This window comes from Mesorhizobium sp. WSM4828 (genome assembly GCF_055811175.1).
In genome coordinates this window covers 1-55,268 of sequence record NZ_JBVVQK010000026.1, presented here as the reverse complement: position 1 = coordinate 55,268, position 55,268 = coordinate 1, and the positions used below count along the sequence as shown (strand labels likewise).

General features: G+C 60.6%; 56 protein-coding genes and 3 pseudogenes (1 of these 59 running past the window's edge). 27 read left to right on the top strand and 32 right to left on the bottom strand.

The genetic code is table 11. The features are described from left to right. Positions 1–213, bottom strand: the 5' end (the start) of a protein-coding gene (locus AC0L2X_RS25060) for a GNAT family N-acetyltransferase (protein ID WP_473600451.1). It extends 606 nt beyond the left edge of the window; only the first 213 of its 819 coding nucleotides appear in the window; its start codon is at positions 211–213; its stop codon lies off the left edge, out of view. Positions 214–562: 349 nt separating this feature from the next. Here AC0L2X_RS25060 and AC0L2X_RS25055 point away from each other — a divergent pair, with 349 nt between their 5' ends. Next, the gene (locus AC0L2X_RS25055) at positions 563–1,501 is read left to right on the top strand and encodes an ornithine cyclodeaminase family protein (RefSeq protein ID WP_473600449.1); all 939 of its coding nucleotides are present in this window, start codon (positions 563–565) and stop codon (positions 1,499–1,501) included. 161 nt (positions 1,502–1,662) lie between these two features. Here the strand turns inward: AC0L2X_RS25055 and AC0L2X_RS25050 are convergent, their stop codons facing one another. From AC0L2X_RS25050 to AC0L2X_RS25030, 5 genes are all read right to left on the bottom strand, one after another. Then, positions 1,663–2,994, bottom strand: a complete 1,332-nt coding sequence (locus tag AC0L2X_RS25050) for an NAD(P)/FAD-dependent oxidoreductase (RefSeq protein ID WP_473600448.1) — start codon at positions 2,992–2,994, stop codon at positions 1,663–1,665. 32 nt (positions 2,995–3,026) lie between these two features. Then, a complete protein-coding gene (locus AC0L2X_RS25045) occupies positions 3,027–3,905 on the bottom strand; it encodes an ABC transporter permease (protein ID WP_473600447.1) in 879 nt (292 codons plus the stop codon). A 32-nt stretch (positions 3,906–3,937) separates the two neighbouring features. Further along, positions 3,938–4,888 (bottom strand): ABC transporter permease, encoded by a 951-nt coding sequence (locus AC0L2X_RS25040; protein WP_473600446.1) that lies wholly within the window; start codon positions 4,886–4,888, stop codon positions 3,938–3,940. A 79-nt stretch (positions 4,889–4,967) separates the two neighbouring features. Continuing rightward, positions 4,968–6,638, bottom strand: coding sequence for a peptide ABC transporter substrate-binding protein (locus AC0L2X_RS25035; protein WP_473600445.1), 1,671 nt, complete (start codon positions 6,636–6,638; stop codon positions 4,968–4,970). A gap of 23 nt (positions 6,639–6,661) precedes the next feature. Continuing rightward, on the bottom strand, positions 6,662–8,326 hold the full coding sequence (locus AC0L2X_RS25030; RefSeq protein ID WP_473600444.1) for an ABC transporter ATP-binding protein: 1,665 nt from the start codon (positions 8,324–8,326) through the stop codon (positions 6,662–6,664). A gap of 774 nt (positions 8,327–9,100) precedes the next feature. On the opposite strand from AC0L2X_RS25030, the pseudogene AC0L2X_RS25025 reads away from it, so the two are divergent. The 6 genes and pseudogenes from AC0L2X_RS25025 (at position 9,101) to AC0L2X_RS25000 (ending at position 13,594) form a co-directional block, all read left to right on the top strand. Beyond that, positions 9,101–10,427, top strand: a pseudogene (locus AC0L2X_RS25025) (NAD(P)/FAD-dependent oxidoreductase). An 86-nt stretch (positions 10,428–10,513) separates the two neighbouring features. Next, positions 10,514–11,587: a tartrate dehydrogenase gene (locus tag AC0L2X_RS25020; RefSeq protein WP_473600443.1), complete on the top strand. Its 1,074-nt coding sequence runs from the start codon at positions 10,514–10,516 to the stop codon at positions 11,585–11,587. A 9-nt stretch (positions 11,588–11,596) separates the two neighbouring features. Then, positions 11,597–12,073, top strand: coding sequence for an Lrp/AsnC family transcriptional regulator (locus AC0L2X_RS25015; RefSeq protein ID WP_473600442.1), 477 nt, complete (start codon positions 11,597–11,599; stop codon positions 12,071–12,073). 310 nt (positions 12,074–12,383) lie between these two features. Further along, on the top strand, positions 12,384–12,704 hold the full coding sequence (locus AC0L2X_RS25010; protein WP_473559212.1) for a nucleotidyltransferase domain-containing protein: 321 nt from the start codon (positions 12,384–12,386) through the stop codon (positions 12,702–12,704). Beyond that, on the top strand, positions 12,691–13,230 hold the full coding sequence (locus tag AC0L2X_RS25005; protein ID WP_473559210.1) for a ribonuclease toxin HepT-like protein: 540 nt from the start codon (positions 12,691–12,693) through the stop codon (positions 13,228–13,230). Before AC0L2X_RS25010 ends, AC0L2X_RS25005 begins: the two co-directional genes overlap by 14 nt. After that, positions 13,184–13,594: an HVO_A0114 family putative DNA-binding protein gene (locus tag AC0L2X_RS25000; protein ID WP_473600441.1), complete on the top strand. Its 411-nt coding sequence runs from the start codon at positions 13,184–13,186 to the stop codon at positions 13,592–13,594. The genes AC0L2X_RS25005 and AC0L2X_RS25000 overlap by 47 nt, the downstream gene beginning before the upstream one ends. Positions 13,595–13,691: 97 nt before the next feature. Here AC0L2X_RS25000 and AC0L2X_RS24995 read toward each other — a convergent pair whose 3' ends face one another. Further along, positions 13,692–15,068, bottom strand: coding sequence for an aminotransferase class III-fold pyridoxal phosphate-dependent enzyme (locus AC0L2X_RS24995; protein ID WP_473600491.1), 1,377 nt, complete (start codon positions 15,066–15,068; stop codon positions 13,692–13,694). Positions 15,069–15,498: 430 nt separating this feature from the next. On the opposite strand from AC0L2X_RS24995, the gene AC0L2X_RS24990 reads away from it, so the two are divergent. Further along, positions 15,499–16,188, top strand: a complete 690-nt coding sequence (locus AC0L2X_RS24990; protein ID WP_473600440.1) for a haloacid dehalogenase type II — start codon at positions 15,499–15,501, stop codon at positions 16,186–16,188. A gap of 141 nt (positions 16,189–16,329) precedes the next feature. Here AC0L2X_RS24990 and AC0L2X_RS24985 read toward each other — a convergent pair whose 3' ends face one another. From AC0L2X_RS24985 to argE, 5 genes are all read right to left on the bottom strand, one after another. Next, positions 16,330–17,805: an NAD-dependent succinate-semialdehyde dehydrogenase gene (locus AC0L2X_RS24985; RefSeq protein ID WP_473600439.1), complete on the bottom strand. Its 1,476-nt coding sequence runs from the start codon at positions 17,803–17,805 to the stop codon at positions 16,330–16,332. A gap of 19 nt (positions 17,806–17,824) precedes the next feature. Next, positions 17,825–18,868, bottom strand: a complete 1,044-nt coding sequence (locus AC0L2X_RS24980; RefSeq protein WP_473600438.1) for a tartrate dehydrogenase — start codon at positions 18,866–18,868, stop codon at positions 17,825–17,827. Between the two features lie 173 nt (positions 18,869–19,041). After that, a complete protein-coding gene (locus AC0L2X_RS24975; protein ID WP_473559199.1) occupies positions 19,042–19,398 on the bottom strand; it encodes a cupin domain-containing protein in 357 nt (118 codons plus the stop codon). A 14-nt stretch (positions 19,399–19,412) separates the two neighbouring features. Beyond that, positions 19,413–20,336, bottom strand: a complete 924-nt coding sequence (locus AC0L2X_RS24970) for a 2-hydroxyacid dehydrogenase (RefSeq protein WP_473600437.1) — start codon at positions 20,334–20,336, stop codon at positions 19,413–19,415. Between the two features lie 16 nt (positions 20,337–20,352). Continuing rightward, positions 20,353–21,477, bottom strand: a complete 1,125-nt coding sequence (gene argE / locus AC0L2X_RS24965) for an acetylornithine deacetylase (protein ID WP_473600490.1) — start codon at positions 21,475–21,477, stop codon at positions 20,353–20,355. Positions 21,478–21,719: 242 nt separating this feature from the next. Here argE and AC0L2X_RS24960 point away from each other — a divergent pair, with 242 nt between their 5' ends. Beyond that, positions 21,720–22,598 carry a GNAT family N-acetyltransferase gene (locus AC0L2X_RS24960; protein WP_473559196.1) on the top strand — a complete coding sequence of 293 codons (879 nt, stop codon included), beginning with the start codon at positions 21,720–21,722 and terminating at the stop codon, positions 22,596–22,598. Positions 22,599–23,226: 628 nt separating this feature from the next. Here AC0L2X_RS24960 and AC0L2X_RS24955 read toward each other — a convergent pair. The 5 genes and pseudogenes from AC0L2X_RS24955 to AC0L2X_RS24935 all read right to left on the bottom strand — a co-directional run bounded on the left by AC0L2X_RS24955 (position 23,227) and on the right by AC0L2X_RS24935 (position 26,165). Further along, positions 23,227–23,616: pseudogene (locus AC0L2X_RS24955) on the bottom strand (type II toxin-antitoxin system VapC family toxin). After that, positions 23,613–23,879 (bottom strand): AbrB/MazE/SpoVT family DNA-binding domain-containing protein, encoded by a 267-nt coding sequence (locus tag AC0L2X_RS24950; RefSeq protein WP_473559194.1) that lies wholly within the window; start codon positions 23,877–23,879, stop codon positions 23,613–23,615. Before AC0L2X_RS24950 ends, AC0L2X_RS24955 begins: the two are co-directional and overlap by 4 nt. 16 nt (positions 23,880–23,895) lie before the next feature. After that, on the bottom strand, positions 23,896–24,060 hold the full coding sequence (locus AC0L2X_RS24945) for a hypothetical protein (RefSeq protein WP_473600436.1): 165 nt from the start codon (positions 24,058–24,060) through the stop codon (positions 23,896–23,898). Between the two features lie 237 nt (positions 24,061–24,297). Then, positions 24,298–25,446 carry an S-adenosylmethionine:tRNA ribosyltransferase-isomerase gene (locus tag AC0L2X_RS24940; protein ID WP_473559190.1) on the bottom strand — a complete coding sequence of 383 codons (1,149 nt, stop codon included), beginning with the start codon at positions 25,444–25,446 and terminating at the stop codon, positions 24,298–24,300. Then, a complete protein-coding gene (locus AC0L2X_RS24935) occupies positions 25,443–26,165 on the bottom strand; it encodes an SDR family NAD(P)-dependent oxidoreductase (protein ID WP_473559188.1) in 723 nt (240 codons plus the stop codon). Before AC0L2X_RS24935 ends, AC0L2X_RS24940 begins: the two co-directional genes overlap by 4 nt. Before the next feature lie 194 nt (positions 26,166–26,359). On the opposite strand from AC0L2X_RS24935, the gene AC0L2X_RS24930 reads away from it, so the two are divergent. Further along, positions 26,360–26,572, top strand: coding sequence for a hypothetical protein (locus AC0L2X_RS24930; protein WP_473559186.1), 213 nt, complete (start codon positions 26,360–26,362; stop codon positions 26,570–26,572). Between the two features lie 95 nt (positions 26,573–26,667). Here the strand turns inward: AC0L2X_RS24930 and AC0L2X_RS24925 are convergent, their stop codons facing one another. From AC0L2X_RS24925 to AC0L2X_RS24895, 7 genes are all read right to left on the bottom strand, one after another. Beyond that, positions 26,668–27,477: a class I SAM-dependent methyltransferase gene (locus AC0L2X_RS24925; RefSeq protein ID WP_473600435.1), complete on the bottom strand. Its 810-nt coding sequence runs from the start codon at positions 27,475–27,477 to the stop codon at positions 26,668–26,670. 264 nt (positions 27,478–27,741) lie between these two features. Continuing rightward, on the bottom strand, positions 27,742–28,731 hold the full coding sequence (locus tag AC0L2X_RS24920; protein WP_473600489.1) for a substrate-binding domain-containing protein: 990 nt from the start codon (positions 28,729–28,731) through the stop codon (positions 27,742–27,744). Between the two features lie 78 nt (positions 28,732–28,809). Continuing rightward, the gene (locus AC0L2X_RS24915; RefSeq protein WP_473600434.1) at positions 28,810–29,859 is read right to left on the bottom strand and encodes an ABC transporter permease; all 1,050 of its coding nucleotides are present in this window, start codon (positions 29,857–29,859) and stop codon (positions 28,810–28,812) included. Then, entirely contained in the window at positions 29,859–31,376 is a 1,518-nt protein-coding gene (locus AC0L2X_RS24910; protein WP_473600433.1) for a sugar ABC transporter ATP-binding protein, read from the bottom strand. Before AC0L2X_RS24910 ends, AC0L2X_RS24915 begins: the two co-directional genes overlap by 1 nt. After that, positions 31,373–32,371, bottom strand: coding sequence for a LacI family DNA-binding transcriptional regulator (locus AC0L2X_RS24905; RefSeq protein ID WP_473559179.1), 999 nt, complete (start codon positions 32,369–32,371; stop codon positions 31,373–31,375). Before AC0L2X_RS24905 ends, AC0L2X_RS24910 begins: the two co-directional genes overlap by 4 nt. Before the next feature lie 332 nt (positions 32,372–32,703). Beyond that, the gene (locus tag AC0L2X_RS24900) at positions 32,704–33,012 is read right to left on the bottom strand and encodes a phosphotransferase (protein ID WP_473600432.1); all 309 of its coding nucleotides are present in this window, start codon (positions 33,010–33,012) and stop codon (positions 32,704–32,706) included. A 373-nt stretch (positions 33,013–33,385) separates the two neighbouring features. Continuing rightward, a complete protein-coding gene (locus AC0L2X_RS24895) occupies positions 33,386–33,874 on the bottom strand; it encodes a cupin domain-containing protein (RefSeq protein ID WP_473600431.1) in 489 nt (162 codons plus the stop codon). 114 nt (positions 33,875–33,988) lie between these two features. On the opposite strand from AC0L2X_RS24895, the gene AC0L2X_RS24890 reads away from it, so the two are divergent. Together AC0L2X_RS24890 and AC0L2X_RS24885 are read left to right on the top strand one after the other, a co-directional pair. Beyond that, the gene (locus AC0L2X_RS24890; protein WP_473600430.1) at positions 33,989–34,378 is read left to right on the top strand and encodes a LysR family transcriptional regulator; all 390 of its coding nucleotides are present in this window, start codon (positions 33,989–33,991) and stop codon (positions 34,376–34,378) included. Then, on the top strand, positions 34,375–35,034 hold the full coding sequence (locus AC0L2X_RS24885; protein ID WP_473600429.1) for a LysR substrate-binding domain-containing protein: 660 nt from the start codon (positions 34,375–34,377) through the stop codon (positions 35,032–35,034). The genes AC0L2X_RS24890 and AC0L2X_RS24885 overlap by 4 nt, the downstream gene beginning before the upstream one ends. A 236-nt stretch (positions 35,035–35,270) precedes the next feature. On the opposite strand, the gene AC0L2X_RS24880 is transcribed toward AC0L2X_RS24885, so the two are convergent. From AC0L2X_RS24880 to blh, 5 genes are read right to left on the bottom strand one after another with little or no spacing between them, the layout of a single operon-like run. Then, positions 35,271–36,053: a sulfite exporter TauE/SafE family protein gene (locus AC0L2X_RS24880; RefSeq protein WP_473600428.1), complete on the bottom strand. Its 783-nt coding sequence runs from the start codon at positions 36,051–36,053 to the stop codon at positions 35,271–35,273. Continuing rightward, positions 36,050–36,457, bottom strand: coding sequence for a DUF6691 family protein (locus AC0L2X_RS24875; RefSeq protein ID WP_473600488.1), 408 nt, complete (start codon positions 36,455–36,457; stop codon positions 36,050–36,052). Before AC0L2X_RS24875 ends, AC0L2X_RS24880 begins: the two co-directional genes overlap by 4 nt. Before the next feature lie 20 nt (positions 36,458–36,477). After that, positions 36,478–36,888 (bottom strand): YeeE/YedE family protein, encoded by a 411-nt coding sequence (locus AC0L2X_RS24870; RefSeq protein ID WP_473559173.1) that lies wholly within the window; start codon positions 36,886–36,888, stop codon positions 36,478–36,480. Continuing rightward, positions 36,885–37,196, bottom strand: coding sequence for a sulfite-sensing transcriptional repressor BigR (gene bigR / locus AC0L2X_RS24865; RefSeq protein ID WP_473600487.1), 312 nt, complete (start codon positions 37,194–37,196; stop codon positions 36,885–36,887). The genes AC0L2X_RS24870 and bigR overlap by 4 nt, the downstream gene beginning before the upstream one ends. Positions 37,197–37,222: 26 nt before the next feature. Continuing rightward, complete coding sequence (gene blh / locus AC0L2X_RS24860) at positions 37,223–38,518, bottom strand: bifunctional sulfur transferase/dioxygenase Blh (RefSeq protein ID WP_473600427.1); 1,296 nt, start codon at positions 38,516–38,518, stop codon at positions 37,223–37,225. 659 nt (positions 38,519–39,177) lie between these two features. Here blh and AC0L2X_RS24855 point away from each other — a divergent pair. The 4 genes from AC0L2X_RS24855 to AC0L2X_RS24840 all read left to right on the top strand — a co-directional run bounded on the left by AC0L2X_RS24855 (position 39,178) and on the right by AC0L2X_RS24840 (position 42,518). Beyond that, entirely contained in the window at positions 39,178–40,146 is a 969-nt protein-coding gene (locus AC0L2X_RS24855) for a helix-turn-helix domain-containing protein (RefSeq protein WP_473600426.1), read from the top strand. A gap of 144 nt (positions 40,147–40,290) precedes the next feature. Further along, a complete protein-coding gene (gene adh / locus AC0L2X_RS24850) occupies positions 40,291–41,808 on the top strand; it encodes an aldehyde dehydrogenase (RefSeq protein ID WP_473559168.1) in 1,518 nt (505 codons plus the stop codon). Positions 41,809–41,872: 64 nt separating this feature from the next. Further along, complete coding sequence (locus AC0L2X_RS24845) at positions 41,873–42,205, top strand: DUF779 domain-containing protein (RefSeq protein ID WP_473559166.1); 333 nt, start codon at positions 41,873–41,875, stop codon at positions 42,203–42,205. Between the two features lie 97 nt (positions 42,206–42,302). Next, positions 42,303–42,518 (top strand): DUF1858 domain-containing protein, encoded by a 216-nt coding sequence (locus tag AC0L2X_RS24840; RefSeq protein ID WP_473559164.1) that lies wholly within the window; start codon positions 42,303–42,305, stop codon positions 42,516–42,518. On the opposite strand, the gene AC0L2X_RS24835 is transcribed toward AC0L2X_RS24840, so the two are convergent. Continuing rightward, on the bottom strand, positions 42,515–43,216 hold the full coding sequence (locus tag AC0L2X_RS24835; protein ID WP_473559163.1) for a Crp/Fnr family transcriptional regulator: 702 nt from the start codon (positions 43,214–43,216) through the stop codon (positions 42,515–42,517). The two genes, AC0L2X_RS24840 and AC0L2X_RS24835, sit on opposite strands and share 4 nt — an antisense overlap. Positions 43,217–43,462: 246 nt before the next feature. On the opposite strand from AC0L2X_RS24835, the pseudogene AC0L2X_RS24830 reads away from it, so the two are divergent. The 6 genes and pseudogenes from AC0L2X_RS24830 (at position 43,463) to AC0L2X_RS24805 (ending at position 48,555) form a co-directional block, all read left to right on the top strand. Continuing rightward, positions 43,463–44,633 (top strand): annotated as a pseudogene (locus AC0L2X_RS24830) (NnrS family protein). A gap of 179 nt (positions 44,634–44,812) precedes the next feature. Beyond that, positions 44,813–45,259 carry a pseudoazurin gene (locus tag AC0L2X_RS24825; protein ID WP_473559161.1) on the top strand — a complete coding sequence of 149 codons (447 nt, stop codon included), beginning with the start codon at positions 44,813–44,815 and terminating at the stop codon, positions 45,257–45,259. Positions 45,260–45,510: 251 nt separating this feature from the next. Beyond that, a complete protein-coding gene (nirK, locus tag AC0L2X_RS24820) occupies positions 45,511–46,614 on the top strand; it encodes a copper-containing nitrite reductase (protein WP_473559159.1) in 1,104 nt (367 codons plus the stop codon). Between the two features lie 73 nt (positions 46,615–46,687). Continuing rightward, the gene (locus tag AC0L2X_RS24815) at positions 46,688–47,560 is read left to right on the top strand and encodes an SUMF1/EgtB/PvdO family nonheme iron enzyme (RefSeq protein ID WP_473600425.1); all 873 of its coding nucleotides are present in this window, start codon (positions 46,688–46,690) and stop codon (positions 47,558–47,560) included. 38 nt (positions 47,561–47,598) lie between these two features. Beyond that, complete coding sequence (locus AC0L2X_RS24810) at positions 47,599–48,078, top strand: group III truncated hemoglobin (protein WP_473559155.1); 480 nt, start codon at positions 47,599–47,601, stop codon at positions 48,076–48,078. 45 nt (positions 48,079–48,123) lie between these two features. Beyond that, positions 48,124–48,555, top strand: a complete 432-nt coding sequence (locus AC0L2X_RS24805) for a potassium channel family protein (RefSeq protein WP_353015351.1) — start codon at positions 48,124–48,126, stop codon at positions 48,553–48,555. 6 nt (positions 48,556–48,561) lie between these two features. On the opposite strand, the gene hemN is transcribed toward AC0L2X_RS24805, so the two are convergent. Then, positions 48,562–49,911, bottom strand: coding sequence for an oxygen-independent coproporphyrinogen III oxidase (gene hemN, locus AC0L2X_RS24800; RefSeq protein WP_473600424.1), 1,350 nt, complete (start codon positions 49,909–49,911; stop codon positions 48,562–48,564). 124 nt (positions 49,912–50,035) lie between these two features. Further along, complete coding sequence (locus AC0L2X_RS24795) at positions 50,036–50,662, bottom strand: hemerythrin domain-containing protein (RefSeq protein WP_473600423.1); 627 nt, start codon at positions 50,660–50,662, stop codon at positions 50,036–50,038. A 25-nt stretch (positions 50,663–50,687) separates the two neighbouring features. On the opposite strand from AC0L2X_RS24795, the gene ccoN reads away from it, so the two are divergent. The 5 genes from ccoN to ccoG all read left to right on the top strand — a co-directional run. Next, a complete protein-coding gene (gene ccoN, locus AC0L2X_RS24790) occupies positions 50,688–52,298 on the top strand; it encodes a cytochrome-c oxidase, cbb3-type subunit I (protein WP_473600422.1) in 1,611 nt (536 codons plus the stop codon). Between the two features lie 12 nt (positions 52,299–52,310). Continuing rightward, entirely contained in the window at positions 52,311–53,042 is a 732-nt protein-coding gene (gene ccoO / locus AC0L2X_RS24785) for a cytochrome-c oxidase, cbb3-type subunit II (RefSeq protein ID WP_473600421.1), read from the top strand. An 11-nt stretch (positions 53,043–53,053) separates the two neighbouring features. Next, positions 53,054–53,203 carry a cbb3-type cytochrome c oxidase subunit 3 gene (locus AC0L2X_RS24780; RefSeq protein ID WP_292656579.1) on the top strand — a complete coding sequence of 50 codons (150 nt, stop codon included), beginning with the start codon at positions 53,054–53,056 and terminating at the stop codon, positions 53,201–53,203. Between the two features lie 2 nt (positions 53,204–53,205). Further along, on the top strand, positions 53,206–54,069 hold the full coding sequence (ccoP, locus tag AC0L2X_RS24775) for a cytochrome-c oxidase, cbb3-type subunit III (protein WP_473559147.1): 864 nt from the start codon (positions 53,206–53,208) through the stop codon (positions 54,067–54,069). 216 nt (positions 54,070–54,285) lie between these two features. Beyond that, positions 54,286–55,268, top strand: a 983-nt coding sequence (ccoG, locus tag AC0L2X_RS24770) for a cytochrome c oxidase accessory protein CcoG (protein WP_473600420.1), incomplete at its 3' end; no start/stop codon positions are given.

Genomic DNA, 55,268 nt, shown 5'->3' with positions numbered 1-55,268 from the left:
TTGCGCGGAGCCAGTAACTATAATCATCCCGACCGAGGCATAGGACTGTCCGTAGTTCCAGGACATGGCCGTGCCAATCACCTGTCCTGCCCGCTCGAGCACCAGGCCGTTGCCGACCATCAGGGCAAATTCCCAATCCTCCTGGCGGTAGGGCCAGGCCATCTCCTGCGACAGCTTCAGTGCGCCCGGCAAATGGCGGGTTTGGAATTTCATCAGCTCGGTTGGGGCGCTGACGATATCTCTGTCGTGCTCAAAGGCCATAAGGTGCAACGCTGTCACTTGATCCAGAGTCGGATTGAAGTCGGATCTTAGAGTCGCGCCCGGCGGACAGATTTCGCTGCTGTTTTGCCCCTTCAAATCAGCGGGATAATTCGTTTTGAGCAGTTCCTCGGCATGCCAAATCGCGCAAATCGGGCGAGGAATACCTGGCCGTTGGATCGCCGCTTCGTGGTTGCCCGCGATCGACGTTACGTCCGCACCAGTCCCAATGGATGTGATCTCAGCCTCTGCAATGGCATAGCCGCAGCACGATAAAGCGTTTGATGCTCAGAAGGAATTTTTGATGATCTACATCAGCGAAGAGGAGTCAGCCGCCCTCGTCACGCATGAACTTGCTTTCGAGGCGGCGCGCGAGGCCCTCGTGGCGGCAGCATCGCAGCAGAGCTGGGTCTTTCCGGCTGTTCTCGGACGCACACAGGACGCGACCAATACCTTCTCAATCAAATCCGGTTCGTCGGGCGACCTCACCGGGGTGAAAATCGGCTCCTTCTGGTCGGGCAACCCGGCACGTGGCCTTTCCCGCCACAACTCCACCATCGTGCTGCTCGATCAGCATACAGGTCGGCTCGGCGCCGTAATTGAGGCCGGGAAGGTCAACGCCTACAGGACGGCCGCCGCCGACGCGGTTGCGGCCGATCTTCTTGCGCGCAAGCAAGCCAAGGTTCTGGCGATCTTCGGCGCCGGCAACCAGGCGAGCTTCGAAGTGATGGCGCTGGCACGCATCCGCCCAATCGAAACCGTGCTGGTCGTGGCCCGGCCTTCGCAGCGGCGCGACGCTTTTGTCGATCAGATCGGCGAAAGGGGACTGAAGGCGCGCACTGCCTTGCCGGAAGAAGCCGTGCGCGCGGCCGACATCGTGGTGACGGCGACACCCTCGCGCGAACCGCTGTTCGATGCCGCTTGGGTGGGACCCGGAACTCATATCGTCAGCATGGGGTCGGATGCTCCGGGTAAGCGCGAATTCCCGAGCAAATTATTTCTCAAGGCACGTCTGTTTTGTGATCTGCTTTCCCAGTCCGTCCAGATCGGCGAGTTCCAACACGTGCGCGACGAGATCGACGCAGGCGTGCTTGCGGTAACACCAATCGGCGACGTCATCGAAAGGCGTGCGCCCGGACGCCGCTTCGACAATGAGATCACGGTCTTCGACAGTTCCGGTATCTCCCTGCAGGACCTCTATATGGCCGATGCGCTGATCCGCGCAAAGGTGTCCCACCGCTGATCGGCTTCGCACCGACAGGCTCGCTGCCCCGACGGATTTTTCGACACCACTGGAGTGCTCTCCGGCAACAAGGTGACCTCGCGCGATACTGCAGTCATGTCAGCGGTGGGCAGGCCAAAGGGCTGCCCGCATGAACCACGGATCGCCCCCGATGTCGGCGACTAGCGGCTGGCGCGCCAGAAGGCGATACGGTCCTGTATCCGATAGCCCTGGATAATCGCCGGCATGAACCACGGATTGCCGCGATAGAGCGGAACGGCCGAAGGCGGTCGAAAGTCGAACGCCGTGCGCGACTGCTCGCCATGCCCCATCAGTTTGTGGGCCGCATGCATACCGATCCATGGTGCCCAGACCACGCCCGAACCGCAGAAGCCGGTGGCGTAGACCACGCCGTCCTTCTCGAAGATGCGGGGCAGCATGTCTCGGTTCATCGCCACGTTGCCGAACCAGCAATGCGAAAGGCGCACGTTCTCCAACTCCGGAAAAAGGTTCACCAGTCCCTTGCGTAGGAGAAGTTTCGGCGCTGCGGGATCGCCGACGCGAGAACTGTCACGCCCCCCCAGCAGGATACGTTTTCCGTCACACGAGGGACGATAATAGAAACCGAGTTGCCGGTTCTCGGTGATCGTCATCAGCTTCGGCATCAGTCGCGCCATGATATCGGGCGCAAGTTCCTCGGTGACGATGATCCGGCTGCGGACCGGAACCAGGCGGCGGCGTAGGAAGGGAGCGGCGCCGTCGGTATAGCCGTTGGTACAGACCAGAACCTGCCGTGCATCCACCGTCCCTGCCGAAGTCGCGACGCGGAACCCCGAACCATTCCTCTCGATCGACTTGACCACCGTATGCGAATGGACCGTCAACCCGGATGCGAGCGCCACCCGCAGGAGCTCAGCATGGAATTTTGCGGGGTGCAGCCCGCCAATGTCCATCCGAACGGTCCCGCCGCGGTAGAAGTCGGTGCCGATATAATTTCGCTGCTCGGCACGTGGAACCGCGTAGGACTCGATCCCCAGTTTCTTCGCAAGCCTCTCGGCGCCGCGCGCCATCTTCTCATACTGTTCATATCCGAAAGCGCCTTTGAATTGGCCAACCAGTCGGAAGTCGCAGTCGAGCCCTTCGGTCTTGATGAAGTCGTAGAGGAATTCGCGTGCGACCTTGCCCTCGGCCTCGATCGCCATGGCCTTCTCTTCCCCGAAGCGGCGGGTGATCGCGGCATAGTCCGGCCGGATGCTTCCGCTCGTAATCCCGCCGTTGCGCGTGGAAGCACCCTCGCCCGGATTCATCGCGTCAAAAGCTGCGACCGAGCGTCCTTCACGCGCCAGCACAAGCCCGGCCGAAAGACCGGCATAACCGGCGCCGATAATTGCCACATCGAGATTCTTAGCGACTGGCTGCCGCGGCAGCGGCATGACGGGCGCTGCTTCCCACCAGTAGGGTGTGTTCTTGTCGGCGATATGAGGCTCTTGCACGTGGTTGACTTCTCGCTGCATTGCAGGGGTAAAGATCTGCGGTCGGTGAAACTTCAGATGTGGTCGTCTCGGACGTCGAGCGCATCACGCAGCCCGTCACCGATGAAATTGAAACTGGTTACCGCAATGGTGATTGCAGCTCCGGGAATGATTGCCAGCCAAGGTGCACTGCCCAGATATTGCTGGGCGCCATTGAGCATGTTGCCCCAGCTGGGCAGTGGCGGCTGGATCCCGTAGCCGAGGAAACTGATGTAGGCTTCCATGAGAATGGCGCGCGCGACCGTCAAGGTGGAGGCGACGATAATCGGCCCCATGGCGTTGGGCAGTATCTCGCGGAACATGATGTGGGTGCCGCTCAATCCCAGCATTCGCCCGGCCAGGACGAACTCGCGTTCGCGTAACGAGCGGACCTCCGCTTCGACGATACGAGCAACCTCCATCCAACTGGTGAGGGCGATAATGACGGTGATCATCACAGGACTGGGCTTCAGTGCGGCAGCCAGCGCCAGCAGCAGAAAGATCGATGGGAATGACAGGAATCCATCGACCGTGCGCATCAGCGTGGCCCCGACCCAGCCGCCGCGATAGCCGGCAATCACGCCGACCAGCGTGCCGATGAGCGTCGACAACACCATGGCAAAGAAGCCGACCAGCAGCGAGATTCGTCCCGCCATCAAAAGCCTTGCCGCCACGTCGCGGCCAAGCGGATCGGTACCTAGAAAATGATACCCCGTCAGCGGAGGGGCAAAGCGGGCCCGCAGGTCGATGTACAGTGAGTCATAAGGCAGGAGATAGGGGCCGAGGACGCAAGCGAGGCTCAGGACGATGATCATCGCCAACCCGAGCAGCGCCAAGCGATGCCGCATGAAACGACGCGCCGCGCGGTTGTTTCTCCATCGGCTTGGAGCTGCGTTTGCGGTGAGAGCGGTCATATCGGCTGTCTCCTGTCGGGGAAGTTGCGCGCTCAAGCCAGACGAATGCGCGGATCGACAATAGCGACGACAATGTCGGCGATCAGGTTTCCAAGCAGAACGAGGATGGCCGAGAACATCAGCAGCCCCATCACGACCGGATAGTCGCTGTAACCAAGGCTATCGAGGAACAACCGTCCCATTCCTGGCCAGGTAAAGACGGTTTCGGTCACGAGCGCGCCAGTGAGGACGCTGGGAAGCTGCATCCCGGCCAGGGTAATCATCGGCAAAAGTGCGTTGCCGACGACATGCTTCATCAGAATCCGGCGTTCACTCAACCCCTTGGCCCGGGCCGTCTTGACGAAGTCCTGGCTAATGGCGTCGAGAGTGGCCGTGCGCATGTAGCGGCTCCAGATCGCGACGTGGACCAGCGACAGCACGATACTTGGCAGGATCAGGTGGTGGAGGTAACCCAGGATCGAGGCGTCACCGATCTCGGACATATTGCCCGCGGGCAGCCAGCCCAACTTCAGGGAAAAGATATAGATACCGACGAGTCCGAACCAGAAGGTAGGGACCGATAACGCGACCATGGCCCCGACAGTTGCAAGATAATCAAACAGCGAGTAGCGGCGCGTGGCGCCGCGGATTCCGATCCAGGCGCCAATGGAGATCGCAATCGCGGTTGAGGAACCCATCAACAGCAGCGTGGCAAAGAGATGGCTGCCGATCACCTCCAATACCGGCGCTCCGTCACGGAACGAGTGACCCCAGTCGCCCCGCACCAGCCGCCATGCCCAGTCCAGATATTGGATCCATATAGGCCGATCGAGGCCCAGCAGCCCCTTGAGACGCTCGATATCCTGCTGGGTCATTCCGGGATCAAGCCCGAATTGGGCCAGCGGGCCGCCGGGAAGGAGGTTCAGAATGCCGAAGCCGATGATCGAAACGATCACAAGCAGCACCAGGCTCTGCGAGAGGCGATTGAGCAGGAAGCCGCGCATTCGAGTCCTCCATTGTGGGTTGACCATTTTAGTCTGTTGCCGCCGCCGCGGCGGAACCGGGCGGCGGCAACTGCGTGGATTAGGCCTTCCACTGCCAGGCCGCCGCATTCCACGACGCGGTGCGGGTGTTGGCGTTGGGCTCGAAGCCGTCCAACCCTTTCTTGCGTCCGAGGACGATTGTGTAGGCGAACAGCGGCAGGAAGGGCAGATCGTGGCGCACCACTTCCTGCACCCGGTTATAGATCCCGCGCCGTTCTTCCCGATCGAAGCTGCGAGCGCCTTTTTCGAGCAGGGCATCGACCTCAGGATTGGAATATTGCCCGGTGTTCGAACCGTGTCCGCCTTGAGCGGCGATTGCCTTCGTGTGGAGCCGGTTTGTGGCGTCGGGGTCCGCGGCAATCAGATAGGTGACGCCAACCATGGCGGTGTCGAATTGCGACTTCAGCCAGAACTCGCCCCACATGACTGCAGCCGGCAAATTCGAGATCGTCATCTCGACGCCGATCTCGGCAAACGTCTGCTGCAGGAACTGCTGCGTCTGCTCGCGGAGATTGTTGCCAGAAGTCGTCGAGTTGGAGAAGGACAGTCGCACCCCATCCTTGGCGCGGATTCCATCCGGCCCCGGCGCCCAGCCGGCCTCATCAAGGATTTGGCGTGCCCGGTCCAGATTGAACTCCTGAACCGGCAGGTTCGGGTCGTAGTAGTAGGACTCCTTCGGCATAAAGGTCTCGGTGAGAGTGCCCACGCCGTAATAGATCGTGTCGACGATCGCTTTCCTGTCCAAGGCGGCGTAGAGCGCCTGGCGCACTGCCAGATCCTTGAACTGCGGTCGGCCCAAATTGAGGTAGATCGACTCCAGGGATGCCCCTGTCTCCAGTGTCACCACGCGGTCTGGTAGTTCGCGGGCTTCAGTATAATGGTCGGCGGTGATGAACGACTGATCGACCAAGTCCACATCGCCGCTCTTGAACTGCGTGTAGAGCACCGTCATGTCGGGAATGTATTTGAAGATGAGCTGCTCGACATAGGGACCTTCGCCGGCGTACTCAGGATTGGCGACGAGCTCGATATGATCGCCCGCGACGCGTTGGCTCCATTTGAATGCGCCGGTGCCGACCGGCGCCTGGTTGAACGCGGCTGTGTTCGGATCGGCCTCTTTCCCCAGAATGTGCTTGGGCACGATGAAGGTTTCGGCCAAGAACGAAAGATAGGGTGCAAAAGCCTCCTTCATCCGCCATGTGATCTCGGTCGGCGAAACCACTGTGATGTCCTGCACAAGCGAATGGCCGCTCGTGCGCCAAGCGCGAAACTTCGGGTTCGTGATGAGCTCAAGGGTGAATCTCACGTCCTCGGCCGTGAAGGGCTCACCGTCGTGCCAGCGGGCATTGTCGCGCAACCGGATGCGCCAGTTGAGACCGTCCTCCGAAATGCCGCCGTTCTTCTGGCTTGGCACCTCGGCTGCGAGGTTTGGATGTAAGCCACCTTGGGGATCCATCCGGATCAGTGCGTCGAAAACCGAGAAATGGACCGCGTCATCGACTTCGATATGCGCCATCAACGGATTGAATACGGTCGGCTCTTGCGAAAGACCGACGACGACGCGACCGGCCGGGCCTGCAGGAGGGGTCTTGGCGAAGGCGGGCTTGCCCAGCAGATTGGGCGCGATGAGGCCTGCAGCCCCACCTAGCGCCATCAGTCGCAGCGCTTCGCGCCTCGAGTAGTTGGACGTAGTCGATGAATTTTTGGTCATGGTAGTTCCTCTCTTGTTATTTCTTATGCGTTTGCTGCTACTGGACGGGCATTGCCCGGCCGCTCTCCTGGAATTGCCGCTACCAGTTGGCGTGTGTAGGCTGCTTGCGGGTTCAGGAATATTTGCGAGGGCGGCCCGCGCTCGACGATCCGGCCCTTCTGCATCACAGCGATTTCGTCGCAGATCTGGCTGGCAACGCGCAGGTCGTGCGTGATGAAGACCATCGACACGCCCGTCTCGCGCTGGATCTGGTCCAGAAGCTGCAGGATCTGTGCCTGGATCGACACGTCGAGTGCGGAGACCGCCTCGTCGGCGATCAACAGCTTCGGCTTGAACATCAGCGCACGGGCGATGCCGATGCGCTGGCGTTGCCCACCCGAGAACTCGTGCGGGTAGCGGCCAAAAGCGCCGGCATCGAGACCGACATGGGCCAGAAGCGCACGCGCTTCATCGCGCGCTTGGGCATAAGGCATCCCGTGCGCCACCGGACCTACCGTCATGATGTGACCGACCGTCGAGCGTGGGTTCAGAGAAGCGAAGGGATCCTGGAAGATCATCTGGATCCGCGGTCGAAGCGGGCGGAACTTCGCTTCGGAAAGCTTGGCTATGTCACAGCCCTCGAACAAGATCCCGCCGCCGTCACTGTCCAGCAGTTTGATCAGCAGCCGGCCCAGCGAGGATTTCCCCGAACCGCTCTCGCCGACGACCCCCAGCGTGCGGCCGGGCGCCAGTTCGAACGAAACCTCGTTGACCGCCGTCACAGTCCGCTGCGCGCCGAACAGCGCGCTGCCGCCGCGATAGGTCTTCACCAGACCCTCAACCTTGAGGATGGGCTCCTTGCTGGCAGCCTCCGGGCGAGAGCGATCTTCGCCGGTCAAATGTGGCACGGCCGCAATCAGGCGCTGGGTATAAGGGTGCTTGGGCGACTTCAGCACCTGCTCGGCGCTGCCCTGTTCGACGACATGGCCCTTTTCCATCACCACGACGCTGTCGGCGATCTCGGCCACCACGCCGAAATCGTGGGTGATGAACATCACGCTCATGCCCTTGCGCCGCTGAATGTCACGGATCAGTTGCAGTATCTGAGCCTGGGTGGTGACGTCGAGCGCGGTGGTTGGTTCATCCGCAATCAGCACCGTCGGCTCGAGCGCCAAGGCCATGGCGATCATGATGCGCTGCCGCTGCCCGCCCGAAAGCCGGAAAGGGTACTGGTGATACATGAGTTCGGGATCTGGCAGGCCTACTTCGGTGAGCAGCTCGATGGCGCGGTTTCGACAGGTTTGTGGCGTGCCGAAGCCATGCGCGGCCATGACCTCGTCAATCTGCGCGCCCACCGTCATCAGGGGATTGAGCGCCGAGAGCGGGTCCTGAAAGATCATCGACACGACCCGTCCACGCAGATCGCGCAGCTTGTCTGGCGACATGCCGATGATGTTCATCCCCTCCAGCTGGATGACACCCGATGAGACGCGGATCACCTTTGGCAGAAGCCCCATGATCGCGTTCGCCGTGACCGACTTGCCCGATCCGGACTCGCCTATGATGCAGAGGATCTGGCCGCGTTTCAGATCGAAGGAAATGTTCTTGACAGCATGGGTCCGTTCCATGCCTTGCGGCAAATTCACTGTGAGGTCGCGCACCGAAAGCGCCACATCGTGGGGGGCTACAGCCTGGATGCTTGCGACCATCGAGATCACCTCCCCTTTCAACCGAGCGCGTCCACCCTGTTGCAGACCGCATTATCGCCCTTTGAGCTGAAGCGCCTCACCGTAGCGGCCGTAGTCTGGCCTTCTCGGCGCTTCGCGCGCTGATGCTGCGAGAGACGGGTTCTGCTCATCCTGGCGGCTCCCTTTTGAAATCCGGTCCGTGTACCGGACTCTGTTCCCTTTTCTTGGAGAACTCTCCGAAGGGGCAAGCCCTGTCTATCGGATGTCCTCTGGAGCCTGCCTGCCATTAGGAGGGGTTGCTCCGTTCTTCCAGCCAGTGTGACTGTTCTGTTTCCGCAGAGTCTTCGAAACTTGGCCCTCGCGCGGCAGGAACTTCTGAAAAGAAGGTCGAGTTCGGCATTTCACTCTGTTCCCGTTTCGGCGCGGAAACCGGGATCAGGCAGCCATATCCTTCATCCGGCAATACGCGCCCCATGAGAGATAGGACCAAGGTTTTCCGGTGTACACCGGCACATGTGCAGCCCATGCCGCTGAGCGGATTGGTGACCGCGGCCCATCACAATGTCGGCCAAGGCGCTGCCAATCAAGGTCGACCAATGTGCCGTGTGCCGCTCATGCCGCAGATGACGCGACTGCATGAAGTTTACTCCCGCTTGCCTAGCGCCGCGAGCTTTCGCGCAATAATTGCCTGTCCTGGGCGCTGCTAAACGCAGGATATTCCGTCCAGGCACAAACTCCGCAGCCTGCCTCTGCGGGCGGCAGGTTAGGATGCTTCAAATTACCGGAGTCCCATCCATGTCCGCGCCGCTCATGCACATCGACTGCAGCCCTTCCCTCCCTCGCCAAGCGGACGTCGTCGTCATCGGCGGCGGCGTGGTGGGCGTGTTCAGCGCATATTATCTGGCGCGCCGCGGCCTCAAGGTCGCCCTGGTCGAGAAGGGGCGCATCGCGGCCGAGCAGTCCAGCCGCAACTGGGGCTGGTGCCGCCAGCAGAACCGCGATGCGCGCGAGCTGCCGATGGCGACCAAGAGTCTCGACCTATGGGAAAAGGTGGCACAGGAGACCGGCCAAGACACCGGCTTTCGCCGCTGCGGGCTCCTCTATCTCTCACAAGACGAATATGAGCTGGCAGGCTGGGCGAAGTGGCGCGATTTTGCGAAAACGGTCGGGGTCACCACGCACATGCTGAGCGCAGAAGAAGCCACCGAACGGGGCAAAGCGACGGGCCGCAAATGGAAAGGTGGCGTGTTCTCGCCAACTGACGGAACGGCGGACCCTTCCAAGGCAGTGCCGGTTGCCGCGCGCGGCATTATGGCGGCGGGCGGCACCGTACATCAGCATTGCGCGGCGCGCGGGCTGGAGTTGAGCGCCGGCCGGGTGAGCGCTGTGGTGACCGAAGCGGGCACCATCCAGACAAAGACCGTGATCATGGCCGGGGGCGCGTGGGCTTCTTCCTTCTGCAACCAGCTTGGCATGCGCTTCCCGCAAGCTGCCGTGCGTCAGTCCATTCTAGCCGTGGCGCCAGGCGCAAACGGTCTGCCGGATGCCCTGCATACCGCGCGCGTCTCTCTGACGCGGCGCAGCAACGGTGGATACGCTCTGGCGATCAGCGGGCGGGCGCGTGTCGATGCAACGCCGCAGCAGTTCAGGTTCAGCCGCGAGTTTGTACCTATGTTCGCCCGCCGCTGGCGCAATCTCGCCCCGGGCGCCTTCGAGGGCTGGCGTCAAGGCCATGAAAGCCTGCGCAAATGGACCGTCGACGACATCACGCCAATGGAACGGAACCGGATTCTCGACCCAAAGCCCGACATGGGGCAGATTCGGCTGACATATCGAAGAGCTTGCGAATTGATCCCCGAACTCCAACGCGTCGCGATCTCCGATGTCTGGGCAGGCTATATCGACAGCACGCCCGACGGCATTCCCCGCAGTCGGTGAAGTGGAGGGGATTCCGGGCTTCATCCTGGCGGCGGGATTCAGTGGTCACGGCTTCGGGATTGGCCCCGGCGCCGGGCATATGACCGTCGACATCATCACAGGCAGCGAGCCAATTGTCGATCCACGTCCTTATAGGCCCGAGCGCCTGAAGACCGCTACGTGGGGCAAGGTCGCTGAATTCTGAGAAGACCGTCTTGCCAAGGTACAATCGCTCGCACACGAGATTGAGGCCACGAGGCGGCCCCAGCACTGCAGACAGGGAAAGTGACGATGCGCGAATATGAGATTGCCGCCATTCCTGCCGACGGGATCGGCCCAGAGGTGATTGCCGCAGGTCTCCAGGCGCTTGAGGCGCTGCAGCAGCGCTGCGGCGACTTCAAGCTGCGTGTCCAGCACTTCGACTGGGGCTCAGACTATTACAAGGCCCATGGTCGGATGATGCCCGAAGATGGGGTGGCGCAACTGAAGCGCTTCGACGCCATCTTCTTTGGCGCGGTGGGCGCCCCCGATCTGCCCGACGATATCACGCTCTGGGGACTCCGCCTGCCGATTTGCCAAGGCTTTGATCAATACGCGAACGTGCGGCCGACCAGGATATTGCCCGGGATTGTTTCGCCGCTGGCGGGCGTTGGCCCTGGCGATCTGGATTGGGTGATCGTGCGGGAGAATTCCGAGGGCGAGTATTCGGGCCACGGCGGCCGCGCCCATCGCGGCCTCCCCGAGGAGGTCGGAACCGAGGTCGCGATCTTCACGCGCGTCGGAGTCACCCGCATCATGCGCTATGCATTCCGGCTGGCGCAGTCACGGCCGCGAAAGCTCCTGACAGTTGTTACGAAATCCAACGCGCAGCGTCATGGCATGGTAATGTGGGACGAAATCGCAGCCGAGGTGGCGCGGGAATTCCCCGACGTCGCGTGGGACAAGATGCTAGTCGATGCTATGACAGTGCGTATGACGTTGAAACCTCGGAGCATCGATACGATCGTCGCCACCAATCTTCATGCCGACATATTGTCGGACCTTGCAGGCGCGCTCGCGGGCAGTCTCGGCGTTGCACCGACCGCCAACATTGATCCCGAGCGGCGCTATCCCTCGATGTTCGAGCCAATTCACGGCTCGGCATTCGACATCGCCGGCAAAGGTATTGCCAACCCGGTCGCCACCTTCTGGACCGCTGCCCAGATGCTCGAACACCTGGGCGAGAGCGCAGCGGCCGCGCGGTTGATGAGCGCTGTGGAAACGGTGACGAGTGAAGGCGTGCTGACGCCGGACGTGGGAGGGACAGCGGCCACGCAGGAGGTGACGGACGCCGTCTGCCGGGCGATCCGTGGTTCGAATGTGTGACAGGTTCCAATGAAGCTCGACAAGATCGACATCAAGATCTTATCCCAACTGCAAAAGAACGGGCGGGTCACCAATGTCGAGCTTGCCGACCTGGTGAACCTTTCGCCGAGCCCTTGCCTGATGCGGGTGAAGAAGCTCCAGGCGGAAGGCTTCATCACCGGCTATTCCGCCCAGATCGATGTGTCCAAGCTCGGACAGACTCTGACGATCTTCACCGAAGTCACGCTCAAGCACCATCAACAGAACGACTTCGCGAGATTTCTCACCGCAATTCAGAAAGTCGATTCTGTCATCGAATGCCATCTGGTTTCAGGCGGCTACGACTATCTAGTGAAGTTTGTCACAGCGGGCATCAGCGAGTACCAGACGATTATGGAGCGCATAATCGAATTGGATATCGGGATCGACAAATATTTCAGCTTCGTCGTGCTGAAGTCACCAATCGTGAAATCCCATTTGCCTCTAGACATCATTTTCGACCGATAAGAACACTGCTCCGGCTCGATCCTCAAGCGGCGTGCGCTCGTGCCACGCTCCATCTTGTCGCGCGGCATTTGTCGAATGACGGCGTCACGCTTCGGGCGAGGCCGTCATTGCCACTCGTCTGAACGGCGCCTAGCCTAAAACTCCGACTGCATCTGGACACTTCCAGCGAACGCCTGTTGTCGCCTTATCCTCGTCAAATGGCTTGAATATATATCATTCGATGATATATAGGCAGGTAGCACGCACAGCTTGCGGAGTTGCGACAATCTGGCCTCGGGTCACCGTTGGACCAATGGCAACAGGCGAAAAGATGAACAAGATTGACACTTTGATCCACCGAAGAGCTGACGATCGTCGGAAGACCGCGCAAGCTTGTGTATCGCGTATTCTCCGGAACGCCAAAGCCCGCGGCGTCGATATCTCTGTTATCGGATCCCTCCGGAAAAACCGTTTCCGCGTCCATTCGGACGTAGATCTGCTGGTTCACGGAAGCACTGATCCTGCGCGCCGGGCCATGGTAGAGCGCTTGGTCGCAGACCAGCTTCGGGGAACGAACATTCCTTATGACCTGATCTTTGCTTCAGACGTTTCGTCCGAACGAGTGCAGGAATTGCTCAATGACAGCGTTTAAGCATCCGGCATTCGCAAAACTGTCGCCAAAAATCGACCGCGCTGCGAAGGAACTGCAGCAAATCGAGGAATATCTGTCGGTTCATCGGAGTGAGATGTCCCTCGGCGAATGGGGAGCGGTCGCAGCTGTTTCGCTGGGAATCCACAATGTCTACAACGGCATCGAGGACATCCTGCTCAGCCTGTCCAACGACATAGACGGCCTCGTTCCCCAAGGGCCTACGATGCACCAGGACGTGCTCGATCAGATGTCGGCGGAAATTGCAGGCATCCGCCCGGCTGTGCTCGACCCCGAGCTTTATCAGTCCCTGAGTGAGTTAAAGGGATTCCGTCACCTGGTACGGCATCGATACGGTTTTGACCTGAAAACAGACAAGGTGCTCGAAAACCTCGACAGGGTAAAAGAGGCATTTCCGTCCTTCGTCCAGGCTGTTGTTTACTTGGAAAGCACTCTTACTGAGGAAAACACGCGCGACAGTGATGGCGGCGACGACGGCTCAGGAGGCGGGGCATCTGGTGGTCCGTGAACCAATGGCTCAGTCGTGTGCCCCGGAAGAGATTCTGCGGGCGTTGACCCCTGAGAATTGTCGGCTGGTGGCGCTGATCCATCGGTATCGACCGCAAAGCATCACGGAACTGTGCAGGTTGGCGGCGCGTCCGCAGCCGAACGTATCCCGCTCCCTGGCGGCCCTTGAGCGGGTGGGAATTGTCTCAATGGCGGGCTCCAGGCCGAAGAGACCCGAACTCGCCGTGCAACGAGTCACGATCGAACTCGCTGAGCTTCAGGATGGCAGATGCGAGGTCGACGATTCGTGGAAACAAATCGCCGGACCATCTGCGCCATGGATAACAGAGGCAAAGTCGACGAGTGGGATGCGAAGCCGCCGCTGACGAGGTTTGGCAAGTATTGGACGTGAAGTCTCGGTGACGCCGAGCCGATCGCCAAGATAGTCCCAAAAGGCCCTGGTCGATGCGATGCGCCCGCTGATCATCCCTTCATCGCTGCCCGCACATCCTTATCTTGGAGGGTTTGGTCCAGCGTCATCCGGGTACGTTCAAGGATTCCATCAATATCGTCCTCGGTGCAGCAGAGCGGCGGCGCAAAGCCTAGGATGCCGCTGTTGAAGGAGCGGATGACAAGGCCGTTCGCCCACGCGCGCTCGAAGATGCGGCGCCCCGGATCGGCCGCCGCCGGCAGCGGCGTTTTGCGCTCCTTGTCGGTGACCAACTCGATTGCTGCCAGCATGCCGCGACCGCGGATGTCGCCAACCAGCGGGTGGTCGGCGAGCGAGCGAAGGCCTTCCATCAGGCGCTTCCCGGCCTTGCGCCCATTCTCGAGCAAGCTGTCTTCATAGAGACGCAGGCATTCAAGCCCGACTGCCGCGCTCACGGGATGGGCCGAATAAGTATAGCCATGGCCGACGGCCGCTTTGCCGGCTCCGTCCGCGATCGTATTGTACACGTGGTCCGACATGAAGACGGCGCCCATCGGCACGTAGCCCGAGGTCAGTCCCTTCGCTGTGGTCATCAAATCCGGCACGACCTCGTCTTCCTCACAGGCGAAGAGGGGGCCGGTACGGCCAAAGGCAGTGATAACTTCGTCGGCAACGAACAGAATGTCGTGTTCCTTGCACACGGCGTGCAGAGCCTTCAGCCAACCTGTCGGTGGAACGAGGACACCGCCCGAACCCTGGATGGGTTCGGCGTAGAAGGCCGCAACGCGGCCCGCGCCGAGCTCCGCGATTTTGGCCCGCAGGGCCGCGACCGATGCATCGATGATCGCCTGCGGGTCGGAACCGACCGGATTGCGATAGGCGTAGTGCGAAGGAATTTTGTGCTGCCAGTCGTATGGCACGCCGAAACCTGCATGGAAGGCCGGGATCGCTGTCAGACCTGACCCTGCCGTCGAGGATCCATGGTAGCCATACTCGACCGAGATGAACTGGTCTTTTTGCGGCGTACCCTTGGCATGGTAGTAATAGCGAATCAAGCGGATCGTACTGTCGACTGCGTCGGAGCCGCCAAGCGTGAAATAGACATGGTTCAAATCGCCGGGCGCCAGTTCGGCAAGCCTGGCAGCAAGGCGAATGGCAGGCTCGGATCCCAGCCCGAAATATCCCGTCGCGTAGGGAAGCTCTCTTAGCTGCTTTGCGGCTGCTTCAACGACGCTTTCCTGGCCGTATCCGATGTTTACACACCATAGACCGGCGAATCCGTCCAGCAGGGTTTTCCCGCTTGCATCGGTCACTGTTGCGCCCTTGGCGGATTTGAGCACCCGCACGCCCGTCTCCTCGTGGCTGCGATAGCATGAAAACGGGTGAACCAGATGTGCGCGATCGAGTTCGATCAGTGAGTTTGCCAGCATTTCTTCCTCCGATTCAGCGTAGTGCCTGACTGACGAGAGCATAAGTCCGGTGTGGCGTGGTTTCGTCCTTCAGCTCGTTTTCCAGCGTGATCTGCTACGCGGTCATGGTTCATTCCGGGCCTGAATTCTCCTAGGCCCAAGGTAGGCTGCCGCGGACAGCAGTTCCTCCCGACCAGAACCTGAGCGATAGGCGTTTTGACTTTCCTTTGCCGCTGGCGCCGTATCTTATGCCGACGCACGGCTGAAAGGTCGCGCTCCCGCCGAAGCTCGAAAACGAACTCAGGCGCAACTCTCTGCCAAAGCTCTCACCCAATACAAAACAATCTGCTTCAGGGCGCATCGAATGCGGCGACTAGTCTTCTCCGGTCCTCATTATGATCCTTGCCGTAAAAGGCACGCAGTGCCGACAGGATCGGAAGGATCGACGCCCATGACCCAGTTCAGACCGAAATACATCACCTTCGACTGCTACGGTACACTGACCAACTTCGACATGGCCGGCGCGGCGAGACGCGCATACGGCGCGCAGCTCTCCCCAGCTGTGATGGCGCAGTTCATTAAGGATTTCTCAGCCTATCGCCTCGATGAGGTTCTTGGCGCCTGGAAGCCGTACAGCGAGGTCGTGCACAATTCCGTGGAACGTGCCTGCAAGCGCAACGGCGTCGCATTCCGGCCCGAGGATGCCCAGCGCATCTATGCGGAAGTGCCGACATGGGGTCCGCACCCGGATGTACCGGCGGGCCTGAGCAAGGTCGCCAAGGAGATTCCGCTGGTGATCCTGTCGAACTCCATGAAGAGCCTGATCATGTCGAACGTGGAGAAACTCGGCGCACCCTTTCACATGGTCATCACGGCCGAGGAGACGGGCGCATACAAGCCGCAGATGAAGGGCTTCGAATATATGTTCGACAAACTAGGCTGCGGCCCGGAGGACATTACGCACGTGTCGTCCTCATTTCGCTACGATCTCATGACCGCCTATGATCTCGGTATCAAGAGCAAGGTCTGGGTGAACCGCGGCCACGAGCCTGCGAACCCCTTCTACGAATATGCGGAAATCAAGCATATCGGCGGTCTGGCCGGCGCCATCGGACTGGAGCCCGTTCGGGAATTCGCCTGAACGTTTGTAGGCGCAGTCGCGCCAGAGCGAGGCGCTCCCAACCTTAATAGCCACTGGTCGCAATAGAGAAAGGGACGGTTTTCACCGCCCCTTTCTTTATTGTTCCAACGCTGCAAGTGTTTCCACCTGCCTGGAAGATAACTAGTCAAGCCCGCCAACATGAAGCGCCTTGACCTCGAGATATTCCTCGATGCCGAGCTGCGATCCTTCGCGCCCCACTCCCGACTGCTTGACACCGCCGAAAGGCGCAACCTCGGTCGAGATCATGCCTGTGTTGAGCCCGACCATACCGAACTCCAGCGCCTCGGCAACACGCCATGAGCGCTTGAGATTGTCGGTGTAGAAGTAGGCGGCAAGGCCGAACGGCGTACCGTTCGCGATGGCGATGGCCTCTTCCTCCGTCTCGAAGCGAAAAAGCGGCGCCACCGGACCGAACGTCTCTTCCGATGCCAGGAGCATCCCGGTAGTAGCCTCTCCCAGCACGACGGGCCGCGCATATTGCTTGCCCTCCGGCACAGTCTCGCTTTGGGCGATGATCTGCGCACCTTTCGCCTGTGCATCCGCGATGTGACGCTCGATCTTGTCGATCGCGGCCGCGTTGATCATCGGGCCGATCTCAGTGCCCTCGTCGGTCCCTGCGCCAACCTTCATCCGCGCCACGCGCCGGCTCAGCTTTTCGGCGAAAGCGTCGTAAACGCCTTCGTGCACAAGAATCCGGTTCGCGCAAACGCAGGTTTGACCGCCATTGCGGAACTTGGATACGATCACCCCTTCAACTGCCTTATCCAGATCGGCGTCGTCAAAGACGATAAAGGGTGCGTTGCCGCCAAGCTCCAGGCTCAGCCGCTTGATGCTATCGGCCGCGCCACGCATGAGCAGCGCACCGACGCGGGTCGAACCGGTGAACGAGATCTTGCGCACCGTCTCGTTGGCCATCATTTCGTTGCCGATTTCGATGGGCATGCCGGTCACAATGTTGATCACGCCGGCAGGGATACCTGCCCGTTCCGCCAGAACGCCGAGCGCCAGCGCCGAGAATGGCGTAAATTCCGACGGCTTGATGACAACCGTACAACCTGCGGCCAGCGCCGGTGCCACTTTGCGCGTGATCATCGCGTTGGGGAAATTCCACGGCGTGATGATGGCGCAGACGCCGACGGGTTCTTTCAGCACCAGAATGCGGCGATCGGCCGTGGGTGACGGAATGGTCGAGCCACCGATCCGGCGCGCCTCCTCCGCAAACCATTTCACAAAAGATGCGCCGTAGCGGATTTCCGCCACCGCCTCGGCAAGCGGCTTGCCTTGTTCCAGCGTCAGCAGGAGCGCGAGATCCTGTTCGTGCTGGCCGATGAGGTCGTGCCAGCGCTCCAGAAGTCCTGCACGCTCGGCATGCGTCCTTTTCCTCCAGCTTTTGAAGGCCTCAGCCGCGGCAGCGATTGCCGCTCTCGTCTCGTTCTCGCCCATTGCGGGAACGGTGCCGAGAACACTTTGGCTAGCAGGGTCAATGACATCGACCACGCCCTTGGTTTCCGCATCCCGCCAGGCACCGCCAATCAGCGCCTGCTGGCGGAAAAGGTCGAAGTCGTTGAACATGCCAATCTTCGTCATCGCATTCATGGTCTTTTCCTCTGCTCTTTCAGCTCAATCCTGCCAGCACGGCCTGCGTGATCGTTTCAGTCCTGTCCTTGCCTGCGATCGTGCCAATCCCCCGCGCGGTTGCGGACTCGATTGCCGACATCACTTGTGCCGCAGCCTGCCCCTCGCCCAGATGCTCGAGCATCATCGCACCGGACCAGATCGCGGCGATCGGATTGGCGACGCCGAGATACGCGATGTCGGGCGCCGAACCATGGACTGGCTCGAACATGGAAGGCGAGCTGCGATCGGGATTGATATTGGCGGAGGCGGCGTAACCCAGCCCGCCCTGAATGGCCGCTCCAATATCGGTGAGGATGTCGCCGAAAAGGTTCGATGCGACGATTACGTCGAGGCTTTCAGGCGCGAGGACCATACGGGCGGCAATGGCGTCGATGTGGTAGTGCGAGACCTCCACATCGGCATAGTCTTTCGCCACCTCGCGCGTGACCTCATCCCAGAAAACCATGGTGTGTTTCTGCGCGTTGGATTTGGTGACAGATGCGAGCTTCCTGCGGCGCGCCTGCGCCTGTTCGAAACCGAAACGGATGATCCGTTCGACACCTGTACGCGTGAAGATCGCAGTCTCAACCGCCACCTCATCGGCCGTGCCGGAATGAACGCGCCCACCGGCGCCGGAGTATTCGCCTTCCGTATTCTCGCGGATGCACAGGATGTCGAAACCATCGGAGCGAAGGGGCCCCTGAACACCCGGCAACAGCCGGTGCGGTCGTATGTTGGCATACTGCGTGAACCCTTTCCGGATCGGCAGGAGCAGTCCGTGAAGCGATACTGAGTCGGGCACTTCCGCGGACCAGCCCACAGCGCCCAGATAGATCGCATCGAATTTTCGAAGTGTCTCGATGCCGTCTGACGGCATCATTGCGCCGGTCTCCAGGTAGTAGGCGCACGACCATGGGAATCTTGTGTCATCAAGCGCAAAACCGCCCCGCTTTGCCGCCGCCTGCAGCACCTGCCATGCCGCCTGCGTCACGTCCTTGCCGATGCCGTCGCCGGGGATGAGCGCTAGCTTGTAGGTCTTCATTGATGGACGTCCTCATTCGCACTAACGTCATGTGAACAATAGTGGACCGCCTGCCGCATTTTCCGTCGAGGATGAGCCGTCTGACGGCGTCTAATCGCGTCAGGCGAAACCTGGAAAGCCGATTGTTCTGGAACCGCCGCGCGCGCTATTCGGCCAGACCTTGAGCCCTGAACTCAGTCGTAAACGCAGACGTAGATCTTGCGCACGGTCTCGATCGTGCGCCAGACCCCGACGAAACCGGGCTTCATCACGAAACTGTCGCCGGCGCGGTAGGTCTTGGTTTCACCGCCCTTCTCCTCGATTTCGACGAGACCCGAAACGATGTGGCAAAACTCGTAGACAGTGCCCTTGATCGAATGCGTCTCGCCGGGCGTCGCCTCCCAGACGCCCGTGAGCACCTTTTCTCCCTTCGAGGCATCCTGCGCCCAGGTCTTGAAGGATGGATTGCCGGAAATGAGCCGCTCCGGAGCCGGTAGTGCCTCCTTCGGCGCGAAGCCTGGGACTGTGTCGATCGTGATCAGAAGTGACATGTGATGTTTCCTGGTTAGTAGCCGAGTGTCCGATCGACGAGGCCGATCAGTTCCTCTCCGGCGCGATGGCGCCGGATATTGTCCACGACGGATTGTGCCGCCGTATGCGGTTGCGTCACCGAGGCGATGTGCGGCGTTATCATCACCTTCGGATGCGACCACAGCGGATGGTCTTGCGGGAGCGGTTCTGGATCGGTGACATCAAGCATCGCCGCAGATACGTGACCGGTGTCGAGCGCGTTGATCAGCGCGGCCTGGTCCAGTTGCGGACCCCTGCCGACATGCAGCAGCTGCGCCCCGACGGGCAGCAAGTCGAAGAACTCTGCATCGAGGAGGCCGTGCGTTTGTTCTGTGAGCGGCAGCAGGCACACGAGAATATCCGTTTGCTTCAGAAAGCCCGCGAGTTGGTCCGTGCCGTGAAAACAGGCGACGTCCTCTATCCGCTTTTCGCTGCGGCTCCACCCGGCAAGCGGAAACTGGAACGGCTTCAAGCGCTCGATAGCCGCGCGGGCCAGCATGCCAAGACCGAGGAAGCCAACCCGGCGTTCGGCCGCCTGTCGAGCGGCAATCGGTTGCCAGAGGCACCTTTTCTGCTGCTCGAGATAGGCGGGAATCTCCCGGTGGAGCGCCAACACGCCGAGCGCGACGTATTCCTGCATCATGCGTATGATGCCGTCCTCGACCATGCGCACAAGCTTCACATGGCTTGGCACCACGTCCTGCTTGAACTGGTCGACGCCCGCGCCGATCGAAAACAGAACTTCCAGATTGCGATAGCGCGAGATCTCGTCCGGCACCGTCCAGGTGATGAGATAGCGCACCTTCTCCGGCTCCATCTCGTCTCCTGAATGGAAGAATTCCAGATCCGGGAGCTGACGCGCGAAGATCTCGCGGAAGACCGCAGCACGCGCGGTATCGGAATTGAAAAGAAACGCCATGGTGCCGCCCCTCCCTTCAGGCCGCAAAACGCGCGCCGAGCCCCTCGATCATCTTCCGGCAAGCGGCGAGTTCACCGATCTCGATATATTCGTCGGGACGATGGGCACGGCCGATGTCGCCAGGACCGCAAATGATCGCATCGATGCCGGCCTGCTGATAAAGCCCGGCCTCCGTGCCGAAACTGACGGCCGTGAGCGGCTCCTGCCCCGTCAGCTCCGTCAGAACGGCCGCAAGCTCGCTCCCGTTGGCGGGCGCAAGGGCGGGATAGGTGCTCAAATCGTGCCAAGCCACATCGAAGCCGCTGTCTCGCAGGGCGAAGAGCCGGGCCTTGACCGGCTCAAGCAGGGAGGCTGGAGAAACGCCGGGCACGGCACGCGCCTCGATGTCGGCTGTGCAGTGACCAGCGATGATGTTGACCGCCTGTCCACCGGCGATGACGCCCACCTGCAAGGACGAATATGGGGGCTCGAAATTTTGATCGAGCGGCCCGTCCGCGAGCGATTGGCCGTAGGCCACGGCATATGTGATGACGCCGGCCATGGCGTGCACGGCATTGAGTCCGAGATCGGGGCGTGACGAATGGCCGGATCGCCCGATCACCTCGAGTCGTGCGGCGGCCTTCCCCTTGTGCGCGCGCACGGGCTGCATTCGGCTCGGCTCGCCGACAATCGCGCCAAGCGGCCTCTCGCATAAGCTCGGCAACGCGGCCAGGAGATGCGGCACACCACGGCACCCCGCCTCTTCATCATAGGAGAATGCGAGATGAACTGGCCGCCGCAGGTTCATCGCCGCAAGTCCTGGGAGCGCGGCCAGTGCGCAGGCGAGGAAGCCCTTCATGTCGGTGGTGCCGCGGCCGTAAAGCCTGCCGCCCTCGCGGCGAAGGACGAAAGGATCCGAGCTCCATTCCGGCTCGCCGGCCGGCACGACATCCATATGTCCGGAGATGATGTAGCCCCGACCCTGGCGCGGCCCGATCGTAAGAAAAAGGTTGGACCGGTCGCCCTCGGGACCGGGCAGAACCGTCACCTCGGCTCCGGCTGCCTGACAGTAGTCGCGGATCCAATCGACGATCGCGCCGTTTGGGGTGCCCACAACAGAGGGAAATCCAATCAGCGTCGCGAGGATTTCTTCCACGTTCATGGCGGTCCGCTCTGCTTGCACACTATCACCGGGTGCAACCAGCCTATCCGCAGGCAGCAGTGTTCCCTGCCGAATCGCGTCGTGCTTTGGCCGAATGTTGCGAAAAAGCACCTCGAACCAGCGAAACCTGCTGGCTTTCCCGTATAATGCTGCGGCAAAAGAGGCATGTCGCGACATGGCGATCGATGACAGGATCAACACCGCGTGCCTTGCGCATTCGTTGAAGGAGCGGATCGACTGAGATGCAGAGGTCAGTACGCCTGAAATCCTTCGAACTGGTCGCGCGGGACATTGATGATGTCGACGTCAAGCTACTGCACGCGCTGTCGATCTCAGTCCGCTGGCCTCATCGGCCGAAGGATTGGGACTTTCTGCGCCGTGCCGGCCGCGGCATTGTTGCCGTTGATGGTATTGGACGCGTTTTCGGCAGCGCGATGTGGTTTCCTCACGGGGAGGATTTCGCCACAATCGGCGTAGTGATCACAACGCCCCGCACGCAAGCGCAAGGAGGCGGCCGATGGCTCATGGACTTGGTCCTCGAGCAGTGCGGCGATCGCAACTTGGCACTCAATGCTACCCATGCTGCCTATCCTCTTTATGTCTCACTCGGCTTCACGACCGAGGCGATCGTATACATGCGTCAGGGGGAGGTCCCACAGGCGCTCCCAACAATGCCGGCCCTGGACGGTCAATTGCAGACGCTATCGAGCGACAGGCTGAAGGAGATCACGGCGCTGGATACGCGCGCGTTTGGGACAAACCGCCAGAGGCTGCTCGCGTTGCTCGCGGCCGATGCCTCGATCTGCACTTTGAGCCGCGGCGGCGAGATCGTCGGCTATTCCATGTGTCGCGAGTTCGGGCGTGGTCACGTGATCGGCCCCATGGTCGCGCGAAACGATCTCGACGCAGCCCATCTCACAGCCGTGCATCTGAAGGTACTGGCAGGACGGTTCGCCCGCGTCGACACCCGCGAGAAGGATGGCGTGTTTGCCGCGTTTCTCCAGCACTGCGGTTTCGGCATTGCCGAGACCGTTACGACCATGTCCAAAGGGCGTCACTTCCTGAACCGTGAAGACGATGGGCCTTGGGTCTACGGATTGGCCGGCCACGCCTTGAGCTGAATGCAAGCACGCTGTCGCCTCCAACCAGCGGTCAGAGGATCAGGTCGATCAGTCCGCGCGTCGATCAACCAGCATAATGCGGTTGCGATCACGCGGCAGGACCCCGGCTGCCGCTTCGAATCTGCTCCGAATCCCGGATTCAGTTCCGCTGCCGACATAATGACCGTCCGACGCCCATCCGCAACGCCATCCACGATGACATGGCCGAAGCCGCGCGCGCACGGCTCGATGCGGGCGTTGCGGTGACCCGCAGCAGATCGGATGTGATGACGTCCGGCGATGACCCGCATGCGACCAGCCGGCCGTCCGCGACGACCATTGTCTGATCCCTGAAGCGCAGGCGTGATTGACGTCGTACAGGGCGATCAGCACGACCATGCCTCGCGCCTGAGCAAGTTCCCGCATGAGGATGGCGTGAGGCGATTCCTGGTGGACCTCGGCCACGGAATTTCGCGGTATCTCGCCCGCATTTGTCGTTCTGCGCTCCGCGAAGATGAAGCCGAAGCGCCGTAAGGCTTACGCAATGCCGCCGTTATTTTCATTGCTGGTCGGACCAGTTAACCCGCTCTGCCAAAAACGACGCAAACGGCTTCACATAAAGACGCGACAGCACAGGGCGAAAGACCACTTAGGAAAGAAGCTGTACGGATTGTCCCTGCGCCGAAAGCAGTTTGAAGGCCTTCGATCAAACGAGACGAAAGTCTCCCCGCCAAGCCAGCCGCCGTCAAAATTGATCACGCCGTCCGCGAAATCACCGCCGGCATCGAGGACTGACAGTCCTGCCTCAACGGCCGGCCGGTTGACGACAACATTCGCCGTATTCAGCAATGCCCGGATCGCCGCGGCAATATTTTCGCGCTCTGTCTGGTATTGCCGGGCCAGAACCCAGGCGAACTCGCACAAGGCCTGCAAACTCACGGCCACGGTGTTCGCTTTAGCCAGCAGGTCGACGGCAATGGCCGCCGGCCTCTCATCGTCGGCGACGCAGAAGCACATTCGTGTCGGCGGTAACCCTCATTCCTTGCCGGGCCCGGCCGCGGCGCCCGCTTCCGCTATCGCCTCGTTGATCTCCTCGATGCTGAGCGCCCGGCCTTTGGTCTTGCTTCTGAGGAAGCCGTGGGGGTCCCGGAACGACCCCTTCGCCCGTGCCGCCTTCAGTTCTGCCCGACCGCCGGGCAGCAGATCAAGCTCGATCTTCTCGCCCGGCTTGATACCCAGATGTTGCAGTACGTCCTCGCGGAACGTCACCTGTCCCCTTGTCGTCACTGTCAACGTTGTCATATCAAAGCAGTCCTGTTCATTGCGCAAGATAATGCAGATCTGCATTATTATCGATGCGAATGGTCGGGCCAAGCTTGGCTTCCTGGGCGACATAATCGCGTTCGATGCCTTTTAGAAAACTGTCAGGCACTGTGGAATCGCTCGTCCAGCCGATGGTCTTGTCAAGAAGGACGGCGCGCAAGCGCAGGCTTAGTATTGACTCGCCGAAGCAACGCTAAATACCGGGATCGCCCGGCTGGCCATTATTGTCAAACTGCAAAACTTATGCGCAGTTGAGATGAGTAGCCCGCCTCCCCAAACAGCTAAAGTTTGGGGAGTGCAGGTCATGGTGATCGTGCAAAGCTTGGTGCCTTGCGATTGCTAGGCGGAAAGAAGGTTGCGCACGGCTTCGCCCTCTCCGATTGCGGGTTCTGGCCCGTTACCAGCCGTCCGTCGACGATGACCTTGGACGTCCAGTCGGGCGCCGGGTCTGGAGATCCAAGATCATCGGGTCGCCTAGAGTAGAGGCTTCGTCTCGCGCACTTCCTGGTTCTGTCCGCGATCGATCCAGCCGATTGAGCAGCATGGAATCGCCAAATTCATGCGTACGGTAGCCGTACGCCGCGCAGGATGCGGAAGCCTTGGCGAGCAGAGCATCGTCGGCAAAGGCTCGCAGGAGCTCGAAATGGCTTTCGCCGGGCTGGTGGACGCCTGTTAGAATCGCATCGACGACGCGAAGTGGCGTGCCCAGCGCGATGCGCCCTGTCGCAATGCCATTTCCGGCACGCACATTGCCGTCGGGATTGGAAGCTGCCTCAAGCGCGCGCACCACGCTCGTGCCGATTGCGATGATGCGACCTCCGCAGAGCTTCGCCCGCGCGACCTGCGCCGCGGTGCGCTCGGGAATGCGGTATGGCTCGTCGAAAGGGAGGCGCAAGTCGAGCCCGGGGTCGCCGGTGGAAGACACGCCCGCGGCATGAGTGAGTGTTGCGAAGCCCACGCCGCGCCGACGCCAGGCCTGGAGCGTGCGCCAGTCGAGTGCGAACGCTGCCGATGGCGTCTCGAACGCCACCGGCCTGGCGGCAATCTTCGTCCAAACATTCCAAAGTGCCAACGGTTCGTGAACATGCGCATATTGGATCGGCCTGCCGTGCTGCGCCAGTCCCGCAAGCACCGCTGCGCGGCTGCCTGGGAAGCGCAACTCGATAAGGCGGGGGTGATCGACAAAGCGCTCTACGATGGCTTCAAGCCGGCCGAGCCGGAGGCGATCGCCTGGTGACAGCGGGGGCGGAGGCGGCCGATTTTCGGTGCGCGTGCGGTGATCGCCCGCGCCGAAGGCAATCGCCAGGAAATTGGTTGGGTCGGGAAATGTCAGCCAGCCTGCCAGGCGGATCTCGATCGCCTCGTCGCTCGGAATATGCGTGCCGTGGAAGCTGGCAGGCAAGGTCGCGGCGTCATTGGCTACGACCAGATCGCCGGCATCGAACAGTGTCGCGAGTTTAGTGCGCGGCAGGTCGCGCGTCGCCCAGTCCGCCTCGACGACCAGCAGCCGGGCGGCGCGCCGATCCGGACGGTCGGCGGCAATCATCCACGTGCCTCGGCGAGAAGTGTTGCGCCGGCCGGCAACGTGTCGAGCATCTGTTCGATGATCTCGGCAGCAGCCAAGTCGGGACGCTTCAATGTCGACGGATCGGCGTCAGGAAGCGCCAGCGCGTGCAGTGGGGTGTCCATATCGCCGGGGTCGAGCGCGAGGAGCCGGATGCCGTCGGCCTTCGCCTCCTCGTCCCAAATCGCCGTCAGGTGAGCAAGAGCGGCCTTGCTCGCGCCATACGCACCCCAGCCGGGATAGGCGTTCACCGCCGCGTCGCTGGAGATGTTGATCACCAGCGCGCCACGGCCCTCGCGCGCGGACGCGGCAAGTGCACCGAACAGTGCTTTCGTCAGCCGGAACGCGCCGACGAGGTTGACCGCGAGCGCTTTTTCCAGCTGCTCGCACTCGGTATCGGCAAGGAGCGCCAGTGGAACGGGCCCGAGGCTCGAGGCATTGTTGATCAGAACGTCGAGCCCGCCCAGGCTCACTGTGGCCTGCAACGCGATCGGGTAGATGTCGTCCTTTTTGCCGACGTCGCCGACAATGCCATGTGCGCCCGTCTCGTCAGCGATGCGTTCGACGTCCGCGGCAGTGCGTGCAACGAAGGCGACCGAGGCTCCGTCTTTGGCAAGCTGCCGCACAAGCGCCAGTCCTAGGCCGGAGGTGCCTCCCGTGACTGCTACACGAAGTCCCTGAAGATCGATGTTGGTCAGCATTGCCGATGCTCCTTCAAACCGTATGGCCGGATGGTACAAGCTTAAGTTAACTTGAGGTCAAGCATTCATTCCGTGGATCGATGCCAACCAGATTCACGTATCGCAGCGCTGCTTCGCCTTGTCGGCCAGCGGGCTGATCGCATTTGAGCGGGCCGCACAGGAGCAGGCGCCGCCGTGATCGGTGCCGAGTCGGATTGCCTTATCGTCTTAGCGCCGCCTATTGGCTGTCGATCGAGGCGATTTGCCCCGAGTGCGCCGTGATTATCGGACCAGTGAAGGAGGCGCATCGCGGTGACAGCGCTATCGGGTTGCGGCTGCGTGTGATCGACCGGTTTAGCATCGCAAACCCCGCCGATAACAGACGCAAGAAGGCCATGGCCATGCGCGAGACGCCGGGAGCGTTCTAACCCACGTGGCCGGGCCGCACTTCTTCGACCGAGCTGCCTTCACGCTGAATTCAGCCGATCCCGGCGCTGCAACAAGGCTTTCATTCCAAATTGGGTTACTCGGGCCGTTCTGCGACAAAGAGAGTATCGGAGAGAAGCCCAAGCCGTTCGCGATCCGCGGTGGGTATACGATCTGAATTTATTCGGGTGACGGCAAAGCCGGCGTCCTCGATACGCTCCTTGATATCCAGTCCGTAGGCTCGCACGTGATCCGATCCACCAAAGCGCTCGTCGCGCTCCCTCAGTGACATAGATGGCGTCGCTTCGATCGTTTGGCGATAAATCAGCGGTACCTGGATCCAGACCTGCCCTCGGGGCTTAAGAGATGACCAAAGTTGCCGAAACACATGCCGATCATCAGGCACGTGTTCCATGACATGACTTAATACGACAATATCGAGATCGCTGGTGCGTCGCATGTCCATCAGGTCAATTTTCACGGTATCCGGCCCGTACCGTCCCGGCTCGAAATCGCCTTTGATTAGGTTGCCTGCTTGAGAGAGTCTCTTTGAAAGACCTTTCTCGCTAGGCGCAATCTGGAGAATTTGAAGCTGCCCCACCGGCAACTTGATAAGCCTACGGTCTAGAGCACAAATCAAAAACCGCTCGCGATCCACCGCATGACAAAGCGGGCAGACAAGAGTGTAGGCTCCGAAACGGTAAAAAGCCGCTATATCGCGATCGCAGGCATTGCAGTGATGAGCCTTGCTCGTCGGGAGGACCGTCAGGGCAAAGGCTCTGAGCCAATCTCGGTATGAATGAAGTTTGCGTGTGACTCGCCGCACCGTGATACGATCACCATAGCTGCGAAAAAGAGATAGAAGTCGGCGTCCCCGAGCGTTGTTCTTCCCTGATGGTTTCAGCATGTCGCCTCCAAGGTTTTTTCACCCAAGGGGCAATAATTAGTGCCAGCTTATATGAAGTCGAGTCTGCGGAGCACCAGGTCTCCCGATCGGTCGCTGGCGATGCAGGGCGTGGGAGCCGGACCCTCGCGCTGACGCTTGGACAGCCGCCCACCAGGAACTCGCGCTGGCGGGCTGCTGCCAGTCCCATTGCGTGCCCTGCGTGGCGTCTCCCAATACGCAACAAGGCCCCGCGCGGGGCCTTGTCCTATTAATTTTGCCCTGAACTCATTTCCCCATCATCTGCTTGGCATTCTCTGGCGTGATCGCGGTCGTAGCCACCGTCACCGTCGGCTCAACCGACGAAGCACAATCAAGCAGAATCTTCTTCGACATCTCGATCGCCTGCTTGGCACCGGTCGGGTAGGTGAAGGTTGCCGCCCAGTCGCCCTTGGCCACGGCCTCGATGCCGCCGGCCGGGCCCGGCAGGCCGTCGGTGCCGATAATCTTGACCTGCTTGCCCGCGCCCTTGGCTGCAAGCAGCGCGCCGGCTGCCATCATGTCGTTCGAGGCGTAGAGCACCTTGATATCGGGGTGCGCTTGCAGCATGGCAGAAAAAGCGGTCTGAGCTTTGTCGGGCACCCAGTCGGCGGCCTGCTCGGCCACCACCTGGATCTTGCCATTTTCCTTCACACCATCCTTGAAGCCGTTGAGCCGCTCCACCGCCGGCGTCGAACTTGGCAGGCCTTCAAGCACCGCTGCCTCGCCGCCTTCCGGGAGCAGGGTCTTTGCGGTGTATTTTCCTGCTTCGAGAGCGATCTTGTAATTGTCGCCGCCGATGAAGGCGGTGTAGTCTTTACCTGGGTCGCCTACCGTCTTGCGGTCTAGCTCAATCACGGGAATGCCGGCATCCATGGCGCGCTTCACCGCCGGGGTCAGGGGCGCCGCCTCGAAGGGCGAGATCAAGAGCAGATCGACTTTTTGAGTGATGAAGTTGTCGACCTGCGATGTCTGCGTGTTGACGTTGCCCGCGCCATCAGCGATCTGCAGCGTGAACTGAGACACTTCCTTGACCGCCGCGCTCAGTTCGTCATTGACATGCTGGCGGTAGGGCTCGGCGTTGTTTGCCTGCGAAAAGCCGATGATGAACTGGCCGTCCTTGGCGCAGGCCTTGACCATTGGGTCAGCGGCCTCTGCGGTGCCCGCCAGGCACAGGCACGTGCCGGCGAGCAGTCCAAGCCGCCAGGCACGCCACGATCCTCGTTCTGTGGTTCTCATGCTCTCTCTCCTCCTTTTTAGGGCCGCTGCGGCCACACCTTGGTTTCTAACGCCTTTCATCTGCCCGCCGTCTGCCTGCTATCTGCCCAAACCCTCGCGGCGGCGCACGAGAGATTGAAGCACGGCCGCCAGGACGATGATCGCGGCGGTCGCGAGCAGCTGCATGGCGGGGGTAATGTTGTTAAGCTGAAGGATGTTGGCGAGCGCGCCGAGCATGATGGTGCCGGCGACGGTGCCGACCATCGAGCCGGCGCCGCCGAACAGGCTGGTGCCGCCGATGACCACGGCCGCGATTGCGGTGAGCTCATAGCCCATACCGTCATTGGCGCTGCCGAAGTTGAATTGACCGGCGTGCACGATGCCGGCAAGGGCGGCGGCAAAGCCGGTGATAGCGTAAACCGAGATCTTGACCATCGAGACCGGCACGCCGGAAATGCGCGCGGCCCGCTCGTTGCCGCCGACGGCAAAGACATAGCGGCCAAAGCGCGTGGTGTTCAATACCAAGGTGGCAATGGCGGCGAAGACAATGAAGACAATGGTCGCCACCGGCACGGTGTTGTTGAACAGACGCTCGCCCAGCACCGCGAAAACAGGTGGCGCCAGGCCGGGACCATCGCCATAGGAAATGTTGATGTACTGGTTGCCCGATACGACCAGCGCGAGCCCCCGCGCCGCCTGCAGGCCGGCGAGCGTGACAATGAATGGCTCGAGGCGAAAGCGGCTGGAAATCATGCCCTGGATCATGCCGAAGACGGTGCCCATTGCCAGCACAGCAAGGACGGTCGGGATAAGCCCGAAGCCGCCGGAGATCATCATCGTTGCGGTAACCACGCTGGAGAGACCGAGCACGGCGCCCACTGAAAGGTCGATGCCGGCGGTGATGATGACGAAGGTCATGCCGATGGCAATGATGCCGGTTTCAGACACCGCGCGCACGATGTTGGCCATGTTGTCTGGCGCAAGGAACAGGATCTCGCCATGGCGCCTCGGCGAGAAGATGACGCCGCCGATCGCGACCAGCACCAGTCCGATCAAGCTCTGGAAGCGCACGACCAAAGCGAGCGGATCGCGATGCACGGGTGCTGCCGCCAACGGCACGCCTGCAGCCGAAGTCGTCTCGTCAGACATCAGGTCTCCTTGCCGTTTGCTGCGGCCAGCACCGTGTGCTCGTCGACGCCGCCGATGAATTCCGCCACATTGCGCCCATGGCGCAGCACTACGATGCGATCGCAAAGGCCGATCAGCTCAGGCATTTCGCTGGAGGCGACCAGAATGCCCAACCCTTGAGCGGCGAGTTGCCTCAGCCGCGCATAGATTTCGCCTTTGGCACCGACATCGACGCCGCGCGTCGGCTCGTCGAGCAGCAGAAGACGCGGATTGCCTAAGATCTCCTTGGCCAGTACCACCTTCTGCTGGTTGCCACCTGAAAGCGCGCCGACGGCGATGTCGGGGTTCTTTGGCCGGATGTCGAACTGACCGAAGGATTGTTTCACCGCCTCCGCCTGCCGGCCCGGCGACATCAGTCCGGCCGGCGAGAGGCGGCGGATCACCGACATGACCAGGTTGAGGCCGACAGCCATCCTCAGCATTAGGCCGCTGCCGCGACGGTCGTCCGTGACGAAGGCGATGCCAGCCGCTCGAGCCGCCCTGATCGAGTTGAGCTTCACCTGACGCCCGTCGAGGGCGATGTCGCCCTCCCAGCGACCGGAGAGGCCGGTGCCGTAAAGCGCGCTGAGAAGTTCGGTCCGCCCTGCCCCCATGATGCCAGCCAGTCCGACGATCTCCCCTTCATGCACATCGAGGGAAAGCCCTGTCGGGGCCTGCCAGCCGGCACTGTCGCGTGCCAGCCGGAAGGTTGCATTGCGCAAGCTGAGGAGCGCCCGGCCGACTGCTTTAGCGCGCTGGGGATAAAGCTCGTCGAGGGGACGCCCGACCAGCAGCCGCACCAACTCGGCTTGCGGGGCGTGCGGCTCGGTGACTCCGGCAACGCGCCCGTCGCGCATCACCGTCACCCGGTCTGCGATCTCGGGCACTTCCTCCAGCCGGTGCGAGATATAGACGATACCGATGCCGCTGGCGGCTAGCTTGCGCATGATGTCGAACAGCCTTTCGACCTCGCTCACCGTCAGAGCCGCCGTCGGCTCGTCCATGATCAGCACGCGCGACGCGTAGGACAGCGCCTTGACGATCGCCACCACCTGGCGCTGGCCGATCGAGAGATCGGCGACCAGTCGTGCCGGGTCAATGGCGAGTTCGATCGCTTCCAGCCGTCTGTGGGCCTCGCGGCGCATCGCCGCCACATCGAGCAAGCCGCCCGGGCGCACTAACTCGCGGCCCAGGAAGAGGTTCGACGCCACGTCGAGCGTCGGCACGAGATCGAGTTCCTGAAAGATGGTGGCAATGCCGGCGCCCTGAGCTTCGCGTGGATTGCTGAAGCGCACTGGCTTGCCGTCGATCTCAATCTCGCCCTCGTCCGCCGCATAAACTCCCGACAACAGGTTCATCAATGTCGACTTGCCGGCGCCGTTCTCGCCCAGCAGGGCGTGGATCTCGCCTCGCTTGAGGTCGAAATCGACTCCCCGTAGTGCCTGGACGCCGCCGAAGCGTTTTACGGCGCCTGTAACCGATAGAAGCGGCGCGCTCATGCCGGCCTCCCGCAAGATTGACGGGCATGCAGCGTCGCCTGAAGCCGCACCGAGCGGGGCTCGATATCGGTCGATGCAATTCGGGCACTAAGCAAGGATGCCGCCTGCCGGCCGATTTCGGTGCAAGGCTGCGCAATAAGCGTCAGTCGGGGCTCAAAACAGTCGGCCCATTCGAAGTCGTCAAAGCCGACAAGTGAAAGATCCCGAGGTATGGCGAGACCTTTTTCGCGAACCGCGCGGACCGCTCCGATCGTTGCCATATTGTTGCCGGTGACCAACGCTGTAGGTGGCGAAGGCAATGACAACATCGCGTGGGTCGATGCCGTAGCGCTCGCCGTGTCGACGTTCCCGAGCGGCAGATATTCCGGCACGTAGGCAAGTCCGTTGGCCATCAAAGCTGACTTGAACGCATCGATACGTTCGCGAGTTGTAGCAAGGCCCGGCTGCCCTGCAATGAACCCAATCCGCTGGTGGCCGAAAGATGCGACGTGATCGATAAGAGCCCGCATCGCGGATTGGTTTTCAACGCCGATCTGATCGAAGCGCTCGTCGGCGAAGCGGTCGATCAAGACGCAGGGCAACTTCTTCTCGGCCAGATAGTCGATCGCCCGCTGCGGTGCGCCCGATGGCGCCAGAATGACGCCGTCGACCCGCCGCTGATGGAAAGCACGGACCACCGAAAGTTCGCGATCCGGGTCGTCCTGGGTGTCGGACAGGAAAACCATAAGACCGAGACGCGCGCACTCGGCCTCCACTGCGCAGATGATGTCGGTGAAATAGGGATTGGAAATTGCCGAGATTGCCAGACCGACGCTGTTGGTCGTCGAGGCCTTGAGAGAGCGCGCCAGCTCGTTGGGCTGATAGCCCATCGAGGCAATCACGTCGTTGATGAGCTTCGCCTTCTCGGGTGATACAAAACGGGTGCGGTTAACGACATGCGACACGGTCGAAACCGACACGCCCGCGCGGCGCGCCACTTCAGCCATTGTCGGCATGGCGGCTCAAATGGGGTGCTCGCAAGCGCTCCTCCCTAACTGCGTTTCCCATTCGCTCTTGTTCTGATTGGCGGATTGAGCGAAACGATACCGCAGTCGAAACGTTTGCGCAATCGTTTCGATGCTCAACATGCCGGAAACGAGATCAGCGGCAGTTGCAGTTGATTGCCCAATGACGCTGCTAGAGGAAGCCGGAGGGGCAGTCACCTCATCGCCTACTTTGGGAAGCTGCTTGGTTTCGTGCGAATGTCTTGGAAGGTGGGGAAGCCGACGCTGGCGACGCTTACAATGGGCGACCTTTCAGACCCCGATCTGGCCGGGAGACGACGCACCTAGCCCAGTTCCCAGAGACGAGAGATCGTGCTGCGCCCCAGCGCACTTATTGCGGGGTTGGTGCGATCATAATACCACACGAGATCCATTGCCTGGTGGAACGCCCAAGCGACACCACGGTTCCACCAAAGATCTTCAACTTGAAGGACGCACCGGTAGGTCGCCCTTCGCTCGGCTAGAAGATGCCACGCGACTACTAAATCCAGCGACGGGTCTGCTGGTCCGAAACTGCCGCCATCAAGCACTCCGACAAGACGCCCGCCCTGCACGAGAAGGTTTGCTGGGATAAGGTCCCTATGACTCATCACGACAGACCCAGCGGATGGCAACTCTCGGAAGCGAGTCCACAAATTGCGCAGTCGAGTTACATCAAGAAGACCCTCGCTGTTTTCAAAGCAGACACTCGGCCAATCATCATGATCGGAGAGATGTCCACCACGTCCTTGCCCGTCGAGCGTCGGCCTCGTGTGTCCGCTTGGCGCAACGATGCCACGAGGTGTGCAAGGTCCAGTGTGAACGCCGATTCCCGATGTATCCGCTACGTTGCCAACGAAGCGGAGCTGGTACTTGCATCAGGCGCGGAGCCCGCATAGCAGCCCCGGGAAGTGACAGCGCGCGGCCCGCGAGAGCCACCACTGGTGCTGGCACCGGAATGACGCCGGCACATCCGGCGCTACCTCGTCATTGCGGCTTCTCGTTGGACTTCAAACTAGAGTCGCCCCACTTGGCCGGTCCGCGGAACTCGATCCCATAGCGGCCTGCCAGTTCCGCCACTTCCGTTATTTGATCAGGAATGCGCAGTTCGCGAGCGGCCGCTTCAACGAAGAATTCCTCCAGCCCTCCGGGGGTCAGGATCGTAAGGTTGCGCCCTGGCCCGGCACTCACAACGCGAAACGTATGCGGCACGCCGCGCGGCAGGAAGATCGAGGCACCCCCTGCCACTGGAACAGCCTCACCGTCGAGCCAGAATTCATAGTCGCCCTCGATCACATGGATTACCTCGTCCTCATTGTGGTGCACATGCACCGGCGGTCCACCGCGCGAAGGCACGGTCGACTCGAAGATGCCGACGATGCCGCCACTCTGGTATTTGCCGACATTGATTGTGTAGATCGTGTCCATCCATTTCACGATGCGCGCTGCGCGCATCGAAGCTGTGACGATGTTCATCGAGATTTCCTTTCCACATCCAGTTGGCTAGGTTGTGCTGCAGCGCGGTTTGCATTGTTAGGGCGATGATCTGAGTGGTGAAAATCGATTGATTATATGCGGGATATTGGCACTGTGAATTTGGCCGCGTTCGATCTCAACCTGCTGCGCGTCTTCGATGCCATGATGCTGGAGCTGAGCACGGTGCGCGCCGGTGAACGGGTCGGCCTATCGCAGCCGGCGGTCAGCTCGGCGCTCGGGCGCCTCCGCTCTATCCTAGGCGACGAGCTTTTCGTGCGCGACGGCAACCGCATGATGCCGACACCTCGCGCTCTCCAGCTAAAGGAGCCGGTGCACCGGGCGCTCGTGCAGATCGAAGAGGCGCTTGCGGCAAACGCAGTCTTTGATCCTCAGACGTCGACGCGGTCGTTCATGCTGATCGGGTCGGATTATTTCTCGACCTTGCTGATGCCGAAGCTGGCGGCGAGGATCACCCGATCTCACCATCGATCATTCTCCAGATGATGGACTATCCCTCGATCGACGTTTTGGGCCTGCTGAGCGACGGCAAGGCCGACATCGTGCTGGACAGGGGGTTTGAAACTCCGGAGTGGATCGTCAGCCGCAAGCTGTTCCGTTCATGGCTGGTTTGCATCGCCCGCCGCGGGCACCCCTTGCTGAGCGCGAGAGGCATCCGGCCTGCGGAGGCCATTCCAGCCGATGTTTTCTGCGCCATCCCGCAGGTATTGCGCTCGGCGGACGGGAGCAGGACCGGAACCATAGATCCCGGGCTTGAAAGGCTCGGTCTATCACGCAAGGTTGCCATCACCGTTCCGCATTTCCACGCCGTGGCGCTAGCCGTGGCGACGAGCGATCTGCTCGGCAGCATCCCGGTCCACTTTGCGCGTCTGGTCGCCGAACGTCTCGATTTGGACATTTTCATGCCGCCGATGGAATCGCCGGCAATGGACGTCACCATGTACTGGCACCGCCGATTCGAGCGCGACGCCGGCAACGCGTGGGTGCGAGGCCAGCTCGCAGCGGTCGCTTCGTTCATGCGTAGGCCGACGAGACCGAGCCACAATTCGGCGGATAGGGTGATTGGCCAGTTCCTGCCTGCACGGCTGCCCGTCGTTCACGTCCCGGCAGGATCGTACTGTCGCTTCCCGAAAGGCTCATAGGAATACTCACCGAACGAAAGCCAGCTGGCGGAGTCGATCAGTATCGGCACCAGCCAATCTCATTGGGGACCGTTCGGGACGTGGCGCGTCGGACAGTGACGGCGGCCGTGATCAAAGGTTACTTGGTCTCTTGGGCTCGTGCTGCAGGGCATACATCCCAGCAAAGACCGGGTGATAAACGCACGAGGCGAAAAAACCTCATTCCGATCAGCGAATCTATCAGTTGCAACGCTAGACTATCCGCCTGCCAGTTGACCGACACTCCTGTGGAGAACATAGCCCGCGACGACAATTACGAGTACGCCAAAGATCCGATTAAGCATGTTCTTGTACGAAGCGAGGCGTGTCGCCACAAACATGCCGATCAACCCGCCGCCAATGCCGCCTCCAATAAATTCTGCGGCCAGTTGCCAGTCGACCATTCCCGACAGGGCGTAGTTGAAGGCAGTCGCAAGGCCGAAAGCTGCGACGGCAAGCAAAGACGTCCCGATCGCGTTGATCGTTGGCATTCCGGTCGCCAGGATCAATCCGGGAACGATAAGAAAGCCGCCGCCAATTCCGAAGAAACCAGAGGCCGCACCGGCGACGGCGGCGACTGCAGCAGTCGTCTTACACATCTTGGCATCCACATGTCGGCCTGCTGTCGAAGAACGGCGCCGGGGGCGAAGCATCAGTGCGCCGACCACAAGCATAAGCAATCCAAAGAAGAATAGCAGATGCGTCCCATCCATCGACTTTCCCAGGGTCGAACCTGCGAGCGCCCCAACCGAGCCCAGTCCTGCAAATACGATTGCACAACGCCACCAGACGTGCCCCTTAAGGGCATGACCTCCAAAGTTCGCCAATGCGTTGGCGGCCACCGCCAGGGCGCCCGTGCCGATGGCAATATGCGGCTGAGCGACACCGACAACATAGAGCAGGAGCGGCGTGGCAAGGATCGATCCGCCGCCTCCGACCAGACCAAGAGTGAAGCCCACCAGACTCCCTGAGCCCACAGCAGAAAACAAACTACCTGTCATGATGCTCTTCGGACAAAGCAGCGGTCATGAGCAACCATCCCCGCCAGCATTAAGGCTACGAAAAGTACCGGCGCTAGCCCCAGAGACAACGAAGCTACCGCGGGACCAGGACAGAGCCCGCCCAGTCCCCATCCAAGGCCGAAAATCGCCGAACCTAGAACCAGGGGGGCGTCAATCCGCGAACTGACAGGCAAATGGAAGGTCGCCGCCAGAAATGGTCGTGACATCTGCCTCACCAAGGCCGTACCTCCCGTTGCAACTGCAACGGCGCCGCCCAGCACGAATGCGAGGCTCGGATCCCACGCGCCAGAGACGTCGAGAAAACCCTGAACACGGACAGGATCAAGCATACCCGACAACGCCAGACCGTAGCCAAAGATGGTGCCCGCGGCCAGGGCCGCCATGACCTGTAATTTAGCGTGTCTCACAATACTGCTCCGTGAAGAAGCGCAACCGCTAGAGCGCCGCTCACAAGGAACGTCACAACGGCGACAATTGACCGCGGCGATAGCCTCGCCAGCCCCATTATTCCGTGACCACTTGTGCAACCCGAACCCATGCGGGATCCGAAACCGACCAGAAACCCAGCCATCATAACCAGCGGCAGTGACGCAGTGATGGTTGCGGTCGGCCAACGGTGAAAAGTCAGGAAATACCCGACCGGGCCAAGCAGCAGCCCGGCGACGAAGGCAGCGTTTGTCCACCTATTATTGCCTTGGAGCAAACCGCCAACAATCCCGCTGATGCCGGCAATTCTACCGTTCAGGATCAAGAGCATCATAGACGAAAGTCCGATCAGGGCCCCGCCCAGAAGCGAAGGGAGATAAGAGGTCATGACGGGCCGTCCGAACAGAAGATCGTGTAGAGCGCCGAAACCAATTGGGCAGCCTTATCGGCGGTCAACCGGTAGAAGATCTGTTTTCCATCGCGCCGGGTTTCCACAATTTTGGCGTCCCGCAACACTGTCAGCTGCTGGGATAGGTTTGGTTGATGGATGTTAAGTTCTTCTTCCAATTGGCTAACCGAATGCTCTCCTTCAACAAGGGTGCAGACGAGCATCAGTCGCATTGGATGCGCAAGTGTCTTTAGAAGAGTTGCAACTTCGCCGGCGCGGGATTCCATTGCGGCAAGCGACATCTCCATTTCGGTTTCATCGATAAGGATTTCGCTCACCACACTGCTTCTCCCAATGCGTTGAGGGGAAATTTTAGGTAGCGCTTACCGTTTGCTTCCGGCTCTGGCAAACGCCCAGCCCGGATGTTGACCTGCAAGGCATGGAGGATCAGCTTCGGCATAGGCAGCATACGGTCTCGCGCTTGACGCATTGCGGCGAAGCCTTCTTCGGTCATGTCGGCCAGATGTGTATTGGTACGCTTCTGAGTGCCTACCGTGCTTTCCCATTTGGGTTCGCGTCCGCCTGGCTGGTAGTCGTGCCCAGTAAACAACCGCGTTTCGTCAGGAAGCGCCAGAATGGACTGGATCGATCTCCACAGCGTGCGAGCGTCTCCACCAGGGAAATCAGCGCGAGCCGTTCCGCTGTCGGGCATGAAGATGGAGTCGTGAACAAAAGCCGCATCACCGATCACATAGGTGATCGAGGCCAGGGTGTGACCGGGCGAAAACATTACGCGCGCCTCGATTGAACCGACCTTGAAAGTGTCTCCGTCCGAGAAAAGCCTGTCCCATTGCGAGCCGTCTATGTGAAGTTCAGCTCGGTTGTAGATGCCTTGCCACAAACGTTGCACGTCGACGACCCTCGCTCCTATCCCAGTCGGCGCGCCGGTCTTCTCCTTCAGGTACTGCGAAGCAGAAAAGTGGTCGGCATGAGGATGGCTATCGAGAATCCATTCAACGGACAGCCGTTTCTCGGCAACATAATCAAGCATCGCATCGGCGTTGCATGTTCTGGTCGCCCCGGACTTGTCGTCAAAATCGAGCACCGGGTCGATAATCGCGCATTTGCGGGTACCGGGATCCGAAACTACATATTGCACGCTCCATGTTCGGGGGTCGAAAAACCCCTTCACTACCGGTCGGGTCCGCCTGTGCCCTTCCAACCAGCGGTTTGCTGCCGATAGGTCTACCCCGAGATTCTGGCCCATTGCAGTAATCTCAACAGGCGACATTCGGCCATCGAGCGCCTCGCCCAGCGCAAACAGGCTCAATGCCCGAGTGCCGGTCTTGCAGTGGGCAAAGACCGCGCCACCAACATCGGCCATAGCTGCCTGGAAGGACCGCACGTCCCCTTCTGTAATGGTCGGCATCGTGACAGGGATGAATTTGTAGGAGATGCGCGCTCGATCGGCAGCCTCTCGTTCAGCTTCGTTTCCGGGCTGGACGGGCTCTTCCAAATCAGGCCGAACGTTTATCACTCCTGCGAACTCCTGGTCGGGAAGCAACAGAATTTCAGATAATGCGGGCTGGGGACCTACAGAAAGCCTATCGTTCACACGGATCATTCTCATGTCTGCTCCTACCATCAATATACAATTGTATATAATGTATAATGATAATCGACGCAAGGTGTCACGGCTAAAAAATGGGCGGGCACTTATGGCACAGTCTTTCCGCCCGTAAGGTCATCGCCGCCCCTGCCGGCATCATCATTCTATCGACGAACGATAAGACCGCTCGCCGGGCAGATCGAAAGCTCATGGCTGCCCAGCCGAGGTTCACGATCGAGAAAAATCGGTCGCTGCCCTTCTTGTAGCCACATGCCTGCGCCCGTGAGCGTTCCTTGTGAACTGAGGCCGAGCATGCTTCGACAGCACTGATTTTCATGAACCCGAGGCTGTATCTGACCCTTGCCTTCATCGGCCAATCAGAAACTTCCCCGCATCGTTCCGTACGGCTACGGCGGCTGAACATAGTGGTTCGTCTTTGCCCTCGATCAAGGAAAACCTATTTCGTACTGGTAGGCTTTGGGGCATCAACACCGAAGGTGCACTGGCGAGGAATGACTATCGATCTGCCAAAATATCACTAACTGAGGGGAATATAGGGGATGTCCCTTCTGGTGCTTGTGTCGAATTGACAGCGTGGTGATTGAAGGCGGAACCTGATGCCATGCCAAGTTTGCCTCTTCTGAGGCAGGCTGCTTCAGAAGCCGAAAGGGAGGATGAACATGAGGGAGGATTTGTCCGGTCGTCATGCCGACCGCATTCAGGCCGCGATCGCTTCAGACGCCGCCGCGAAGTCCGCGCTGGTCGCCTCTTGGCGTCGCTCTTCCAGTTTGCACCGGCTCGATCCCGCCGATTGCACGCCGCCACGCTACATGACGGAAATCGAGTTGATCGCGGCCCGGCAACGCATTGAACCGCTCGTCCGGGCGGCCCAATCCACGCTGGACCGTCTCTATCTCGCGGTGGGCGGCGTTGGCTGCTGCGTGCTTCTTGCCGATCGTGACGGCGTGCCGGTCGAGCGGCGCGGCGCGCCCGTCGACGACGAGACTTTTCACTCCTGGGGCTTGTGGACCGGCTCCATCTGGAACGAAGAAAGCCAGGGCACCAACGGGATCGGCACCTGCCTGGTGGAACAGCGAGCGCTGACAATCCATCGCGACCAGCACTTTCACACGCGCAACACGGGGCTGAGTTGCACCACGGCCCCTATCTATGATCACCGGGGAGATCTTGTGGCTGCGCTTGACGTGTCTTCGTGCCGGGCCGATCTGACCGAAGCCTTCGCCAATCTTATTTCGGTGGCCGTGATCGACGCCGTGCGTCGGATCGAGGCGGAGAACTTCAGAATGGCCTTCCCGAAGGCGCGGATCCTTCTGGCACCAGTGGCCGATAAGGGCTCCGGCGCGCTGATCGCGGTTGATGCGGACGACCTTGTGGTCGGCGCGACGCGGTCGGCTCGCCTGGCGCTTGGAATAACCCAGCTGTGTCTCGACAAGCCGATGCCCGCGGCCGATCTGCTCGGTTTGACGGAGAGCGGCCCCGCAGTTCTCGCCGAGGCGGAGCGCGGCGTTCTGCAGCGGGCGCTGGCGCGAGCAGACGGAAATGTGTCGGCTGCTGCGCAGGCGCTTGGGATCAGCCGCGCGACGCTTCACCGCAAGCTCAACCGTCTGGACGTCCACAGGTCCCACTAACCATTCGAAACCTCACATGACTGTCGCAATTCTGCGACACACCGCGCCCCGCTACTGTCCTTGACATGGTGACAATAGCCGCGGAAATCGCAAGTCTCTCTTCCCAAGCGTCGCATCCCGCGCCGTCGATTTTGGGAGGAGAACATGAACAAGGTAGAATTCTCACGCGCGGTCAAGGCGCCGTTCGACAAGCGCTATGGCAACTTCATCGGCGGCAAGTGGGCCGAGCCGCACTCCGGCCGCTACTTCGAGAACCAATCACCGGTAAACGGTCAGCTGCTGTGCGAAGTGGCGCGTTCGGATGCCCACGACATCGAGGCGGCGCTTGACGCGGCCCATGCAGCCAAAGACGCCTGGGCGCGCACCAGCGTAGCCGAGCGGTCGCTCATCCTCAACCGCATCGCCGACCGGATGGAGGAAAACCTCGATCTGCTCGCATGCGCCGAAACCTGGGACAATGGCAAGCCGATCCGCGAAACGACCGCGGCCGACCTGCCGCTCGCCATTGACCATTTCCGCTATTTCGCCGGCGCCCTACGTGGCCAGGAAGGCAGCCTTTCGCAGATCGACGAGGACACCGTCGCCTATCATTTCCATGAGCCTCTCGGCGTGGTCGGCCAGATTATCCCATGGAACTTCCCGCTGCTGATGGCCTGCTGGAAACTTGCACCAGCACTCGCCGCCGGAAACTGCGTGGTCCTGAAGCCTGCCGAGCAGACCCCGGCCGCCATCTTGCTGTGGGCCGATCTCGTCGGCGATCTGTTGCCGCCGGGCGTGCTCAACATCGTCAACGGCTTCGGCCTCGAGGCCGGCAAGCCGCTCGCCTCCTCGCCGCGCATAGCCAAGATCGCCTTTACCGGCGAGACCACGACGGGCCGCCTGATCATGCAATACGCCAGCCAGAACCTGATCCCGGTCACGCTGGAACTGGGCGGCAAGTCGCCCAACATCTTTTTCGAGGATGTCGTCGCCGAGGATGATGATTTCTTCGACAAGGCGATCGAGGGTTTCGTCATGTTCGCGCTGAACCAGGGCGAAGTCTGCACCTGCCCCAGCCGCGCCCTCATTCATGAGTCGATCTACGACAGATTCATGGAACGTGCCCTCAAACGTGTCGAGGCGATCGTGCAGGGCGATCCGCTCGATCCGGCGACGATGATCGGTGCCCAGGCCTCGTCCGAGCAGTTGGAAAAGATCCTGTCGTACATCGACATTGGCCGTCAGGAAGGCGCGGAAGTGTTGACCGGCGGCACCCGCAATCTTTTGCCGGGTGACCTGGCGGGTGGCTATTACGTCAAGCCCACGGTGTTCAAGGGCAACAACAAGATGCGCATCTTCCAGGAGGAGATTTTCGGACCGGTGGTTTCGGTCACGACCTTCAAGGACGACCAGGACGCGCTGGCAATAGCCAACGACACGCTCTACGGCCTTGGCGCCGGTGTGTGGACGCGTGACGGCAACCGCGCCTACCGCTTTGGCCGCGCGATCCAGGCCGGCCGGGTCTGGACCAATTGCTACCACGCCTACCCCGCGCATGCCGCCTTCGGCGGCTACAAGCAGTCGGGCATCGGTCGCGAGACGCACAAGATGATGCTCGACCACTACCAGCAGACCAAGAACATGCTTGTCAGCTATAGCCCGAAAAAGCTTGGCTTCTTCTGATCGCCTTGTCGTCTACTGCGCGGCCCCGCGCGGGCCGCGCTCCAGGTAAAAAATCGGAAAAGCCATGCATGCGAAAGTCACGGCAACGCCGGCAGCGCTCGAACTGATCGCGGAGATCGTTGCCGAGCATGGACCGGTGCTGTTCCACCAATCCGGCGGCTGCTGCGACGGCTCTTCGCCCATGTGCTATCCGCGTGCCGGTTTCATCATTGGCGATCACGATGTGTTGCTCGGCCACATCCAAGGCGCGCCGTTCTATATCGGGGCTTCGCAATTCGAGGCCTGGAAGCACACGAATCTTGTTATCGATGTGGTGCCTGGCCGCGGCGGCATGTTCTCGCTCGACAATGGGCGGGAGAAGAGATTCCTGACGCGCTCGACGATCTGCGTCGTTTAGGCGTGAGGTAGGCTGAACTGCCTCTTGTTTGCCTCAGCGCAACGAACATCCCTGAACCCAGCAGCAGGATGTCGCTGTTCAAACGTGGACAAGCGGCATGAAACGCAAATTCAGCGACGATGCGACGATGGACGAAATCATGCGTGGGTCGCCGGCGACCATCCGCGTGGTGCTCCAGCACGGCATGCTTTGCGTCGGCTGCCCGATTGCTTCGTTTCACACCGTTTCCGACGCGGCACGAGAGCACGATCTGAGCGAAGAAGAACTCCGTCGCGACCTGCTGGCGGTGACGAATGCCGGTGGCCCGGATTAGGCTTGATCACGCCCTTCCGCAATTACCAGGAGCCGGTGAGGCTCGACCACCGTCACTTTCTGGCGTCCGCTTTTGACCAATCCTTGGTTTTCCCATGCCGAGAGCAGCCGGCTGACTGTGTGAAGTGTCGTGCCGGTCATCTCGGCAATGTCCTGACGTGAGATCGGGAAATCTATAAGGATGCCCTCGTCGGTCTTCTTGCCTGATTGCTTGACCAACTTGAGCAGCCCACGGGCAACGCGCTGTTCCACCTGCTCGGTGGACATCTCGATGACGCGCGAATGAGCGTCCTGAAGCCTGCTGCCCACGGCCTTGTACGTATTGGAGCCGAAACTGGGGAAATCGGTGGCAAATGTCGGCCATAAGCGACTCGGCCAGGCAAGAACGATACAATCAACTGCGGCAATCGCACTTGCCGGGTAGATAGTGAGGCCAAGCGCATGGGCGATGCCCATCAACTCACCCGGACTTATGTATCGCACCGTCACCTCGTGACCGTCGGGAGTTGATTTCACCACGCGCACATGTCCGTCGAGCAACAGGAAAAAGGAATCTGCTTCCTGCTCCTGCTCGAACACCGGCTGGTCCTTGGCAATCCTCAACGACCTGGCCTGTCCGATTATGCAGTCGAGATCCGTAGGGGCTATGCCCCCAAAGACAGGAAGCCCGGCAATCAGCGAGCGATCGAGGCTACCCAACGCTGTGCCCTCCCAAGTGCTGTTGCGCCCAATGCATCCAGGTTCGCCCTCAGCCCGAGCATAGAATGTGTCATGGGCGGCCCTCCTGCGGCAAGAGGCGCTTATTCGCCGCCTATCCCTGAAATTCCAAATCTTGTTTGCGCTGCGGCAAACTCCGTCTGCCCAGTCACCATAGAAGGACCGGAGTGGCGGCCGTCCATGTTGTCACCTATCACGCCCACCTGTTTTTCTCCTTGAAGGGAAGTCATGGCAATTCCACGAACACGGCCGAGCACCTATCCGGCTGTTCTCTCATACGGGTTCCGGCCGTTCTTTCTTATCGGTTCACTGTATGGCGGTGCGGCGATGCTGTTCTGGCTGCTTCTGTTTTACGGCAGGCTCGAGACCTCCAGCAGCTTCTCGCCAGTGGACTGGCATATTCACGAATTGCTGTTTGGTTATGTGGTGGCCGTTGTGACCGGTTTCCTATTGACCGCAATCCCGAACTGGACCGGAAGGCTTCCCGTGCAGGGCCTTCCCCTGCTGGGCCTGGTATTGCTTTGGTCCGCGGGGCGGTTCACCGTCTTCTTTTCGGCGCAGGCAGGCTGGCTGCTCAGTGCCGTCGTAGACTGCGCCTTTCTTCTCGCAGTCGTTGCCGCTGCCGCAACGGAAATCATCGCGGGCCGAAACTGCGAAACCTCAGGGTCCTGCTGCCGGTGATGGCACTTCTGGCGGCGAATATGATGTTTCATGCTGAGGCGCACTATCAAGGCGTGTCTGACATCAGCCGCCGTGTCGGTCTTGGCGCGGCGGTCGTCCTTGTCATGATCATAGGCGGCCGCATCATTCCTTCCTTCACCCGGAACTGGCTGGTGCGTGAGAGACCGGGGCGCCTGCCGGTCCCGTTCGGCAGGTTCGACGTGGGAACGATCGCACTCTCGGCGGCCGGATTGGCGGCCTGGGCCTTCTTTCCCACCCTTCCGGGCACCGGCGCGGTGCTGATCGCCGGAGCGGTCCTCAATGCGGTCCGGCTTGCTCGTTGGGCTGGCGACCGGACGCTGCGCGATCCTCTCGTGCTGGTCCTGCATGTGGCATTCGCCTTCGTGCCAATCGGCCTCCTGATTGCCGGCCTCGCTGTCTTCGTGCCCGAGACAGTGCCCGCGGTGGCCGGCATTCATGCGTTCGGCGTCGGAGCGGTGGCCTGTATGACGCTGGCCGTCATGAGCCGCGCCACGCTCGGACACACGGGCCGTGAACTGCGAGCAAGTACAGGCACGTGCAGAATCTTGCCGCTGTCGTGCTTGCGGCCATTTTTCGGATCGCAGCTGCGTTCGCGCCCACCGAGGCAGTGCTCCTTCATATCTCTGCGGCACTGTGGATCGCATCCTTCGTTGGCTATGCGGGTCTGTTCGGCGGCATGCTCGTTCGACCACGGTAGCAAGTGCGGCAGTCAAGAACCGCAGCTTGAAGGCGGGCGGGAGCAGGCTCGCCGGGCGAGACGGGCTCTCCTATGCACATTTCGCACGCCAATTTGCGCCAGCGCAAATCACCACGTCTGCCGGTCCAGTAGAAGAGCGCAACGGTTAGTGCCGTGACGAAGTCAAGAAAGGAATTCCAATGAAACTTCCCCTGATTGCCGCCGCTATCGCCCTGCTCTCAATCGCCGGTGCGGCAAATGCCGAAGAACATGTCGTACAGATGCTGAACAAGGGAGAGAAAGGCTCAATGGTCTTCCAGCCTGCCTTTGTTCGTGCGGCGCCCGGGGACACGATCAAGTTCGTGCCCACCGACAAGTCCCACAACGCCGAAAGCATCAAGGGCATGATTCCGGACGGAGCTGAAGCCTTCAAGGGCAAGCCCAGCACGGAAATTGCAGTGACCGTTACGCAGGAGGGGGTCTATGGCGTGAAGTGCGCTCCACATTATGGCATGGGCATGGTTGCGCTGATCGTCGTCGGCAAGCCGGTCAACCTGGCGGCGGCGGAAGCCGTCAAGCAGGTCGGGAAAGCCAAGCCGGTATTCGCCGAACTATTCGCCGAGGCGACCAACACCGCTTCTAACTGACCTTCATTGCAGATCTCGCAGATCCCCTCCGCTTAGGCGGCCGGGGGAAGGCCGGGTGGACCGAGGGGGAGGTCCAGCCCGGCCTATTTGATTCTCGATTCCATGCAGCAAAGCCGATGCCTTCCGTCGGTACATTAGTCTCCAAAACAGAGACAACTGAAATGACGCAGTGGATTTGCGCTAGCGCAAAGACTTGGCTGACGCCGAGGCTATTCTGATGACATCGGATGGCCGACACCAAGGAGATGGAAATGCTTACGAGACGCGAAGCTTTGTTGGGCTCTGTTCTTACCGCAGCCGCGGTCGCCACCATTGGTGCAATGCCGGCAGTGGCAAGCGTCAAGGATGTCGCCGGGCTGCCCCGTGAAAAGATAACGCTGGTCCCGCCGCCATTCGTGCATGCTCACGATCAGGTCGCCAAGGGCGGTCCAAAGATCGTCGAATTCACCATGACCATCGAGGAGAAACCGATGGTCATTGACGCCGACGGCACGCAGCTCAATGCGATGACCTACAATGGTTCGATCCCAGGCCCTCTGATGGTCGTGCATGAAGGCGACTATCTTGAGCTTACCCTCATCAATCCAGACACCAATACCCTCGCCCACAATATCGATTTCCATGCTGCCACTGGCGGGCTCGGCGGCGGCGAGCTGACGCTAGTCAATCCGGGCGAGCAGGTTACGCTGCGCTTCAAGGCCACGCGGGCCGGAACGTTCGTATATCACTGCGCACCCGGCGGCGCGATGATCCCGTGGCACGTCGTATCGGGGATGAGCGGCGCGGTTATGGTGCTGCCACGCGACGGCCTCAAGGACGACAAGGGCAATCCCGTTCGGTATGATCGCATCTACTACGTCGGCGAGAACGACTTCTACATCCCCAGCGACGAGCAGGGAAGATTCAAGAAATATGAAACCGCCGGCGACAATTACGACGATACTCTCAAGGTGATGCGCGGGCTGATCCCGACGCATGTGGTGTTCAATGGCAGGGCTGCTTCGCTGACCGGCGACAATGCCATGAAAGCAAAGGTCGGTGAAACCATGTTGCTCGTTCATTCCCAAGCCAACCGCGACACGCGTCCGCACCTGATCGGGGGTCATGGCGACTTTGTCTGGGAACAGGGCAAGTTCGCCAACCCACCGGCCAAGGATCTGGAAACCTGGTTCATCCGTGGTGGGTCGGCAGGGGCGGCGTTGTATACGTTCCTGCAGCCGGGCATCTATGCCTACGTCAACCACAATCTGATCGAGGCAGTCGAACTCGGCGCGACCGCGCATTTCACGGTCGAGGGAAACTGGGACGACGATCTGATGATGCAGGTCGAAGCGCCCAGGGCGATCACCTCGTAGACCGGAGATCCGATCCTCGGTGCGACCCCGCGGCGGAGCCAAAGGGGTTGCGCTTGCGGGCGGAATTGGCACCATGTCCTTTGACCCCGTCATTACCTTCGGAACAACTGCGGCCGTCGCGTTGATCGGTTGGGGCGTAAGCCATGCGCTCGACACGCGCCCTTTTGGGCTCCCCCATCAGACCGCAGTGAGCGAAATGGTGGTCCTGGGATCCGGCTCGTTCGAGCACCCACAGGCTGGGGAGTTCCTCAAGGGGAACCATCCCGTCGCAGCGCCCATAGTGCAGCAAACCATTAAGGCGCCGCTGGAGATCATGAAATACCAGGTAAGCATTTCGGAATACGGACGCTGCGTGGCGGACCGCGCCTGCAAGCCCGCCGACTCACGCAAGAGTGGCAACAACATTCCGGTCACCGGCGTCAGCCACATGGATGCCGAAGTCTATGCGACCTGGCTGTCAGCCCGCACGCGACAGGCATGGCGGCTGCCAACGGACGTCGAGTGGGCTTATGCGGCCAGCGAAAAGTTCCGAGGTGACATCGAGGGCGAAGGCGACCCGAACAACCCGGCGCGGCGGTGGCTCACCCGGTATCGGCTCGAGACTGCGCTTGGGCGGAAACCCGATCCGGAACCGAGGGCTCAGGGGTCCTTCGGCACCAATTCAAAAGGCGTGGCAGATATTGGGGGAAATGTCTGGGAATGGACCTCAACATGCTATTCCCACGCCATAATAGCGATTGATGGCAAGCGGATCGAGAGTTCTATCGACAATTGCGGCGTACACGTTGTCGAAGGATTTCACCGCACCTACATGTCTGACTTCATTCGGGATGGAAAGAGCGGCGGTTGCGCGGTCGGAACGCCGCCTGACAATTTGGGTTTCCGGCTTGTCCGTGACCGACCGAGCCCCGTGCAGGCTGCCCTCCGGCGCCTGGGATTTTCCTGACGCACAAACACATTTCCTAACGCATACACGAGTGCATGATGACATTGAAATCAGCTTTTGCCCATCGGGCGGGTCCTGTCGCGGAACGGCCGCTGGACCATACCGGCGTCGAGCGCACGACGATCGGAAGATTGGTCCGCGAATTCTATGCAAAGGTCAGGCAGGACGGGCGTCTTGGACCGATTTTCACGCGCGAAATCACCGGCGATTGGGAACCTCATCTCGAGAAAATGACGGATTTCTGGTGTTCCGTTATCCTGAAGAGCGGCGACTACCACGGACGACCGGTGCCGGCGCACCTCAAACTCAAGGATGTCACCGAGGCCGATTTCGATGTCTGGCTGGCCTTGTTCCGGCAGACGGCGGTCGAACTCTTCGCCCCGGAAACCGCTGCAGTGTTCGTAGACCGCGCCGAACGGATCGCGACAAGCCTGAAGCTGGCGATGTTCTTTCGTCTCGCTCCCGTTGTGATGGGCGATGGCGAACCGGCAGTCTTCGGCGAAACCCGGTCGGATTGACTTCGCGCAAGGAATGCTTCCCTCGAATTTTCGTAATTTCCTTGGATGGCTCTCAACCTCTTCGTCGGTACGATCGTCATAAGCCTGACGGTAGTGATTCACACTTTTGGCCTTATCGCAGTCACGCGCGCAATGGGACATCTGGTGGCGCGATTTCGCATGCACGGGCGCCGCAGCCGAACCGTTGCGATGATCAGCGTGGTCATGGGGCTCTTCGCCGTGATGACAGCGGAGGTCTGGGTTTGGGCCGGACTTTACCGGTTGCTCGATATCTTCGCCGACTTCGAAACCGCACTCTACTTTTCCACCATCACTTTTTCGACTGTCGGCTACGGTGACATCGTACCCGCTCACGCATGGCGCGTGTTGGCGGCACTTGAGGGGGTGAATGGATTCCTGCTGATAGGCTGGTCGACCGCGTACCTGATCGCGGCGGGGACCCGGATCGGCCCGTTCAAAGCCGGTGAGCATTTCTGAGGGTGCTCACACCGCCACCGAGTGCCTGCCCTTGCCGCTCTCAAGATATGCGTCGAACATTGCTGCGATGCTGCGAACAAAACGGCGACTTTCAGCCGGGACGACGAAATTGTCGCCATCGAGCTTCAGCAACCGGGCCGGATCGGTGATCGCCAGGGAACTTGCCTTGAAAAGGAGCCGCTGGCCACGCTCGCCGAAGCGCTCTACCAGTTCGATCGCCGAAAAGGCGAAATCGCACATCAGTCGCTCGATGATCCAGCCCCGGACGCGGTCATCATCGGACAATGCGATGCCGCGGACTGCGGCCAGTCCGCCCCCTGCAACCATGCGACCGTACTCTGTCGTCGCCGGCATGTTCTGCGCGTAACCCTGGCGAAAACGGCTGATGGATGAAGGGCCAAGCCCGATCAGTGTCTCGCAGCGATCCTCGGTGTAGCCCTGGAAATTGCGATGCAAGGTGCCTGTGCGGGCTGCTTGCGCCAAAGCATCGCTTGGCTTGGCGAAATGGTCGAAGCCCACCGCCTCATATCCTGCCTTCAGGACGAGGTCGGCCGCAATTTGCGATTGAGCGTACCGCCCCGCAGGGCCAGGCAGCCACGCTTCGTCGATCATCGTCTGGTGCTTCTTGAACCAGGGCACATGCGCGTAGCCGAACAGCGCCATCCTGTCTGGTTCCAGGGTCAGCGCCTGCGCTACAGTGGAACAGACGCTGTCGCTGGTCTGGTGCGGCAAGCCGTAGAGCAGGTCCAGATTGACGGAACCGACGCCGCGTGAACGAACTCCGTCGACAACGCTCTTGGTCTGCAGGAAGCTCTGCTCGCGATTGATCGCCTTCTGCACCTTCGCGTCAAAATCCTGCACACCAAGGCTTGCCCTGGTCATGCCGATTTCGGCCAGTGCATCGAGGCGCGCCTCGTCCATGTCGTTGGGATCGATCTCGACGCTGATTTTTGCGTCCTTCACAAAATCGAAGCTGTTCCGCAAGGCAGTCCCCAACGCCACCATATCCTCGGGCTTCAGCATGGTGGGCGAACCGCCGCCGAAATGCACGGCGCGGACATGGCTCCTGCCGGCGACAAAACCCGCAACCGTCGCGATCTCAGCATGCAGCGAACGAAGATATGCAGTCACTGGTTCGTAATGGCGTGTCTGCTTGGTATGGCACGCGCAGAACCAGCAAAGTCTATCGCAATAGGGGATGTGCAGATAGAGCGAGATCTCGTCTCCATTTTCAAGCCTCTCCAACCAGCCCTGCTGGACAACCGCATCGACGCCCGCGTGAAAATGCGGCGCGGTAGGATAGCTGGTGTAGCGGGGCACATTCTCGCCAAGTCTGGTAGCCAATTCCGGTCGCATGTCGTCTTCCGTCATCCTTACAAAATTGAATCCTGGCTGCAGGTCCCCATCGCCGCCTTGATTTCGGTCAAGGCCGGCACGTCACGGTAGACAGCTTGAGCCGACTGCAGCGGCGTTCAGGTGCTTATCGTTCGTCGCTCACTGCGATCATGGGCAAGACGTGCTCGCGTTCGAACGCGATATGCCGGCGCATGCTTTCGAAGAACCCTCGCAGCATGAACCCGACGGCTTCCGGGTTGTGCAACCTCTCGCCATGGCCAATCGCCAGCAGGATTTCGGTCACCTCACCGGCAAAGCATTCGTCTTCGACATGCTCGGCGCGCAGCCGCCGGACTGAGGCCAGGCTGGCAGCGCTGCCAGCGACAGTGGCCTCGTAGGCGGGAAAGATAACCGTCTCTTCATATTGATGAATGTTGCGCAGCAACGGGACGATCGCGTTGGCCGTGCCAAGGCATTTCAGGCGGTCGACATTCGGCAAGGTATCCGCGATTCTTTCCAAGGCATCACAGAGCTGCAGCTTGTCCAGATGCGCGCGTTTCATCAACGCCGCTGGTACCGCCTCTCTGCCCGATATCGAATTGTCGCGGCCTGTTTCCAACCGCGACGATTCCCTCTCCCTGTTCAATGACAGCCTGCTAACCGTTTGCGAGATCAAAGCTGCCCAATCCAAAAGCAAATGGCTTTGACATGGATCAAGGCGGCGATGGGGAGACTGCTGAATTGGTATCGATGCGGATTGACGTCCGCGCATCGGAATCCGACCTCGGGGACATGTCATGAAGTTCGGCACAGAAATCGTCGCTTTGGGCCTTTTCGCCTTTGTCGCGCTGGTGGCCGCCGGCTTTGGTGTGGACGAACCTTTTCGGCAGCACATGTGGGTGCTGCTCATCGTGCTGCTTGGCTTTATCACCATCCTCCTTCGCAACACGAGCTTCGCAGCGCCCGCGGCAATCGATCCGTCCGCCTATATGGATGGCCCGATCCGCTACGGTGCCATCGCCACTATGTTCTGGGGCGTGGTGGGAATGCTGGTCGGCGTGGTCATCGCGCTGCAGCTTGCCTACCCGGATCTTAACATCGAGCCCTGGTTCAACTTCGGCCGCTTGCGGCCTTTGCATACTTCCGGTGTGGTTTTTGCCTTCGGCGGCAATGCGCTTATTTGCACGTCGCTTTATGTCGTGCAGCGGACCTGTCGTGCCAGGCTGTTCGGCGGCGATCTCGCATGGTTCGTGTTCTGGGGCTATCAGCTGTTCATCGTCATGGCGGCAACCGGCTACCTGCTCGGTATCACCGAGAGCCGCGAATACGCCGAGCCCGAATGGTATGTGGACCTGTGGCTCACCATTGTATGGGTCGCCTACCTCGTCCTGTTCCTCGGCACCATCCTGAAGCGCAGGGAACCGCACATCTACGTCGCCAACTGGTTTTATCTGTCCTTCATCGTGACGATCGCGATGCTGCATGTGATCAATAACCTGTCGATGCCCGTCTCGTTCGTGGGTTCAAAAAGCTATTCAGCTTTCTCCGGCGTCCAGGATGCCTTGACGCAGTGGTGGTACGGCCACAATGCCGTCGGCTTCTTCCTCACCGCCGGCTTCCTCGGCATGATGTATTATTTCGTGCCCAAGCAGGCCAACCGACCTGTCTATTCCTACCGGCTGTCGATCATCCATTTCTGGGCTTTGATCTTTCTCTACATCTGGGCCGGTCCGCACCACCTCCATTACACCGCCCTGCCGGACTGGGCCCAGACGCTCGGCATGGTGTTCTCAATCATGCTCTGGATGCCCTCGTGGGGCGGCATGATAAACGGCCTGATGACGCTCTCGGGCGCCTGGGACAAGCTGCGCACCGACCCGATCATCCGCATGATGGTCATGGCCATCGCCTTCTACGGGATGTCGACGTTCGAAGGCCCGATGATGTCAATCAAGGCGGTCAACTCGCTCTCGCACTACACCGACTGGACCATCGGTCACGTCCATTCGGGCGCGCTCGGATGGGTTGGCATGATCTCGTTCGGCGCGATCTATTTCATGGTCCCGAAGTTGTGGAACCGCGAGCGGCTTTATTCGCTGCGGCTCGTCAACTGGCACTTCTGGCTGGCGACGCTTGGCATCGTCGTTTACGCCGCAGTGATGTGGGTCTCCGGCGTCATGCAGGGCCTGATGTGGCGCGAATACGACGAGCAGGGCTTCCTGGTCTACTCCTTCGCAGAGACCGTCGCAGCCATGCATCCCTATTATGTCATGCGCGCTCTGGGCGGCGCGATGTATCTCGCCGGAATGCTGATCATGGCGTGGAACGTCGCGATGACGATCCTCGGCTATCAGCGCGAGGAGCAACCGATGCCGAATCCTGTTCCCGCCCTGCAGCCTGCCGAATAAGGAGCCAAAAAAATGGGCTTGATGGACAAACATGCCGTGATCGAGAAGAACGCCACGCTTCTTCTCGTGGGCTCCCTTCTGGTGGTGACGGTCGGCGGCATTGTCGAGATCGCGCCGCTCTTCTATCTCGACAACACGATCGAGAAAGTCGAAGGCATGCGGCCCTATTCGCCGCTCGAGCTCGCCGGCCGCAACATCTATGTGCGCGAGGGCTGCTACCTCTGCCATAGCCAGATGATCAGGCCGTTCCGCGACGAAGTCGAGCGCTATGGGCATTACAGCCTGGCGGCCGAGTCGATGTACGACCACCCGTTCCAGTGGGGATCGAAACGCACCGGACCGGACCTCGCGCGGGTGGGCGACCGCTATTCGAATGGATGGCACGTCCAGCATCTCACCGACCCGCGCTCTGTGGTGCCGGAATCGATCATGCCAAGCTACGCATTCCTGAAAGATACACCGATCGAGGTGAAGGACTTCTCGACGCACCTGATCGCGAACAGGCGTGTGGGTGTGCCCTATTCCGATGACATGGTCGCTAACGCCAATGCCGATCTCATGGCACAAGCGGATGCCAACGTCGACACGTCCGGCCTCGAAGCACGCTATCCGAAGGCCAAGCTCGGTGACTTCGACGGTAATCCGCAGCAGGTCACCGAAATGGATGCCCTGGTCGCTTACCTGCAAATGCTAGGCACGCTGGTCGACTTCAATAACTATGACGAGGCCGCCGGCTACCGCTGAGGAAGATATCGATGAATTACAATCTGATGCGAGAATTTGCCGACAGCTGGGGCCTGCTCGCCATGGCGCTGTTCTTCGTCGGATGCATTGCCTTCGCGCTTCGCCCCGGCGGCCGCAGGCAAGCTGACGAAGCCGCCCGGATACCTCTCAAGGACGATTGACAATGAGCAACGAGCATATCGATGAAGTCTCGGGCATTTCAACCACCGGCCATGAGTGGGATGGCATCCGCGAGCTCAACAATCCGCTTCCGCGCTGGTGGATCACGACCTTTTACATCACCATCCTCTGGGCGATCGGCTATACCGTCGCCTATCCGGCATGGCCGATGCTGAGCTCCGCGACCAAAGGCGTAATCGGCTATTCGAGCCGAAATGATGTGAAGAACGAGCTCGCCGCAGCTGAAATCGCCAAGGGCAAGTATGTTGCGGCTGTACAGTCGAAAACTGTCGTGGAGATTGCCGCCGACGATGCGCTGCGCGAATTCGCGGGTGCCGCTGGCGCCGCCGCGTTCAAGGTCAATTGCGTGCAGTGCCACGGCTCCGGCGCTCAAGGGTCCAGCGGCTTTCCCAATCTCAACGACGACGATTGGCTGTGGGGCGGAAGTGCCGAGCAGATCCAGCAGACGATCACACACGGCATCCGCTTTGCATCGGACCCGGACACACGCCAATCCGAAATGCCGGCCTTTGGCGACATTATCACGGCTGACCAGATCAGGCAGGTCAGCGCCTACGTCGCCAGCCTGTCGGCACCTGTTCAAGGCGAAAGTCTGGTCGAGCCGGGTGCCAAGGTCTTCGCGGAGAATTGCGTGGCGTGTCATGGCGAAAATGCAAAAGGCAACAAGGAGTTTGGCGCGCCGGACCTGACCGATGCCATCTGGCTTTACGGATCCGGGGAAGCATCGATCGCCGCACAGGTTCGCGCCCCCAGACAGGGCGTCATGCCAGCCTGGGGCGGACGTCTTGGCGACACCAAAGTCAAGGAGCTCGCCGTCTACATCCATTCGCTTGGCGGTGGGGAATAGAGGGGGGTTCTATTCCCGGCCCTCCGCCAGCTAAGCGACGAGGCCCGGCTAGCGCCGGGCCTCGATCGTATTTGCGGCATGGGCGATTGACTTGCATCAACGCGGCGCGGCCCATCATGCGGCAAAGTTTGGCCAGCACCCTGCGTTCCGGACGTCGCCCCACATCAGAGATGTCCGGTTGCACGGCAAAATGATCCGCTGCGACTGGAGATATTCGTGCTGGACAACATTCAGGTAGAGCGACTTGAGGCCGAGGCGGTCAACTCGGCCAAAACGCGTCAGCCGCTCTATGCCGCACGCAAGAAGATCTTCCCGAAGCGCGCTTCAGGCAGCTTTCGTCGCTTCAAGTGGCTGGTGATGGCAATCACGCTGTGCATTTACTACCTGACGCCTTGGCTGCGTTGGGATCGGGGCCCGTTTGCCCCCGACCAGGCTGTGCTGATCGATCTCGCCAATCGCCGCTTTTACTTCTTTTTCATCGAGATTTGGCCGCAGGAATTCTACTATGTTGCGGGCCTGCTGGTCATGGCCGGCATCGGCCTTTTCCTGGTCACTTCCACGGTCGGCCGGGCCTGGTGCGGCTATACCTGCCCACAGACCGTATGGGTCGACCTGTTTCTGGTTGTCGAACGCGCGATCGAGGGCGACCGCAACGCGCGCATGAAACTGGATGCCGGCCCCTGGGCCGCGCGCAAGCTTGTGCTGCGTGTATCCAAACACGCTATCTGGCTGGTCATAGGCGCGGCAACGGGGGGTGCCTGGATCTTCTATTTCGCCAACGCGCCAACTTTGATTCGAGAGGTCTTCACCGGGACCGCAGCTCCCATCGCCTACATCACCATCGCGGTGCTGACGGCGACCACCTACACGTTCGGCGGACTGATGCGCGAGCAGGTCTGCACCTATATGTGCCCATGGCCGCGCATCCAGGCGGCCATGCTCGATGAGAATTCGCTCACCGTAACGTACAATGATTGGCGCGGCGAGCCACGTTCGCGCCACGCCAAGAAGGTGCTTGCCGCGGGGCAGCCGGTTGGAGACTGCGTCGATTGCAATGCCTGTGTCGCCGTCTGCCCGATGGGGATCGACATTCGCGACGGCCAGCAACTCGAATGCATCACGTGCGCGCTCTGCATCGACGCTTGCGACGGCGTCATGGACAAGCTCGGCAAGGAGCGGGGACTGATCTCCTATGCGAC

What these genes read in the sequence shown, in the direction of transcription:
- AC0L2X_RS25055 (WP_473600449.1), top strand. Translation starts at nt 563, where the DNA reads ATGATCTACATCAGCGAAGAGGAGTCAGCCGCCCTCGTCACGCATGAA.
- AC0L2X_RS25050 (WP_473600448.1), bottom strand. Translation starts at nt 2,994, where the DNA reads ATGCAGCGAGAAGTCAACCACGTGCAAGAGCCTCATATCGCCGACAAG.
- AC0L2X_RS25045 (WP_473600447.1), bottom strand. Translation starts at nt 3,905, where the DNA reads ATGACCGCTCTCACCGCAAACGCAGCTCCAAGCCGATGGAGAAACAAC.
- AC0L2X_RS25040 (WP_473600446.1), bottom strand. Translation starts at nt 4,888, where the DNA reads ATGCGCGGCTTCCTGCTCAATCGCCTCTCGCAGAGCCTGGTGCTGCTT.
- AC0L2X_RS25035 (WP_473600445.1), bottom strand. Translation starts at nt 6,638, where the DNA reads ATGACCAAAAATTCATCGACTACGTCCAACTACTCGAGGCGCGAAGCG.
- AC0L2X_RS25030 (WP_473600444.1), bottom strand. Translation starts at nt 8,326, where the DNA reads ATGGTCGCAAGCATCCAGGCTGTAGCCCCCCACGATGTGGCGCTTTCG.
- AC0L2X_RS25020 (WP_473600443.1), top strand. Translation starts at nt 10,514, where the DNA reads ATGCGCGAATATGAGATTGCCGCCATTCCTGCCGACGGGATCGGCCCA.
- AC0L2X_RS25015 (WP_473600442.1), top strand. Translation starts at nt 11,597, where the DNA reads ATGAAGCTCGACAAGATCGACATCAAGATCTTATCCCAACTGCAAAAG.
- AC0L2X_RS25010 (WP_473559212.1), top strand. Translation starts at nt 12,384, where the DNA reads ATGAACAAGATTGACACTTTGATCCACCGAAGAGCTGACGATCGTCGG.
- AC0L2X_RS25005 (WP_473559210.1), top strand. Translation starts at nt 12,691, where the DNA reads ATGACAGCGTTTAAGCATCCGGCATTCGCAAAACTGTCGCCAAAAATC.
- AC0L2X_RS25000 (WP_473600441.1), top strand. Translation starts at nt 13,184, where the DNA reads ATGGCGGCGACGACGGCTCAGGAGGCGGGGCATCTGGTGGTCCGTGAA.
- AC0L2X_RS24995 (WP_473600491.1), bottom strand. Translation starts at nt 15,068, where the DNA reads ATGCTGGCAAACTCACTGATCGAACTCGATCGCGCACATCTGGTTCAC.
- AC0L2X_RS24990 (WP_473600440.1), top strand. Translation starts at nt 15,499, where the DNA reads ATGACCCAGTTCAGACCGAAATACATCACCTTCGACTGCTACGGTACA.
- AC0L2X_RS24985 (WP_473600439.1), bottom strand. Translation starts at nt 17,805, where the DNA reads ATGAATGCGATGACGAAGATTGGCATGTTCAACGACTTCGACCTTTTC.
- AC0L2X_RS24980 (WP_473600438.1), bottom strand. Translation starts at nt 18,868, where the DNA reads ATGAAGACCTACAAGCTAGCGCTCATCCCCGGCGACGGCATCGGCAAG.
- AC0L2X_RS24975 (WP_473559199.1), bottom strand. Translation starts at nt 19,398, where the DNA reads ATGTCACTTCTGATCACGATCGACACAGTCCCAGGCTTCGCGCCGAAG.
- AC0L2X_RS24970 (WP_473600437.1), bottom strand. Translation starts at nt 20,336, where the DNA reads ATGGCGTTTCTTTTCAATTCCGATACCGCGCGTGCTGCGGTCTTCCGC.
- argE (WP_473600490.1), bottom strand. Translation starts at nt 21,477, where the DNA reads ATGAACGTGGAAGAAATCCTCGCGACGCTGATTGGATTTCCCTCTGTT.
- AC0L2X_RS24960 (WP_473559196.1), top strand. Translation starts at nt 21,720, where the DNA reads ATGCAGAGGTCAGTACGCCTGAAATCCTTCGAACTGGTCGCGCGGGAC.
- AC0L2X_RS24950 (WP_473559194.1), bottom strand. Translation starts at nt 23,879, where the DNA reads ATGACAACGTTGACAGTGACGACAAGGGGACAGGTGACGTTCCGCGAG.
- AC0L2X_RS24940 (WP_473559190.1), bottom strand. Translation starts at nt 25,446, where the DNA reads ATGATTGCCGCCGACCGTCCGGATCGGCGCGCCGCCCGGCTGCTGGTC.
- AC0L2X_RS24935 (WP_473559188.1), bottom strand. Translation starts at nt 26,165, where the DNA reads ATGCTGACCAACATCGATCTTCAGGGACTTCGTGTAGCAGTCACGGGA.
- AC0L2X_RS24925 (WP_473600435.1), bottom strand. Translation starts at nt 27,477, where the DNA reads ATGCTGAAACCATCAGGGAAGAACAACGCTCGGGGACGCCGACTTCTA.
- AC0L2X_RS24920 (WP_473600489.1), bottom strand. Translation starts at nt 28,731, where the DNA reads ATGAGAACCACAGAACGAGGATCGTGGCGTGCCTGGCGGCTTGGACTG.
- AC0L2X_RS24915 (WP_473600434.1), bottom strand. Translation starts at nt 29,859, where the DNA reads ATGTCTGACGAGACGACTTCGGCTGCAGGCGTGCCGTTGGCGGCAGCA.
- AC0L2X_RS24910 (WP_473600433.1), bottom strand. Translation starts at nt 31,376, where the DNA reads ATGAGCGCGCCGCTTCTATCGGTTACAGGCGCCGTAAAACGCTTCGGC.
- AC0L2X_RS24905 (WP_473559179.1), bottom strand. Translation starts at nt 32,371, where the DNA reads ATGCCGACAATGGCTGAAGTGGCGCGCCGCGCGGGCGTGTCGGTTTCG.
- AC0L2X_RS24895 (WP_473600431.1), bottom strand. Translation starts at nt 33,874, where the DNA reads ATGAACATCGTCACAGCTTCGATGCGCGCAGCGCGCATCGTGAAATGG.
- AC0L2X_RS24885 (WP_473600429.1), top strand. Translation starts at nt 34,375, where the DNA reads ATGATGGACTATCCCTCGATCGACGTTTTGGGCCTGCTGAGCGACGGC.
- AC0L2X_RS24880 (WP_473600428.1), bottom strand. Translation starts at nt 36,053, where the DNA reads ATGACAGGTAGTTTGTTTTCTGCTGTGGGCTCAGGGAGTCTGGTGGGC.
- AC0L2X_RS24875 (WP_473600488.1), bottom strand. Translation starts at nt 36,457, where the DNA reads ATGGCGGCCCTGGCCGCGGGCACCATCTTTGGCTACGGTCTGGCGTTG.
- AC0L2X_RS24870 (WP_473559173.1), bottom strand. Translation starts at nt 36,888, where the DNA reads ATGACCTCTTATCTCCCTTCGCTTCTGGGCGGGGCCCTGATCGGACTT.
- bigR (WP_473600487.1), bottom strand. Translation starts at nt 37,196, where the DNA reads ATGGAGATGTCGCTTGCCGCAATGGAATCCCGCGCCGGCGAAGTTGCA.
- blh (WP_473600427.1), bottom strand. Translation starts at nt 38,518, where the DNA reads ATGAGAATGATCCGTGTGAACGATAGGCTTTCTGTAGGTCCCCAGCCC.
- AC0L2X_RS24855 (WP_473600426.1), top strand. Translation starts at nt 39,178, where the DNA reads ATGAGGGAGGATTTGTCCGGTCGTCATGCCGACCGCATTCAGGCCGCG.
- adh (WP_473559168.1), top strand. Translation starts at nt 40,291, where the DNA reads ATGAACAAGGTAGAATTCTCACGCGCGGTCAAGGCGCCGTTCGACAAG.
- AC0L2X_RS24845 (WP_473559166.1), top strand. Translation starts at nt 41,873, where the DNA reads ATGCATGCGAAAGTCACGGCAACGCCGGCAGCGCTCGAACTGATCGCG.
- AC0L2X_RS24840 (WP_473559164.1), top strand. Translation starts at nt 42,303, where the DNA reads ATGAAACGCAAATTCAGCGACGATGCGACGATGGACGAAATCATGCGT.
- AC0L2X_RS24825 (WP_473559161.1), top strand. Translation starts at nt 44,813, where the DNA reads ATGAAACTTCCCCTGATTGCCGCCGCTATCGCCCTGCTCTCAATCGCC.
- nirK (WP_473559159.1), top strand. Translation starts at nt 45,511, where the DNA reads ATGCTTACGAGACGCGAAGCTTTGTTGGGCTCTGTTCTTACCGCAGCC.
- AC0L2X_RS24815 (WP_473600425.1), top strand. Translation starts at nt 46,688, where the DNA reads ATGTCCTTTGACCCCGTCATTACCTTCGGAACAACTGCGGCCGTCGCG.
- AC0L2X_RS24810 (WP_473559155.1), top strand. Translation starts at nt 47,599, where the DNA reads ATGACATTGAAATCAGCTTTTGCCCATCGGGCGGGTCCTGTCGCGGAA.
- AC0L2X_RS24805 (WP_353015351.1), top strand. Translation starts at nt 48,124, where the DNA reads ATGGCTCTCAACCTCTTCGTCGGTACGATCGTCATAAGCCTGACGGTA.
- hemN (WP_473600424.1), bottom strand. Translation starts at nt 49,911, where the DNA reads ATGCGACCGGAATTGGCTACCAGACTTGGCGAGAATGTGCCCCGCTAC.
- AC0L2X_RS24795 (WP_473600423.1), bottom strand. Translation starts at nt 50,662, where the DNA reads ATGCGCGGACGTCAATCCGCATCGATACCAATTCAGCAGTCTCCCCAT.
- ccoN (WP_473600422.1), top strand. Translation starts at nt 50,688, where the DNA reads ATGAAGTTCGGCACAGAAATCGTCGCTTTGGGCCTTTTCGCCTTTGTC.
- ccoO (WP_473600421.1), top strand. Translation starts at nt 52,311, where the DNA reads ATGGGCTTGATGGACAAACATGCCGTGATCGAGAAGAACGCCACGCTT.
- AC0L2X_RS24780 (WP_292656579.1), top strand. Translation starts at nt 53,054, where the DNA reads ATGAATTACAATCTGATGCGAGAATTTGCCGACAGCTGGGGCCTGCTC.
- ccoP (WP_473559147.1), top strand. Translation starts at nt 53,206, where the DNA reads ATGAGCAACGAGCATATCGATGAAGTCTCGGGCATTTCAACCACCGGC.